Raw genomic sequence first — 56950 nt, 5'->3', positions numbered from 1 at the left:
CGTACGCGGGTCAATGGGACCGCGACGCGCAACTGCCCACCGAGGTCGTCACGCAAATGGGCGAACTGGGCTTTCTCGGCATGATCGTGCCGGCGGAGTGGGGCGGCTCCTACACCGACTACGTGGCTTACGCGCTCGCGCTCGAAGAGATCGCCGCGGGCTGTGCCGCCTGCGCGACGCTGATGAGCGTGCATAACTCGGTCGGCTGCGGGCCGATCCTCAACTTCGGCACGGACGCGCAAAAAGACCGCTATCTGCAGGATCTGGCGACCGGCCGCCGCATCGGCGCGTTCTGCCTGACCGAGCCGCAGGCAGGCTCCGAGGCGAACAACCTGCGCACCCGCGCCGTGTTGCGCGACGGCAAGTGGATTCTCAACGGCAGCAAGCAGTTCGTGACCAACGGTTCTCGCGCCGACCTCGCGATCGTGTTCGCCGTCACCGATCCCGAGCGCGGCAAGCGTGGTCTGTCGGCCTTCATCGTGCCGACGGATACGCCGGGATTCAACGTCGGCAAGCCGGAACACAAGCTCGGCATTCGCGCCTCCGACACCTGCCCCATCTCGCTCGACGACTGCGCCGTGCCCGAAGCGAACCTGCTCGGCCAGCCGGGCGAGGGCTTGCGCATCGCGCTGTCGAATCTCGAAGGCGGCCGCATCGGCATTGCCGCGCAGGCGGTCGGCATCGCCCGGGCCGCGTTCGATGCCGCGCGTCTCTATGCAAGCGAACGCATCCAGTTCGGCAAGGCGTTAAAGGAGCATCAGACCATCGCGAATATGCTTGCCGACATGGCCACGCGCCTGAACGCCGCGCGCCTGCTCATGCATCATGCGGCGCGGTTGCGTACGGCGGGCAAGCCGTGTTTGTCGGAGGCTTCGCAGGCGAAGCTGTTCGCGTCGGAACTGGCGGAGGAAATCTGCTCGAATGCCATCCAGATTCACGGCGGGTACGGTTATCTGGAGGACTATGCGGTGGAGCGCCACTATCGCGATGCGCGTATCACGCAGATTTACGAAGGGACGAGTGAAGTGCAACGTATGGTGATTGCGCGCCATGTGTAATTGCGGCGCGACGCGGACGAGCTTGCGTTTGAGCGCAAAATAGCTTGCCCGTCCAGGCAACAAGTAGTGCAGCAGTGGGACAAAAAACGGAGCGCTTACCGCGCCATCTGGAGACGACGATGACTGCAGCGAAAGGCTTTTTCGAAGCGCGCGATCTGTTACTGCGCCATCGAACCGACTACGACCGCGCCTACAGCGAATTCGCGTGGCCGGCACTGGGCGAGTTCAACTGGGCGCTCGACTACTTCGACGTGATCGCGCGCAATAACGACAATCCCGCGCTGTGGATCGTCGACGATCCGGCCAGCGACGGTCTGCGCCTGTCTTACGCGCAGATGTCGGAGCGTTCGGCGCGCATGGCGAATTTCCTGCGCGGTGTCGGCGTGGGCCGCGGCGACCGTGTGCTGTTGATGCTGCCGAACCGCGTCGAACTCTGGGACGTGATGCTCGCGGCCATGAAGCTCGGCGCAATCGTGCTGCCCGCCACCACCCAGCTTTCCGCCGACGACGTGCGCGACCGCGTGCAGATCGGCGGCGCGAAGTTCGTGGTGGTCGATAGCGCGGAGCTGGCCAAATTCGATACGCTGGAGACGCCGCTCACGCGCCTGTCCGTTGGCACGCCGCGCGACGGCTGGATCGATCTGGCCGCAGCCTATGACGCATCGCCGCAATTCACGCCACAAGGCGTGACGCAAGCCACCGACCCGATGCTGCTGTACTTCACCTCGGGGACGACCTCGAAACCCAAGCTCGTCGAACACACGCACCAAAGCTACCCGGTCGGCCATCTGTCGACGATGTACTGGATCGGCCTGCAACCGAATGACATCCATTGGAATATCAGCTCGCCGGGCTGGGCCAAGCACGCGTGGAGCTGCTTCTTCGCGCCGTGGAATGCTCAGGCCTGCGTGTTCGTGTTCAACTTCCCACGCTTCGTGCCGAAAGACACGCTGAACGTGCTGGTGCGTTTCAACGTCACCACGCTGTGCGCACCGCCGACCGTGTGGCGCATGCTCGTGCAGGAGCACCTCACCGAGTATCCGGTCAAGCTGCGCGAAATCGTCGGCGCGGGCGAGCCGTTGAATCCCGAGATCATCGAGCGCGTGAAGCATGCGTGGGGCATTACGATTCGCGATGGCTTCGGCCAGACCGAGACTACCTGCCAGATCGGCAATTCGCCGGGGCAGCCGGTCGTGCCCGGTTCGATGGGACGTCCGCTGCCGGGCTACAGGATCGAGCTTCTGGATGCGGACGATCAGCCCGTCACCGAAGGCGAAATCGCGTTGCCGCTGGACGAACGTCCGCTCGGCTTGATGACCGGCTATGCGAACAATGCCAATGCCACCGCCCAGGCCATGCGCAACGGTTTCTACCGCACGTCCGACGTCGCGCTGCGCCGCGATGACGGTTACTACGTCTACGTCGGCCGCGCCGACGATGTGTTCAAGTCGTCCGATTACCGCCTGAGTCCGTTCGAACTCGAGAGCGTGCTGATCGAGCACGAAGCGATCGGCGAAGCCGCCGTGGTGCCGAGCGCGGACGCGCTGCGTCTGTCGGTGCCCAAGGCGTTCGTCACCGTGCGCCATGGCTTCGAAGCCGGGCCTGAACTCGCGCGCGCCGTGTTTGCGTTTTCGCGCGAAAAGCTCGCACCGTACAAGCGGATTCGCCGCCTGCAATTCAGCGAACTGCCCAAGACCATCTCCGGCAAGATCCGCCGCGTCGAATTGCGGCGCCGCGAAATGGAACGCGCGGCCGAGCCCGCGCGCCTGCCCGGCGAGTATTGGGAAGAGGACTTCCCGGATCTGCGTTGATTCTTTTTATTCCCAGTCACTGCCCGGCCGCCTCGCGGCCACTGCACAGGAGCTTCAGCATGAGCGCAACTGCGGCCATTGCCACCGTCAAACTGTTGATCAACGGCGAGTTCGTCGAATCGAAGACCACCGAATGGCGCGACATCGTCAACCCCGCCACGCAGGAGGTGCTGGCGCGCGTACCGTTCGCCACCGCCGATGAGGTCAACGAAGCGATCCGTTCCGCCCACACCGCCTTCAAGACCTGGAAGGACACGCCGATCGGCGCGCGCATGCGCATCATGCTGAAGTACCAGGCACTGATTCGCGAGCATATGCCGCGTATCGCGAAGACCCTGAGCGCCGAGCAGGGCAAGACGATTCCCGACGCCGAAGGCGATATCTTCCGCGGCCTCGAAGTGGTCGAGCATGCGTGTTCGATCGGCACGCTGCAGCAGGGCGAATTCGCAGAGAACGTGGCGGGCGGCGTGGACACCTACACGTTGCGTCAGCCGATCGGCGTGTGCGCGGGCATCACGCCGTTCAATTTCCCGGCGATGATCCCGCTGTGGATGTTCCCGATGGCGATCGTGTGCGGCAATACGTTCGTGCTGAAGCCCTCGGAGCAGGATCCGCTCTCGACCATGCAACTGGTCGAACTCGCACTCGAAGCCGGCGTGCCGAAGGGCGTGCTGAACGTGGTGCATGGCGGCAAGGACGTGGTCGACGCGCTCTGCACGCACGAACTCATCAAGGCCATTTCGTTCGTCGGCTCGACGGCCGTGGGCACGCATGTGTACCGCCTCGGCAGCGAGCACGGCAAGCGCGTTCAATCGATGATGGGCGCGAAAAATCACGCGGTCGTGCTGCCCGATGCGAACCGCGAGCAAACGTTGAATGCACTGGCCGGCGCGGGATTCGGCGCAGCCGGACAGCGTTGCATGGCGACCTCGGTGGTCGTGCTGGTCGGCGCCGCGCAGCAATGGTTGCCGGACCTGGTGGCGAAGGCGAAGACGCTGAAGGTCAACGCGGGCAACGAACCGAACACGGACATCGGCCCGGTAGTCTCGCGCGCCGCGAAGCAACGCATTCTCGGCTTGATCGAAACGGGCGTGAAAGAAGGCGCCACGTTGGCGCTAGATGGCCGCGATGTGAAAGTGCCGGGCTACGAGCAAGGCAACTTCATCGGCCCGACGGTCTTCACCGACGTCACGACCGGGATGGAAATTTACCGCCAGGAAATCTTCGGGCCGGTGCTTGTGGTGCTGAACGTCGCGACGCTCGACGACGCGATCGAACTCGTCAATCGCAATCCGTTCGGCAACGGCGTGGGCCTCTTCACGCAGAGCGGCGCGGCGGCGCGCAAGTTCCAGAGCGAGATCGATATCGGCCAGGTCGGCATCAACATTCCGATTCCGGTGCCGGTGCCGTCCTTCAGCTTTACCGGCTCGCGTGGCTCGAAGCTCGGCGATCTCGGCCCCTACGGCAAGCAGGTCGTGCAGTTCTACACGCAGACCAAGACCGTCACCGCCCGCTGGTTCGACGACGACACCGTGAACGACGGCGTCAATACGACCATCAGTCTGCGCTGAGCGCGTCCCGAGCGAGCGGACACACGGAGAATGACATCATGAAAATAGGCTTTATCGGACTCGGCAACATGGGCGCGCCGATGGCGCACAACCTGCTCAAGGCGGGCCACGCGGTCAATGTGTTCGACCTCAACGCGCAAGCCGTGCAGGCACTCGTCGATGCAGGCGCGAAAGCCGCCGCTTCGCCGAAAGCGGCCGTCACCGACGTGGAATGCGTAATCACCATGCTGCCCGCCGCGGCGCACGTGCGCAGCGTGCTGACGGCCGACGACGGCATCTTCGCCGGCATTGCCAGCGGCGTGACCATCATCGATTCGAGCACGATCGACCCGGTGAGCGTCAAGGCGTTCGCCGAACTCGCGCAGCAACACGGCAACCGCTTTGTCGATGCGCCCGTGTCCGGCGGCACCGGTGGCGCGGCGGCGGGCACGCTGACCTTCATGGTCGGCGGCAGCGAGAGCGCGTTCGAGCAGGTCAAGCCGGTGCTCTCGGCAATGGGCAAGAACATCGTGCATTGCGGCGACACCGGCACCGGCCAGGTCGCGAAGATCTGCAACAACCTGGTGCTCGGCATCACGATGGCGGGCGTGGCCGAGGCCATGTCGCTCGGCGAGGCGCTCGGCATCGACGCGAAAGTGCTGGGCGGCATCATCAATACGTCGACGGGACGCTGCTGGAGTTCGGATACCTACAACCCGATGCCCGGCGTGATCGAGACGGCGCCGTCCACCCGTGGTTATACCGGCGGCTTCGGCACGGATCTGATGCTCAAAGATCTGGGCCTCGCCACCGACGCCGCGAAAGCCGCGCGTCAGCCGGTCTATCTCGGCGCATTGGCGCAACAGCTTTATCAGACGATGAGCACGAAAGGCGCGGGACGCCTCGACTTTTCGGCGGTCATCAAGCTCTATCGTCAGGATGGCAAGGACGGAGGCGCGTCATGATCGAACTGGACTACGTGCACGACGGCGCCGTCGCGCAACTCACGCTCAAGCGGCCGCCCGCCAACGCGTTCACGCCCGAGGGTTTGTTGCAACTGCAACAGACGGTGGAACGACTGAACGGCGAAGCGCGCGTGAGGGCGATCGTGATTACCGGCGACGGCCCCAAATTCTTCAGCGCGGGCGCCGATTTGAACACGTTCGCCGACGGCAACCGCGAAGTCGCACGCACGGCGGCGGCGCGCTTTGGCGCGGCGTTCGAAACCTTGCAGAACGCGCGGCCTGTGGTGATCGCGGCGATCAACGGCTACGCGATGGGCGGCGGGCTCGAATGCGCGCTGGCGTGCGATATCCGCATTGCGGAACAGCATGCGTTGCTGGCGTTGCCCGAGACCGCAGTCGGCTTGCTGCCGTGTGGTTGCGGCACGCAGACGCTGCCATGGCTGGTCGGCGAAGGCTGGGCCAAACGGATGATTCTGACCGGCGAGCGCGTCGACGCGACGACGGCATTGCGCATCGGTCTCGTCGAAGAGGTGGTGGAGAAGGGCGCGGCGCGCGAGGCCGCGCTGACCATGGCTGCTCGTGTCGCCACGTTGAGCCCGCAGGCGGTCGGCTTCAGCAAGACGCTGATTCATCAGGCCCGCAATGGCGTGCCACGCACGGCGGCGCTGGCGCTGGAGCGCGAGCGCTTCGTCGACCTGTTCGACGGCGCCGATCAGCGCGAAGGCGTCAATGCGTTCCTCGAAAAGCGCACGCCACGCTGGCAGGTGACGCAGGCAACGCAGGCCACGCAGGCCGATCAGGAGACGCGTTGATGAGCGCCTTGCAAAGCGTGGCACCCGATACGAGTCTCGAAGTGGAGCGCGAGATTCTGTTTCGCGTCGTCAACCGTGTGGCGATCGTCACGCTGAACCGGCCGGCCGCGCTCAACGCGCTTTCGCACGCCATGGTGCGCGAGCTCGCCGTGCTGGTCGAACATTGCCGCACCGACGACGGCATCGTCGCGCTCGTGCTGAGAGGCGCGGGCACCAAAGGCTTCTGCGCCGGCGGCGACGTGCGCGAAGTGCAGCGGCTCGCGAAGAACGGCGACAGCCGCTGGCTCGCGTTCTTCGTCGACGAATACCGGCTCGACTACGCGCTGCACACGTTTCCGAAGCCGGTGGTCGCGCTGCTCGATGGCATTGCGATGGGCGGTGGCATGGGGCTCGGGCAGGCGGCGCGGCTGCGCATCGTGACCGAGCGCAGCAAGATCGCCATGCCGGAGACGCGCATCGGCTTTCTGCCGGACGTCGGCGCGACGCGCTTTCTGAGCGTGATGCCGGCGGAACTCGAGTTGTATGTCGGGCTGACCGGCGCGACCTTGTCCGGTGCCGATGCGTTGCGCCTGCAACTGGCGGATCTGTGCGTGCCGGCCGAATGGCTCGCCAGCTTTGAAGAGCGTTTGCAACGCATGTCGTTGGAAGGTGACCTGATGGCCGCCTTGCGCGGCGTATTCGAGCCGCCGTGCAACATTGTTCCGCACGCGGCATTGGGGCCGTTTACGCAACTGATCCTGCGGCACTTCGATCGGCGCTCGAGTATCGAACGGATGGTCGCGACCGTGCGCCACGACCTGGAGCGCGAGCCGCCGCGCGAGGTGAAGCAATGGCTGCAGTCCACGTACGACGCTCTGACCGGCCATTCGCCCACCATGCTTTACGTTACCCGCGAGGCGCTTTTGCGCGGCCGGCAGATGACTTTGGCGGAGTGCTTCCGCATGGAGTTGGGCATCGTCAAACGCGTGATCGAGGAGGGCGACTTCTGCGAGGGCGTGCGAGCCCAGTTGATCGACAAGGATCGCAAGGCCCGCTGGGCCCCCGCCGCGCTCGCCGAAGTGCGGCCCGAACGCGTCAGGCACTTCCTTGCCTCGCCGTGGAAGCGGGAGTCGCATCCCCTCGCCGCGCTGGGCGCGGAGCAGGGCTGAAGAAAGGCGTGCGCTAGCGCGGCATGCCGTGCCGTGCTGGCGCACCGCCGCGTCACTGCATAGCCGCCAGCAGACACAGCGCGCCGATGGTGGTCAGCAACGCGCGCATGCGCAGATACCAGGCCGGCAGCGCATCGATTCGCCAGAGCGCCAGATCGACCAGCAGGCAGGTCGCGAGCAGCGCCGCCATGCCAGGAAACGCGTAGCGCGTGCCGATTGCCAGCAGCGCCCACGCGGCGATGGCCGGCAGGACACTCCAACTCAACGCCATTCCCGAATGCGGTGGCGGATCGGCTGCCGCCAGCCAGATTCCCCAATGCACCGCGCCCACGAACGACACAATGCACGCGCCGTACGCCAGCATGGCGTGGCGCAAGAAGTCCTCGTGCGCGCCGACTGTATTGACCAGCACGGCCAGTGCGACAAAGGGAATCGCGCCTGCCAGGCCGAGCGTGATCGGCAGCGCCGGCGATCTTGTAGCGGATGGCGTCATGCTCCTACCTCTCCACCGATATTGCGTCAGTTTTGACTCGATTGAGTTCTAATAATAGGCCATATCGGATACAAATCGAAACGAAAAAATGAGTCAAGATGATGGTGTGAAACGGTAAATTCACATCATTTGAAACGATAATTGGTTTTTTGCGCGGTTTTTTGCCTGTGGCGGCGCTTGCCGCCGGCGCAGTTCGTTTCGACGAGCCCGAAAGTCCGGCAACCGAAGCCTCCCGCTGCCGCCTCGCCGCCTGCACCTGGTGCGCATGCACCAGTCGGCCTGGTGCATTGGCGATTGGCGCTCTGCCGCGATTTCGGCGATTCTCCGTGCTGGACAGGCTTTCGCGCGCGCCGCTCGCGCTCATCACCCACAATGACGACAACACACTCCGCTGCACCCTTTACCGTGGTGCAATCCAACGATCCGGACGACGCTCCGCCCGCCGACGACAAGGTGCTCCGTTCGCAGACCGACCGTCGCCAGTTGCAGCAGATCATCACCGGGCTGACCGAGGGCGTGATTCTCGTCGAGCCGGACCAGACGATCGTCTGGGCGAATCAGGCCGCGCTCGACATGCACGGCATCACCGAAGTCGCGCAATTGGGCGCCGACGTCACCGAATACCGCGAGCGCTTTCGTCTGCGCTATCGCAACAACCATCCGCTGCCGGAAGGCAGTTACCCGATCGAACGCGTGGTCGCGGGCGAGTGCTTCAGCGACGTGGTGGTCGAAGTCTTCCCGGCGCACGACGACGAGGTGAACTGGGTGCATCGCGTGCGCAGCCTCGTGCTGACCAACGCGCGCGGCGAGCCCGACTGTCTCGCGCTGATCCTGCACGACGCCAGCGAATGGGCGAGTGCCGAGAAGCGTTTCGAGAAGACCTTCAACGCCAATCCCGCGCCGGCCGTGATCTGCCGCCTGAGCGACCAGCGTTATATCAAGGTCAATCAGGGCTTTCTCGAGATGACCGGCTATGTACGCGAGGACGTGATCGGCCGCTCGGTGTACGAGCTCGACGTGTTCGAAGGCGCCGAGCGGCGCGAACTCGCGGTCGAACGGCTGAGCGAAGGCGCGACCATTCCGCAGATGGAAGCCTTGCTGCGCTTGCCCGAAGGCGGCACGAAATTCGTGGTGGTGGCGGGCCAGCCGATCGATATCGGTGAAGAGGCCTGCATGCTGTTCACCTTCATGGATCTGGAGCCGCGCAAACGCGCCGAGAGCGCGCTGCGCCAGAGCGAGGAACGCTTCGAGAAGTCGTTCAGGATGACGCCCGTGTCCACCGCGCTCTTTGCGGCCGACGACTACACCACGCTCGATATCAACGACGCCTTCACCGCGACTACCGGCTTCACACCCGAGGAGTTGCTGGGCAAACCGCTCGATCAGAGCCGCCTGTGGACCGACGACGCCTGCGCGCGGATCAGCGCGGCGCTGGAGGAGAGCGGCAGCCTGCGCAACATGGAGTTCCTCGTGAACAGCCATGCCGGCGAAGCGCTGAATTGCCTCGTTTCCGCCGAGGCGGTCAGCATCCACGGCAAGGATTGCGTGTTGATGACCTTGCTCGACATTACCGATCGCAAACGCTCCGAAATGGAGCTGGTGACAGCGATCGAAACCGTCATGCAGGACGCCTCGTGGTTCAGCCAGACGCTGATCGAAAAGCTGGTCAACGTGCGGCGCGCGAACGCGCCCGACGCGGGCGGCCATCTCGCCGATCTGACCGCGCGCGAGCGCGACGTGTTCGCCTGCTTGTGCGGTGGCCTCGCCGACAAGGAGATCGCCCGCGAACTCGGGCTGGCGCCAAACACGGTGCGCAATCACGTCGCCACGATCTACGCGAAGCTCGACGTGCACAGTCGTGCCGAGGCAATCGTGTGGGCGCGCGCGCGTGGCCATTTCGGCCTCGAACCCGGCAGCGCGCCGCGCCGCAAAGGACCGAAACCGGCATGAGCGTGGGGTCGTCCTGGCGGATTCGTCGACCGGTGAGGGCGGCCGGGAACGAACCGTGCTGATGAAGTCCGGCTGGCCGGAAGCGGGCGACCCGATGCAAGGCGTTGTTCCGCGAATGGATGCATGCCGGGACGCGTTCAAATGCACCAGGCGATCACGTGCATTCGCGACTGCCGGCAGGCGGGCAGAGCCGGGACAATGCAATCCTGGGTCGAGCGCCAGGTGTGGAAGCTGTCACGCTTTCCCACCTATGGCGAGCTCGGCGTCTTCTGTGCAACTCAACCTTTTTAAGGAAACCGTCATGGACAAGAATCGTGTGGAAGGTGCAGCGAAACAGGTCAAGGGTTCCGTGAAGGAAGCGATCGGCAAGGTCACCGGCAACCGGACGGCACAGGCCGAAGGCGCGGCTGAGAAACTGGCTGGCAAGGTGCAGTCGAAGGTCGGTGAAGCCGCGGATGCGGTACGCAATCGCGTGAAGCGGTAACGGTAGCGATGGCGGTCACGATAGAGCGCCGGCTTCCGCCGGCGACTGCCTGGCCCCCTGTTCAAGGAGGATCACGATGAATTCAAACCAGTTCGAAGGTTCTGTGAAAGATGTGGCCGGCAAGGTTCAGGATGCCGTCGGCGGCTTGACGGGCGATGTGGACCTGCAGGCCGAAGGCAAGGTCCGCCAGCTTGCCGGCAAGGCGCAGGCGAAATACGGCGACAGCGTCGATCAGGTCGCCGAAACGGCTCGCAACAATCCGCTCGGCGCGCTGCTGATTGCGCTCGGTGTCGGATTTCTGTTGGGCAAGCTGATGTAAATCTGTCACGCGCGGCGCCGCCCGGTGCATTCGCCACCCGGGCGCCGGCGCGTGTCGTTGTGCCCGCGGGTGCCTTGGTGATCCGATGTCCGTCCGATGTTCCCGGCGCGTTAGAGGCGCCGGATCTCATCGTCTATTCGAGGAAGGTTCATGCTGGGATTCGACGTAAGCACGGCCAGAAAGGTCTGGACCGCGTTTCTTATCGCGCTGCTGTTCTTCTGCATCTATATGGCGTCATCCACTGTGCTGGTGGTGGTGTTCGCCGTCTTCTTCAGTTACCTCATCTATCCGATGGTCGAGCTGGTCGAACGCATCCGGCCGCGCCGCGTGCCGCGAGTGGCGTCGATCGCGCTGGTGTTCGTGGTGGTGGTCGCGGTGATCGCGGTGGCCGGGTCGCTGTTCGGCGTGCAATTGCAGGATCAGGCGACGCATCTGTTCGCGCAGTTGCCGGCCTTGATGAAGTCCGACGTACCCAATCGCTTTCCCTTGCCGCATTTTCTCGAACCGTTGCGCGAGCGGATCGTGGATTTCGTGCGCAGCCAGATTGAAACCGGCTCCGACAAGGCCGTGCCGATGGCGCGCAGCGTCGGCCTCGGCGTGGTGCATGCGGCGAGCAATCTGATCTACCTCGTGCTGATTCCGATCCTGAGCTTCCTGTTGATCAAGGAAGGTCCGCAAATGCGCGACGCGTTTCTGGACCTGCTGACGGATCGGCACCGCACGTTGTGGGCGGAGATCGTGACCGATCTGAACGTGCTGCTGTCGAAATACGTGCGTGCGATGTTGTTCCTGTCGTTGGCCACGCTGATTTGTTACGGCGTGGCGTTCTCGCTGCTTGGCGTGCCGTACGCTTTCCTGCTGGCGGTGAGCGCGGGCTTGCTGGAGTTCGTGCCGTTTGCCGGGCCGCTCGGCGCCGTGGCCATCACGTTGGTGGTGGCCGTGTTCAGCGGCTATGCGCATCTGCTCTGGCTGGTGATCTTTATCGCGCTGTACCGGCTGTTCCAGGACTACGTGCTCAATCCCTATCTGATGAGCGAAGGCGTGGAGGTCAGTCCGTTTCTCGTCATTGTCGGATTGCTGGCCGGCGATCAGCTGGGCGGCGTGGCGGGGATCTTTCTCGCGGTGCCGGTGATCGCCATGTTGAAAATCATCATTGGCCGCGCACGCGTTTTCTATTCCGCTTCACGCGATGAAGGAGAAGTCGCGCGCCGCGCGTTGACCGGCAAAACCGACTGATGGTTTCGAACCGACTCGCGCCGGTAGCCCGTCGTCGCGAGCAGCAGGCTGCGCGTGTACTCGTGCTCGACCTGCTGCTCGCGAATGGCGGCGATGTCGCGCTGCTCGACGATCTCGCCATTACGCATGACCGCGACGCGCGAGCAGAGAAAGCCGACCACCGCCAGGTTGTGGCTCACGAGAATCATCGTCAGATTGCGTTCGCGATGAAGCCGTCGCAGCAGGTTGAGGATTTCGGCTTGCACGGAAACGTCGAGCGCGGATGTCGGTTCATCGAGCAGCAGCACGCGCGGTTCGACAATCAACGCCCGCGCAATCGCGACGCGCTGCCGCTGCCCTCCCGACAATTGATGCGGATAGCGGAAACGATATGCGGGACCCAAGCCGACTTCGCGCAGCGCATCGACAATGCGCTGTTCCTGCCGGTCGATGCCGTTGATGGTCAGCGGCTCGCGCAAGGTTTGATCGACCGTGAAACGCGGATGCAGTGAGCCGTACGGATCCTGAAAGACCATCTGTACATCGCGTCGAAAGGAACGGTCGATTTTCTCGCCGAGCACGTGTGTGCCGATTTTCATATGGCCGCCGGCGACCGGCGCGAGGCCGGTTAGCGCGCGCAGGATCGTCGACTTGCCGGAACCCGATTCGCCGACCAGCCCGAACACTTCACCTTCGCCGACATGAAAGCTCGCCTCGCGAACTGCGTTGAAATCACCGGTTTTGGTCCTGAAGCGGACCGTCAGGGCGTTGACATCGATCATGCTGATTCTCCTGCCGGTTGCGTGAGCCAGGCCGCGTCTCGCTTCAACACGGGCAGTTCATCGGGCGGATTGACGAGCGGTGGATTCGCCGCGAGGAGGGCGCGCGTATAGGGATGCTGGGCGTGGATGAGATCGCGCGCCGCGCAGGTTTCCACCACACGCCCCGCAAACATCACGACGACGCGGTCGCAGAACGACATGACGAGGGGCAGGTCGTGGCTGATAAATATGAGGCCCGTGTCGTGCTTATCGATCATCTCGTCGAGAATCCCGAGCACCTGCATCGAGACGAGCACGTCGAGCGCGCTGGTCGGCTCGTCGGCAATGAGCAGACGCGGTCCGGACGACACCATCATGGCGATCATTACACGCTGCCCCATGCCACCCGACAACTCGTGCGGGTAGGAGTCCGCGACACGCTCCGGATGGCGGATATGCACCGCGGCCAGCGCCTCGATGATCTTCTCGCGCATCTCGCGACGGCTGAACTTCGGACCGTGCAGTTCGAACGCTTCGCGCATCTGTTGCGCGACCGTCATCACCGGGTTCAGTGAGAATTTCGGATCTTGCAGGATCATGCCCATCTGCTGGCCGCACAGTTGCCGGCGCTTGCGCACCGACATGCCCAGCAGATCCTGACCGTCGAACTTCATCGCCTTCGCCTGGCATTGCGCCGCGGGCGGCAGCAGGCCGAGCAGCGCGCGCCCGGTGAGCGATTTGCCCGAACCGGATTCGCCGACGATGCCAAGCCGCTCGCCGCGCTGCAGCGTGAGCGAAAGGCCTCGTACGGCTTCGGTCAATTCACCGTCGTGACCGCGAAAGCCGATTCGCAGGTCGTCGATTTCACACAGGGGTTGGGTCGTCGCGGCTGGCATGTCAGCCTCCATGGCGCGGATCGAAGACGTCTCGCAGACCGTCGCCGAGCAGGTTGAAGGCGAGGCTCACCAGCAGAATGGCAAAGCCTGGAATGGTAGCCACCCACCACGAATCGAGCAGCACGTTGCGGCCCGACGCGACCATGAAACCCCATTCAGGGCTCGGCGGTTGCGCGCCGAGGCCAAGGAAGCCAAGACCCGCGACAGTGAGAATGATGCCGGCCATATCGAGCGTCGCGCGCACGATCACGGACGACGAGCAGAGCGGCATGATATAGCGCAGGAGGATGCGCATGCGCGAGGCGCCCTGCAAGCGCGCGACGTGAATGAAATCGGCCTGCACGAGCCGGAGCGTTTCCGCTCGCGCGAGGCGTGCATAGGCAGGCCAGGCCGTAATCGAAATGGCGATCACCGCGTTGATCACACCGGGTCCCAGCGCGGCCGCGAAAGCAAGCGCGAGCACGATCTTCGGAAACGCGAGCGCTACGTCGGTGATCCGCATCAGCACGTTGTCCACCCAGCCGCCGAAGAAGCCCGCCGTGGTGCCGATCAGCAGACCCACCGGAACCACGATCACCACGACGAGAATCGCAATCGAAAGCGTGAGCCGTGAGCCGTAGACAAGACGCGAGAGGATGTCGCGGCCAAGCTGGTCAGTGCCGAACCAGTGCGATGGCGAACCGGGCGGCAGCAGGCGGTCGGAGAGCACTTGTTGCAACGGATCGTGCGGCGCGATCAGCGGCCCGATTGCCGCGATGACGATCAGCAAGGCCAGAATCACCAGCCCGAAGACCGACAGCGGATTGCCCGCGAAGCGCCGCCAGCGCCGGTAAGCGAGGCCGAGCGCGGCCTGCTTGCGCGACGCGGGTGTGTCGCTCAGCAGCCAGTCTTTCCATCGTCGGGGCGCGGCATTCATCGGCCAGTCCTGCGTTTGCGTAGATTGATCGGTTGGGGGAAGCACGAAAGAGACCTCCGGAACATCAGCGGGCGCGCGGATCGAACACGCGATAAAGCGCGTCGGTCAGCAGGTTGAGCGCGATGAACGTGACGCCGATTACGAGCGTGCTGCCGAGCACCGCGTTCATATCGGCATTCAGCAGGGCGCCCGTCAGATACGAACCGATTCCCGGCCACGCGAAGACGATTTCGGTCAGCACCGAGCCTTCGAGCAGATAGCTGTATGTGAGGGCGATCACGGTCAGCAGCGGCACGGCGATATTGCCGAACGCGTGGCGCCAGATCACCCGGCGCTCGGGCAAGCCTTTCGCGCGTGCCGTGGTGATGTACTCCTGGCTGAGTTGTTCGAGCATGAACGAACGCGTCATGCGGCTCAGATAGGCGACCGAGTAGTAGCCGAGAATGGCAGCAGGCAGCGCGATATGCGAGAACGCATTGAAGAACACGTCCCATTCGCCCGCCATGAGCGAATCGATGAGCAGGCTGCCCGTGTGCGTATCGACCATTCCGTCGAACACTGGATCGACGCGTCCGGGACCCGCTACCCAGTGCAGCTTCGCATAGAACAGCAGCAGGCCCATCAGCCCGAGCCAGAACACCGGAACCGAACTGCCGACGAGGCCGACAAAGCGCGCGACATGATCGATCCAGCGGTTGTGGCGCACGGCGGCGATCACGCCCAGCGGCACACCGATCAGCACGCCGATGATGGTGGACAGCGTCGCGAGTTCGAGCGTCGCGGGAAACACACGCTGGATGTCCTCGATAACAGGGTGCGCGGTTAGCAGCGACATGCCGAAGTTGCCATGCAGCACATCGCGCACATAGATCAGGAACTGCACGGCGAGCGGCTTGTCGAGCCCGAGTTGCAGACGCGCCGCCGCGTAGGCCGTCGCCGACGCGCGATCGCCGAGAATCGCCAGCACCGGATCGATCGGTATTTTGCGGCCGATCACGAACGTGACCGCCAGCAACCCGGTGAAGGTGATCACGAGCGTGATGAGCCAGCGCACGAGGCGCAAGGTCCAGCGCACGCTGGCGCTTTCAGCCGAAAGCGCGCGCATGCGCTCGAAAGTCGTGAGGGGAGTCGACATGATGAGTTCCTGGGTCGAAGGCGAAGCCTGGACAGGATCGCCTTCGCCGCCAACGTTACTGCTTCTTCAGATCACGATACGACACGAGGTCGTTGATCGGACCCACCTCGAGTCCCGTCACACCCGGTCGCGCCGCGACCTGCGAGACCTGCTGGAACATGATCACGAAGGGTGAATTCGCGAGCACCTGCTTCTGCATGGTCTGGTACAACTCGGCGCGCTTTGCTGTCGACGATTCGGCGAGCGCCGCGTTGGTTTCCTTCGTCAGGCCTGGAATGTCCCACGAGTTGCGCCATGCGAGCATCTTATAGGCCGACTTGTCGGAATTGTCGGGATTCCAGGTAAAGCCCTGGGCATTGCTGTGCGGGTCGATGTAGTCCGCCGACCATTCACCAATGTAGATGTCGTGCGAGCGCGAGCGGTACTTGGCAAGTGTCTGCTTGTTATCGCCGGGGATGATCTGAACCTTGATGCCGCCCTGGGCGAGATTGGCCTGAACGGCTTCGGCGATTTCGCTGTACGGGTAGCCGTTACGCACGTCCATCGTCACGGAAAAGCCATTCGAGAGGCCGGCCTTTGCCAGCAGCGCCTTGGCCTTCGCGACGTTCTGCTGGTACGGGTTCGTGTTCAGCGCGCCGAGAAAGCCTTCCGGGAGGAACGTTTCGTGCACCTTGTAGGTGGTTTTCGCGACGTTGCTCTGAATGCCGTTGTAGTCGATCAGCCACTTCATTGCTTCCTGGACTTCAGGTTTGGCCAGGTTCGGATTCTTGACGTTCAGGCCGAGGTACAGCAACGTGGCTTGCGGCACCGCGCTCACATGCGCCTTGCCGGACTTTGTCAGGGCGACGAGATCGTCCGGACTCAGGTTGCGTGCCACATCGACGTCGCCGTTTTCGATCAGCAGGCGCTGGCTCGATGCCTCCGGCACGTGACGCAACACGATACGCTTCATTGCGAGCGGAACGCGATAGCCGTCGAAGCGCTGCAGGACGATGCTGTCGTTAGCGGTCCATTTGACGAGCTTGTAGGCGCCGGAGCCGGCCTCGTTCGTGCGCAGCCAGTCGTTGCCGAGGTCATTGCCTTTCTGGTGCGTGAGCAGCAACTGCTTGTCCACCACCGATGCGGGCCACGCACCGAGTACGTTCAGCACGAACGTCGGCGCGTATTTCTGGTCCGTCGTCACACTGACGGTTGTATCGTCAACCTTCTTCACGTTGTTGAGCACATTGTCCTTCGTCAGGCCGATGCCTTGCAGCACGGCCGCCGCGCCTTTGTCGAGCAGCACGGTGCGCTGAATCGACCACGCCACGTCGTCGGCACTCAGCGGATTGCCCGAGTGGAACTTGAGACCCGAACGGATCTTGAACGTGAAGGTCAGGCCGTCGGGGCTCACGGTCCATGATTGCGCGACATCGCCGTTGAACTTCGACGGGTCTTTCAGATCGACCCGCACCAGCCGGTCATACGTATTCGCCACATATTCTTCCGGCACGAGCTCGTAGACTTCGCCTGGATCGAGCGTGGTGAATTCGTCGAGGAACGTCGCCATGACGAACATGTCTTTCGGCGTCGCCGCTGTAGCGGGGCTGACCGCTGCGAACGACAAGGTCAAGGCGGAGGCGATCGCTGCCGCCGTCAAAGCATTGCGCAATACCAGTTTCATTGCCGCTCCATAGGAAGGGGGTAGAGCCTGTCAGGGAACAACGGATGGAGAAATCGAGGGCACTACATGAGACGCAGCGGACCGCTTTCGCTGTTGTCGATTACCGGCAGCGCACGGGAGCCGGGCAGCTCGTAATGCCACCATTCGCTCTTGATGTGGGCGAAGCCGGCGGCGTGCATGATGCCGAGCAATAACAGGCGGTTGCGCTGCACGTGCGCGGGCAGGCCGGTATGGAAGTGTTCGGACTCGATCGTCATGGCGTCGAAGCCCGTGCCCATGTCGAGTTCATTGCCGCCGGCATCGAGCAGCGTCAGGTCGATCGCTGTACCGCGGCTGTGGTTCGACCCACGGCCAAGCTCTGCGATGTAGGTGGGATCGGGCAGGAAATCCCACAGCACCTGTTGCGCCTGCGGCGGACGGTACGCGTCGAAAATCCGCACGGTCAGGCCGGCGTCGCGGGCAATTTCAACGGCCTTGCGCAAGCCGGCTTCGGCGGGTTCGAGCAGCAGGCAGTGAGCTTCCTTGTAGATGGGCTTGCCGGTCAGGTTGCGCTCGGTGGCATAGACGAGGTCGATGTCCACGCCATGCGTGGCGGCGGTGATTTCGATGAGTCGCGGTTTTGTCATGGAGGACGCGGTGGGATGCCGGTTGTGAGAGGGTTCAGAGATCGAACTGGTTGAATTCGCCTTGCAACTCGCGATTGCGTGCGACGCGTTCGTCGATGGCGGACCCCAGTTGCGCGACGATCGCGCTAATCAGCAGGTTGAACAGGCAGGTGAGCGGCGCCAGAGAGTCCCAGAACTGGCCGACATCGGTTTTGACCTGCAACAGGTCGCAGGCGAATTCGCGAGCCCAGGGACAATAGATGTCGGTGACCAGCGCGAACGGCACGCCACGCCGTGTCGCGGCTTCACAATAGCGGCGCGCGATCATCGAGTAGGCGCGCGTATCGGTAATGACCAGATACGGTGAGGCAAACTCCGAGTTCAGCGAATCGACGTATGAGCCCGACATGCCGTCGGAGTAGAACACACGCGCACGGATATATTCGAGGTAGCTGTAGAACGCGTTGCTGATGCCGCGCGTCGACTGGATGCCGAGGATATACACCGCGTCCGCATTGGAAATGCGCTCCGCGATACGGGCGAACATGGGCGATTGCGCCAACTGGTACACATGCTGGATCGCGTCGATTTCGAGTTCTAATGAGTGGGTCAGGGCCCCGTTCTCTCCGCTCTCGCCGTTATGCGCCGCGTTGCCGAACTGTCTGGACACACGCCGGTATTCGTCGAGCCGGTCGGTAATCATCCACGGGCGCGCTTGTGCGCCGCGCAGCTCGCGCTTGAGGTCGTCGAGATTGCGATAGCCGACGCTGCGCAGAAACCGGCCCACGGAAATACCGGTTGTGGCCGTCTGCTGCGCAATCTGATCAGCCGTTTCCAGTCCGAGTCGTTCGAGATTCGCCAGCATATAACTGGCAATGCGCTTGGACGTGGGGGTGAGGTCGGCAAAGTGGGCTTCGACGGTTTGTGCGAAAGCGGTCGGCATGTCAGCACATGTATTCGGTTAGTTGCTTGTCATTTGTTTGATCGATGACATGTATCTAACAAAGCCAATAAACTCAGCGCCAGCTTAAAAAATCAATTGAATTTGAGTGTCTGATAGTTTTTGACCTGAGGTCCGGTCACGCTACTCCGCAAGCTTTATTTGCTGCTGTCAATTGATGGCTCTAAAGTTCCGTCCATCTTTGCCGTTAGATCGGGCTGCGTCTCGGTGTTGCGTTTTTCTCCTTCGTCGGGTTGCAGGCGCGTCTCGAATTCAGTTCTCGGTTTCAAATCCAGACTTCCGGGCCTCACCCGCGCGTCAGAATGGAAACGTCGGCGTGCATTGTCTACAACGACAGCGGTCTTGCCAGAGACTATATCTGTTGCCGCGAGCGGACCGTTCACTTCCTCTTTCGACATAAGTTGAGTGCGATGGTAATGCAGACACGCTTAAAGGCGAGCGGCCTCCGAATGTATCCGGGACCCCACCTCGACTATCATCCAACTATCGATTTTTTTGCGTAGAATTGCCGCCCCGGTACGCTGGCGCAGGATTCTCTCCTCAACGATGCACGTCGATCTTCTCACCCTTTATTTCCTCATCGTCGGGACGCTGTTCGCCAGTTCCGTGATGACGCTCTGGGAATATCGAACACATCCCAGACGCAGCGGGGAATTGAAAATACTGGCAGCGGGGTACGCCACGCTTGCCATCGGATGTGCGGCGGCAACGGTTCGTCACAAGCTGCCCGGTGCGACGGGCTCCGCCTTGAGCAACCTCGTTATCGTCACTGGCTATCTATTGCTTCTGCACGGCGCCGCGGCCTTGAGCGGCCGGCAATACCGTACCGGCTCTATTGCAATGCTCATTCTGCTGGCGCTCACATGGGCCGTGGCCGGTGCGCGCTGGGAGGATTCGGTGTGGTACTACGCGAGCGCCATTCCGATCGCGTTGGCAAGCGGCGTGACGTCTTTCGAACTGCTGCGATGCGACAGCATGAAAGCGATGCAATCGCGGCGCATCGCGGTATGGGTGACGGGCATTCATGCGCTCCTGTATGCGGCCAGAGCGTCCATCCTGCCCTGGTTGGCGGCACGGTACGGGCAGGACGTGGTGCTGGTCGCCAGCAACATTACGATGTACGAAGGTGTGCTGTACTCGGTCGTTCTGCCGATGACCTTGCTGAGGCTGATCCGCGAGGAGACTCATGGCGAGCTTCTGCGAGACTCGCAAACGGATTACCTGACCCGTCTTGGCAATCGCAGATGGTTTTTTGAAGAGGGCGAACGGGTGGTCCGCGACGCAGAGTCATGCCAGCCGATTTCCCTCCTTGCATTCGATCTCGATCTCTTCAAGGCAATCAATGATCGCTACGGTCATAAGACGGGCGACGAGGTGCTGAAGGCATTTAGCGACATCGCTCGGAGCGGGGTGAGGCCCGATGCGATTCTCGCGCGCATCGGCGGCGAAGAGTTCGCTGCGCTACTTCCCCACCATGACAGCCTTCGCGCCAAAGAAGTGGGCGAATTTATCGCTAAACGTTTCGCCGAGACGATCCCTCACCGCATTGACGGCGTCGCGATACACGCAACGGTCAGCATTGGGCTCGCACAGCTCGGAACCGATGTGCCCACGCTTGCCGACCTGCTGGCGGCGGCCGACGCGGCGTTATACAACGCGAAGTCGCTCGGCGGCAATCGGCTCGTCACAGCGCAGCCTGCCTCGCGCCCCGAAGCTGCCTGACGATCAGCGATGCCGGCAGAGGATTCACGTGGTGTGCCTGGCGAAGCGCAGTTCGATTCAAGCGGATTGATTTCACTCACTCAGCCGCCGCTATAAACGCGTGACCGGGTGTGGATTGGCTTCGCCAATCCAATATCGAAACCTGTCCGTCACATTACGCTTTCGAGTGTTTCGCCTGAAGCCTCATTGTCTCGTTGGCGATCTTCAGAAAACTGTCGACGATCGGATTGGTGGATTGAAGCTGGGGGCACACCGTGAACCCACGGAACACGATGTCCGGTGAAAACGGCCGGAACTGGATCTTCGCCGTATTGGCGTCAACCGTTGTAAGCGGATTCACGATGCCGATTCCCAAACCGCGCGACACCATCGCGCAAATCGTCGCACCGTACGGTGTTTCAATGGTTGGCACCTGATTGACTTCCGCCTGACGCAACACGCGATCCAGCGACGAACGCGTGTCGTCGGCATACGAAGGCAGGATCAGCTTTTCACCGCGTAGATCCCGCGCGTGGATACGCTCGCGCGCAGCCAGCGGGTGCCCGGCCGGCAGCGCACATACACCCGGCAACCGGTATAACTCGGCGCTCGTCACACCGAACGCATCGGGCGTCGTCGTGGCGAAGCCGATATCGCAATAGGCCGACGAAGCCCAGCGTTGGATCGTGCCTTCGCTGCGCATTTCCAGCGATATCGCGATGCGCGGATACACCGCAAGAAAACGCTCGATCACCATCGGCACGAATGACAATGCCAGCACCGGCGCCGCGACGAGCCGCAACCGGCCACTGCCGAACTGGCGTATCTCACGCGCGGAATGCGCGAGTTTTTCGAGTCCCACGAAACTCCGGTCCACTTCGCGATAGAACGCGCTGCCCGCGTCCGTGGCCTGAATACGCCCGCCGTTGCGCGTGAAGAGCGTCAGACCCGTCGACGTCTCCAGCTCCGCAATCAACCGGCTGATGCTCGGCTGCGACGTGCCGAGTTCCTCGGCGGCAGCGGTCATCGATCCGCGCAACATGACTAGCCTGAACGCTTCGATTTGTCGTTGGTTCATCTGCCCGGCTCACCCGATCTTGTTGATTCGGTCCTCAGCTTGCCATATCAAAATTGAATGGCAGCCGTTTTTGATCGTATTTGACCGGATGGATGACCCAAACCTAGACTGGCTGGAACCTTGTCACCGGCGATCCACGATGCGTTCCGAAGCCTTGCTGTTTCATGACGACTTTCGCCTGACCCCTTACTGGTGGGACGCCGCACCGCCGGAGACGGTCCGCGACGCGTTGCCGTCCGGGGTTGACGTGGTGATTATCGGCAGCGGGTATTGCGGCTTGGCGGCGGCAGCCGAAGCTGCGCGACTCGGCACGCGCGTCGCCGTGCTCGACGCCGCCGAAATCGGCGCGGGCGGCAGCACGCGCAGCGGCGGCATGGTGTCGAGCGGACAGAAGCTTGCGCTGACCAATGCGATTCGCGGGGTCTCGGCAGAACGGCTGGGACGCCTGATGAGCGAGTCCATGGCGAGCTTCGACTATCTGAAACGCCTTGTCGCCGACGAGCAGCTCGACGCCGATTTGCAGATCACTGGTCGCTTCTTCGGCGCATTCACGCCACGTCACTTCGATGTCTTGCGGCGCCAAGGCGATCTGTTGCGCGACAAGACCGGCGTCACAGTGCATGTCGTGCCGCGCGCGGATCAGCATGCGTTAATCGGCTCCGACTACTACTACGGCGGGATTCTCGTCGACGAATACGGCGGTCTGCATACCGCCAAATATCATCGCGCGCTACGCGATCTCGCACGGCGCTGCGGCGCAACTTTGCATTCACATGCGGGCGTGGAGCGGATTGAACGCAATGGCGCGGGTTTCAGGGTCCATGCAACGCGGGGAAAGATCGACGCGAAACATGTGCTCGTCGCGACCAACGGCTATACGGGACCGCTGCTGCCGTTCTTCTCGCGGCGCGTGCTGCCGGTGGCGAGCTACCAGATTGCGACGGAACCGCTGCCGCCTGGACTGATGGCCGTGCTGAATCCGGGGCGACGCATGATCAGCGATTCGAAGCGCAATCTGTTCTACACGAGGCCGTCGCCCGACGGCACGCGGATGCTGTTCGGCTCGCGCCCGGCGATCCGCGAGGTGAGCGAGCGCGTGGCGGCGAGAATGCTGCACGCGAAGATGATCGAGTTGTGGCCCGCCTTGCGCGACGTGCGCATCACGCACGCGTGGAAGGGTTATGTCGCGATGACGGGCGACAGGCTCGCGCATATCGGCCAACACGACGGCATTCATTACGCGCTCGGTTGCAACGGCAATGGCGTGGCGCTAATGAGCTATCTAGGCGCGCGGATCGCGAAACACATGCTCGGATTCGACGCAAAGTCGGGCGCATTCGGCGAAGGCGCGTTTCCGATCAGTCCGGCCGGCATGGCGAGCCGCCTGAGCGTGCCGGTCGGCACGGCGCTCTATACATTCGACGATCTCTGGAGCGGCCGGGTGCGTGCCACCCTTTCCTGATATCGACGTCGACACTGACACCGAAGCCGATGCGCTTCAGGCTTGAGGAGTTGCAGATGATTTCTCTGCGTAACGTTTCGAAGTGGTACGGCGAGCAGCGCGTGCTGACCGATTGTTCCGCCGACATCGGCCGGGGCGAGGTGGTCGTGATCTGCGGGCCGTCCGGTTCCGGAAAATCGACGCTGATCAAGTCCGTCAATGGACTCGAACCGGTGCAGCAAGGTGAGATCGTCGTTGACGGCACGCTGGTCTCGGCACGCGGAGCTAATCTGCAAACGCTGCGCGCGCGGGTCGGCATGGTGTTTCAGCATTTCGAACTATTTCCGCATCTCAACATTCGCCAGAACCTGATTCTCGCGCAGGTCAACGTATTGCGCCGCAGTCGCGACGAAGCCGCCGACAAGGCGCGCATGCTGCTGCAGCGCGTCGGCTTGCGCGCGCATGAGGACAGGTTTCCCTCGCAGTTGTCGGGCGGCCAGCAGCAACGGGTGGCGATCGCGCGGGCGTTGTCGATGGATCCCGTCGCAATGCTGTTCGACGAACCGACCTCCGCACTCGATCCCGAGATGGTCAATGAGGTTCTGGACGTGATGACCGAACTCGCGCAGGACGGCATGACGATGTTATGCGTCACGCACGAAATGGGCTTTGCGCGCCGTGTCGCGGACCGGGTCGTGTTCATGGACCAGGGCGCCATCGTCGAGGACGACACGAAGGACGCTTTTTTCGAGCGTCCGCGCTCGGCTCGTGGCCGCGACTTTCTCTCCAGGATTTTGCAGTGATGTCCACTTGATTTTCTTTCCATCGCAGGTCTTTTCGACGGAGCAAACATCATGCGTTTTCGCCATGTTCTCAGCCTCATTGCGGTTGTCGTGCCGCTATCGTTCACCTTGACAGGTAACGCGCATGCCGACGATCTCGGCACGCTGACTCCCGGCAAGCTGGTCGCCGGTGTCGATGCGAACAACAAGCCGTATTCGTATATCGACAACGGCAAGATGACGGGCTTCGACGTCGAATTGCTGCGAGCGGTCGCGGCGAAACTCGGCTTGAGCGCCGAGTTTCGCGCGCAGGATTTCAGTGGATTGCTGCCGGGCGTTGCGAACCAGCAACTCGATCTGGCCGCCGGCTCGATTTCGATCACGAAAGACCGCCTGAAGATGGTCGATTTCTCGGAGGGCTATCTGACCGGCCTGCTGAGCGTTGCGACCTTGCCCGACAGCACGATTACGAGCGACCCGGCATCGGTGAAGGGCAAACGGATCGGCGTCGTGCAGGGCACCATCGAGGACACCTATTCGGACAGCTATCTGCCGGGTGCGCAGATCGTGCGCTTTCCGAATCTGAATGCGGGCTTCCTGTCGATGCGCTCGAAATACATCGACGGCTATTTCGTGGACAAAACGCTCGTCGAGGGTTTGCAGAGCAAGTACCCGCAACTGAACATCGCGGACAAGCTCGATATCTCGGCCGTCAACCTTCCTGCCGGCTTCCCGGTGCACAAGGGCAACGCGAAGCTCGAGGCGGCGCTGAACAAGACCATCGACCAACTGGTTGCGGACGGTACGTGGGTCAAGCTGTACATGCAGTTCCACCCCGGTTATCCGAAGCCCGCGAATCTGCCGCCCTACGCGATGAAGACCGGTAGCTGATCAGGCCCGGCCGGCGGCTCAACCCGCCGCCGGCGCTCAACAAGGAGCGCACCATGAATGCTTTCTTGCAGAACTTTCTCGACTGGCCGCTGCTGGTCTCGTCGATGCCGTCTTTGCTTTGCACGGGTCTCGTCAACACGCTGGTGCTGTCGGTGTTTTCAACCGTGCTGGGTATCGTCGCGGGCATGGTGCTCGCGTTGATGGCCGTGTCTCATACGCGCTGGTTGATGCTGCCCGCGCAGGTGTTCGTCGACGTGTTTCGCGGCCTGCCGGCAGCGCTCGTGATCCTGCTGGTCGGGCAGGGCCTTGCGCCCGTGGGACTGGCGATCTTTGGGCCCAATCCGTACCCGCTCGCAATCGTCGCGCTTGGGCTGATTTCGTCCGCGTATATCGCGGAGATCTTTCGCTCCGGCATTCAAAGCGTGGGGCGCGGACAACTGTCCGCATGTCAGGCGCTCGGCATGACGTACTGGAGCAGCATGCGCTATGTGATCGTGCCGCAGGGCGTGCGGCGCATCTTGCCGGCGCTTGCGAATCAGTTCATTTCGATCGTCAAGGATTCGAGCCTGGTCTATTTTCTCGGCCTGCTGACTTCGCAGCGCGATCTGTTCACGATCGGCCAGAACACGTCGGTGAATACCGCGAACCTGTCGCCGCTGGTGGCCGCGGGCGTGGTGTACCTGCTCGTGACCGTGCCGCTCACGCATGCGATTAACCACATTGACCGTTGGACCAATCGTCATTCGAATCCGTCGCGCGGTCATTCCAGAACGGGATCGTCACGCCGGCAGCGCAAGGCGCAGGCTTCCGCCAATTCGACCGTCGCGGTCAGGGCTGGCGTCGCCGATCAACATAACTAGCCTTCACAGGCAGGATATCAGCCACGATGGGACCGAAAGTAGAAACAGTCGCCGACGACACCACCTTGCCAGCCAAAGTCGATGTCGTCGTGATCGGCGGCGGCATTATCGGCGTGAGCACGGCCCTTTATCTCAGCGAGAAAGGCTTGCAGGTCGCGCTATGTGAGAAAGGCCATATCGCGGGTGAGCAATCGAGCCGCAATTGGGGCTGGGTTCGCGTCACGCATCGCGACATGCGCGAGTTCGCGTTGAGCATCGAAAGCCTGAAACTATGGCGGAAACTGGATGCGAAGCTGGGTATCGACACCGGCTTCAATCAATGCGGCATCCTCTATATGACGGACGAAGACGCCGTGATGGACAGTCACCACGTATGGCTCGACAAGGCGCGCAACGTGGCGGGCGACGCGTTCGATACATGTCTGGTCGACGGAAGTACTGTTGGCGCACTGCTGCCTGGCGCCACGAAAGCGTTCAAGGGCGGACTCTACACAGCGGGCGACGGCCGCGCCGAACCGCAAAAAGCCGCACCCGCGATCGCGAATGCGTTACGCAAACGCGGCGTCAAGATTCTGACGCCGTGTGCCGCGCGTGGCGTCGAAACGAGCGCGGGGCGCGTCAGTGCGGTGGTCACCGAGCACGGTACGATCCGCTGCAATAGCGTCGTCGTCGCGGGCGGCGCATGGTCGCGGTTGTTCTGCGGGAACCTGGGTGTCGATGTCCCTCAACTGCTGGTAAAAGCCTCGGTGCTTCGCACTGAGCCGCTCGACGGCGGCCCGGCCTGTAGCGCGAGCAACAAGAAATTCGCGTTTCGCAAGCGCGCCGACGGCGGTTACACGATCGCTTTTGGCTTTCGCACTTATAGCGATCTCACGCCCGATTCATTTCGCCTGTTCTTCAAGTACGTCGAAGCACTGAAGAGCCAGTTGGGCTCGTTGCGCATTGGCATTGGCGCTCGTTTCTTCGATGAATTGCGCCGTCCACGTCAGTGGGCGCTCGACCGTCCCACAGCGTTCGAAGAGATCCGCACGCTCGATCCGGAACCGATCACCCGATACACCGACGCCGGCTTGCACGAGTTCATCAAGGTCTTCCCGCATCTGGCGCACGCGCGAATCGCGCAGCGCTGGGCGGGCTACATGGATGTGACGCCTGACGCAATTCCCGTGATTTCCGGTGTGGATACGGTGCCGGGACTCTTCATCGGCACCGGCTTTTCGGGGCACGGGTTCGGCATCGGGCCGGCGGCCGGCAAGCTGATGGCGGATCTGGTGACGAACGACACGCCGCTCGTCGATCCGCACGCGTTTCGCCTCAACCGTTTCAGCGACGGTACGAAAATCGTCATCGACGCGGGCTTTTAAGGTAATGCTTTTACGGAGAGAGTCATGCAAAAAGTAGCCATGATTTCCGGCGCGAGTCGCGGCATCGGGCTGGCAATCGCGACCGAGTTGTCGCGGCGCGGCTATAGGCTGTCGCTGGGCGTGCGCGATCCGTCGGCGCTCGCCGGTCGTTTCGATGCGTTCGCGTTTCCATACGAAGCGCGCGACACAAACGCGGGCCGCCGCTGGGTCGAGGCAACGGTCGAACGCTTCGACCGTATCGACGTGCTGGTCAGTAACGCGGGCATCTGCAAGCACATCGGCCTGGAAGAGGGCACCGACGAACTGCTCGAAGAAACGCTCGACATCAACGTGAAAGCACCGTTCCGGCTGGTCCAGGCTGCGTTGCCGCATTTGCGCCGCGCGGGCGGTGCTCGTGTCGTGCAGATCGCGTCGCTATCCGGCAAGCGCGTGAAGAACCTCAACGCCGGCTATCAGATGTCGAAGTATGCCGCGATAGCATTGACTCATGCCGTCCGGCGCGCAGGCTGGGACGATGGCTTGCGTGCGACGGCGATATGCCCCGGATTCGTCAACACGGAAATGGCCGCCGGCATCGCGGATCTCGCGCCGGAAGCGATGACACAACCCGAGGACATCGCACGATTGGTCGCCAACACAATCGAGATGCCGAACTCCGCGAGCGTCGCGGAAATCCTCGTCAATTGCCGGCATGAGGACCTGTTTTAGCAGGCTCAGTCGTCGAGCGTTTCGTGCACCGCTTCGGCACCCTGTTTCCAGTAGCTGGCCGCGCGAATACGCGATTTGTCGACGCCGCGCTCCGTGCACAGGTGATAGCGCACCGCGCGCATGGTGGCGGCTTCGCCGGCCGCCCACACGTACCCATCGCCGTTTTCAGGCAGGTAGATTTCGCGGACCGCCCGCAACAAAGCTTCGCCGCGTACGCTCACTTCGTTGCGATGGCACCAGACGATATGCAACTCGGCCTGTGTCGTGAATTCGATCTGCGCCGACGCGTCGGCGACTTCGATTACCGCGGCGACGCGCGTGCCGGCCGGCAGTTCTTCGAGGCGGCGGGCGATGGCGGGCAACGCGGTATCGTCGCCGATCAGCAGATGCCAGTCGAAGCCCGTGGGGATCACGAGTGAACCGCGCGGGCCGCCGATACCCAGGTACTGGCCCACCTTGGCTTGCGCCGCCCAAGTAGCGGCGGGGCCCGCGTCGTGCAAGGCGAATTCGATGTCGAGTTCGCGCGCCTCGCGATCGAAGCGGCGCGGCGTGAAGTCGCGCGCGACCGGCCGCGGCTGGCCGGCGGGAAACACCGGGCCGTTCGGGCCTGCTTCCGGCAGCACCGGCTTGTCCGCGCCGGGTTCGGGGAAGAACACTTTGATGTGGTCGTCGAAGGAAGCGGAGACGAAGTCGTGCAGGTCTTCGCCCGTGAAGGTGACGCGGATCAGATGAGGCGTCAGCGCGCGCACCTGCTTGACCTGCAGCAGACGGAATTTCAGCGGGTGCCGCACGCGTTGAACGGCCAGATCGGTTGGTTGGTGTTTCATCAGCATGAGAGTGCTACTCCTGTTGGTTCGATAGGCGCGTTCACGCGCTGGGGCCGCAGCCGGCGCACAAGTCCGCGCGCGGTGCGGGCCGCTCGATGTCAAACGGCCGTTGCGCCGCCGTTGCCGGTTTCGCTGCTGTCCGGCTTGACCTGGCTTTCGATTTCTTTGGCCGCGCGCATCAGAATGTCGGCGATGCGGCGCTGCTCGGCCGCTGGCGCGTTGTCGCGCAGCAGCAGCGCACGCTTGAGCGCACGGCGCGCTTCGTTCAGCTCGGGCAGCCAGCCGCCTTCGCTGATGTCGGCCGGCTCTTCCCCGGCAAACGCGCGGCGCACCGAATCCATCTTGCGCGCGATATGGCTCAGCCTGGCGAGCATCAACTCGACGCGCTCGCGGTTGGCGGCCAGGTAGTCACGGCCCGTTTCCGACAGTTCGTAGCGCTTGCGGTTGCCTTCGAGTTGCACGGTCACATAGCCGAGTTCTTCCAGATACGTGAGCGCCGGATAGACCATGCCCGGGCTCGGGCTGTAAAAGCCGTTCGAACGGGTTTCGAGCGCTTTGATCAGTTCGTAGCCGTGGCTCGGCTGCGTGCCGATCAGCGAGAGCAGCAGCAGTTGCAGGTCGTCGGAACTGAATTTGCGGCCGCGCGGAAGACCGTCGCCGTCGCCGCCGAAGCCGCCTGGGCCGCCGCCGAAGCGCCCGCCGCGACCGCCGCCGCGCTGCTCATGATGGCGGCCGATGGCATGCCACAGGGCGCGCGGCGAGAAGCGGTCGAAGCCGTGGCCGTCGTGGCTGCCTTGGCCGACTTGGCCACGGGCTTCACGGCGGGCATCGCGTTCGCCTCGTTCGCCTGGTGCGCGACGAGATTCGCGGTGGTGTGCGAACGCATGCCACAGTGCATGAAGCGACGCCGCTTCGCGGCCGGTGTAGGAACTGTCGTCCGCTTTGTGCGGACGGGAAAATCGATGGTGATGACGCATCTTGGGTACTCCCATTTGTGTCTTAAGATGTGTCGTAAGATATATATCTAAAGATAGTTTGTCAAATTTCTTTTTTGCGTATATCGGGAGACAACAAAGTCTGCGGGAAGGGGGAAAGGGCTGTTCAGATACAACAAAGTCTGCGGGAACGGCAAAAATCGTTGTGCAGCGCAATGTTTTCAATTGAAAACAGCGATCCGTATCAATTTATGATAGTTTTTTTCGTCGAGTCCGGCCGGCCCGAAACTCGTCAAGGTTTTGCCTGACAAGGCCGAAATTCTATAAAAGGGCCATATCAATTAGGGGTGACTTTGTTTCTGCGCAGAAATGCAGCACTGAGATGTGGGCATGGACAGCGCGATTCGGAAGGGCGAGACGCCGCTGAAGGCCCAAATGTAGTTTGTCTGAATAAGAGCGCGCGTATGTGTCGGGATCTCGGAAGTGAATTTCCGCTGACCCGTGTTGTTACGGATCCCTAGAGCAACCACAGTTGAATTAGACCCCTGCCTTGTTCTCTGCGTGCCGTCAGCTTCATCGGTCGTCATGCAGAGATTTAGCGCTATACAACTATGCGGAGGTGATTACCTCGCTATGACGAATTTCGGTATGCGAAATATGTTGTCTTGGCGGAGAAAAAATTTCTTGCATGAAGGAAATCGAGTTTCTATTTGATGGAGAATATGATGAAAGAGCGTAATGAAGTAGCCGTTGCAATCGGCAGTATTCAGGAGCTTCAGTCGCTTGGTTGTCGTCCGGAGATGGCGCATGGTTTGCCTGATGACATGCCCTTCCTCATCTTCCCTCTGAAGCCACGTGAAGCGAATTGCCTCCCGGAGAACGCTGAAAACCTAAACTTCGGGTTCGGACACATCGAGCTTGTTGACCGAGTGCTGATGACGATGCGGCTTCAACTCGAAATGACGCAGCTTTACTGGGTGGCAGAGATGACTGACCCGAACCTTTGGGCAGCCATCGACATGTGGCGCAAATATGAACGCCTTCCGATTGGACTTGCGGTCGATAAGAGCGATAGGTGGGGCGCAATATTTCTCGAAATCGACTTTCGCAACATGAAACTTAAGGATGAAATCTATCGTGCCGCTCCGCGACGGGAGGCGACAGCGCAAGACTGGCATGAAATCGCCGGGCTAGTGACTGGCTTTATTCAGCAGCAAGCGTCGACGGATATCGAGCACATTCCGCTGCAACATGTGTTTGCCAGCGCGCTGCTGACCGACCATTATGCCGAGGTTGCGAAGGAAGAGATAGTGATTAGGAGGCCGGCGTTTGTGCGACGGGCAGATGGATTGGGTATTCTTGTTGTCGCCTGATTAGGTCATTTTGAAGAAACTATAGGTGCGCGATCAACCGGTCGCGCATTTTTTACGCGTACGTATGGTGGATTGGCGCGTGAAATTGCTATCTTTCGATCGACACGGGCAGCAACGATATGCGGTAAATGAACCCGGCGTCACAGTGCGCTTTTCGCGCATGCTGCTTTGCTGAGGCAACCACAGCTGCATGTCACTAGCCATCATGGTCGTTGAGATTCCGTAGCGATCGTGTTGCACATGCGCCGTTTACATATCTGGTCGCTGGTTGTAGCCGGTCCGCCACGATTCCAATCGCGTGTTAATTTCATCGACGGACTTGGCGGATTGGAAGTCTGCATCGTTCAAAAGCTTCGTCAACGAATGAAAGCAACTGGATATCGCAGGCATTGCTGTAATAGGCTTTTCCAAGAAGACCGATTCCGGCTTATGAAACCAGTAGCAGGCAAGTGTGCAAGCGATAACCAGTTGTTGATTGTCTGTGACCACGAAGTCCGGAGAGTTTCCTCCGGAGTCTAGTTTGATAATCTCCTGCGCCTGCCAGTTCTTTTGTCTCGGTTCATAGAGCGCAAGGGAAATGCACTTCGATCGCGGTACTTCGATTACCACGAGCGCCTCGAAATCGGGTTTGCCAAAATGTTTCCCTTTCCACTGCGTCACGAACCATGCGCGTGACGTGTCGCTCAGTGACACTGAATCCCAGCGGCCTTCTTCGGTGTTTGCCATCAAGTACTCCCAGCATGGTGATCCCACGCTATCAACAACTGCGATGCCGGACAAGTAGGGAAAACGACGTTTCACATGAAACACCAATTTCCGCAACGAGTCATATAATACGGATTACGAATTAAGTGTCGTAAGCGAACGTGCGGACCGATCTTTATCAATCACCTGTTGTCGGCGCCCCACCAGATCGATGCTGAACTTCGCTCAGTCGGCGGCGGAACTGGTTTCTCTTCGTTGCTGGTATCCGTGGTTGCTGCGCGTGCAGATCGAACGCACGGGTGAAGGTGAAGGTGAGGGTTGGCGTCTTCCTGTCCGTGTAATCGCGCGCCTTCGCTCGGCACGACCGGGGCGGTTGCGGGGGCCTCCGCTTCACGAGGCGAGCAGGCGAAGGCTCAGTAGTCTTCATAGTTAGCGTGAAAATACTCACGTGAAGAATAGGTGATTCTAATCCATAGAGCAAGGAATCCCGGGTGGAGGGCGACGATAACGAATGGGCGATGTTGGCTTCGCGAGCAATTCGAGGCCTACTGGTCCGTAAGGGAGTGAGCGTGCCACGCTTGGCGTCGGAATTTGCCCGGCAGGGTGGGAGCGAATCCGCACGTGCATTGGAAGGCCGCATGCACCGAGGAACTTTTCGTCTTGGGTTTTTCCTTCAGGTCGTCGCGACTATACAAGCAGACTATCCGCCGCACTGGCGCAAGGCTATGACATCCGCTGGAGACTGGGATGCACGCGCATCGCATCTGTTTCGAGCTGAGTTGGCGGCGCGGCCTTGGTTGAACTGGGACGAAGTCAGGCGGCGCCTTGCCTCGATCGGCGAGGCTTGGGATCCCGATACGCTCTCCGCAGTCGCTTCCACCGGTGATTTTGCTGCCACCCTGTTTCTGCAGTGCTCCGTTGTCTGCTCGTTTCAAGGGATCGAGCTTTTCGTAGACCACTCTGATCTCTGTGAGGCCGCTCGCAAAGGTGCCGCGAGCTTGGGAGGGATTCGTCGCCCGAGGTCGGATCGGGCTTGATCTCCCCAAGTAGCGTCCTATAGTTGCATGTAACGTGAAAATTTTCACGCGGACGGCGTGGACGGCGTGCGTGAAAAAAGGATGGAAACGCGGATGCCGCGCTCTGAACTTGGATCAGATGACGATCCTTCGCTCGACGACACCCGGGTGTCGCGCTTATTCCGTACCGCCGCTGTGGCGGCGGTACTGTTCGATTGGTCGTCGGTGCAGGCGCTTCTCGAACTTCCCGATGCAGAGTTAGGGCGGTTGTTCAAATGTAAGCTCGCACAAGTCATCGGACTGTCAACCGCGCTTAACGTGGACTTAAGTTCGGACCACGAGTACAACGATAGTCCACGCAAGGATCTCAATCGCGTCACGCATCGTGGGATCTCATCGCGTAAGTCGCTCGTCTCCAAAGGCAAGTTGCTTCGCGCGGCAATTGTCTGCGATGCCTTGGGAATCTCCGAGCAACGGCTTGCGAAGATCGTCGCCGCGGGTCAAATCTTTACCGTTGAAGTCGGACGCGGTCAATTCTATCCGGCGTTCTTCCTTGCAAGAGAGCTCGATCGCAGGCAATTAGCGAAGGTTGTGCGACGGCTGGACGGTTTGAACGGCTGGGCCAAATGGAAATTTTTCACGGAGCCGAAGGCGTCACTTACCAATTTAACGCCACTTCAAGCGCTCTTGCATGGAGAAATGAAGCCGGTGTTGCAGACGGCCGATGCTTTTGTGGCAAGCTCGAAGAAGCTTGCGAAGGGCAAGGTGTCGGGCACCCGAAGTTCGTGAAGCCATGGGAGAAACATGGAACTTCGCTCTGAACAATACGCATCCGCTGTTTGTGCCGGCGATCGGCTTCATACTCAGCTTGCTCATCCTGCGCGTCAAGAAGCGGTACATAAACGAAGGGGTTTTCTTCGGACGATCCACTGCTTTGCCAAGCGGTACGATCGCTCCGAACTCGGAGGAGGAAAACGTAATGCCTTCAGAAAACGAAATCGACCTCTCCGCTGCTCTTCGTAAATTTCACGAACTCGCCGTGTCTGAGGGCGACCTTGGACACGAATACTGGCACAGGGTCGGTCAACTTCTTCAGCGAGCAAATGAGATGCAAGCGCAGATAGATTCGCTCAGCAAAGAACTGGAAGTGTGTCGCGCGGGGCTCCGAAAAATCTGATTGAAACTACGGTGGGACCACGGCGTCCAGCGAACGGGCTCGCAACCCGGATACATGCCGACACGGCGCCGCGGCGTGATGCATCGATCATGCAGAAGGGCGAGCGCACTGACGTGCCACTCTGGCTGCGAATATTGGGCCCGTTGGCCTGAGCCCCGTTCAATTCCGCAAGAACGGATGAAACGAGTTCATCTGGTCTTCCCGTCCCTTCCATTCATCAAAATTCTTAGAGATCGGAGACTTCTCGGAGTAAATTTCCGAGTACAAAACCTCGCTCTCTCAGACTTAGATTTACGGACTGATTCGAAAAGTCCAGTCAAGCGGCCACGATTTCGCGCCACGTCATGCATGCTTTGTTCGAGTAATACAAATGAGCAGGCACTCGGCGGAGCCGGGAGAGGTCTCAAGTGCCCGAACTCCCCGCGGCGGATATGCAGTGGCGACACGAGGCCCGTGCCAGAGAGTAATCAATATGGTAGCTAGCCGCACACACTTCTTCGGAGTGCCCTGGGGCGAAGGACCACGTGATTGCCCCAAATAGCCGAGAGCAAGCAGCGGCTGCGCAAACGCCTGCTCCAAGCGTGCCACAAAAAGACAGCGCATAGCTCGACCGGCGAAAACCCAGTCGTTGACGTTGCGATTATCGGTGCCGGGGCAACCACCGTCGAACTAGCGGCGGAATTGCGCCCAATGGAAAGCACTTTTAAAGACTTCAGGATTTTGGCCAAAGGCCCGCAGGCCAGTTTGCGGATCAACCTTCTTGAGGCCGGTTCGCGCGTTCTGCCAGCGCTTCCGCGGCCAGTGTCTGATCCGACACCGGCCGTGTTAGATATCGGGTTTCCACCGATATCAAAGCAGAGTTTTCTGACAGTAAGTGGGCGGATGGTTAGCTTGGCTTACCCGGCAGACAAGAATAATCAACTGTACGCAGTGCGAGTGACGGCGCAAACTGAGCTTATTAGATGCGAACCATATGGAGAATAAGCAGGGAGACGACCCTCCGAGAATCCGCATAGCCAATCGTCTCAGCTGCCGCGTTCGGCACAGTTCCCCCCGCATGTTGATAGCAAAAACTGGGCGATCTAATCAACAGAGTCCCGGAAACGGTCGTCTGGCATCGGACGGCACCGGATCTGGACAGCGTGCCCACCGCGTGATTGGTGGCGGATACAGTGAGTCGGATCTTTGGCGAGGATCCCGGCTCTTGTTCTTTCGTGGGGCGCATCGCTTGCTGCACGTTGTGGTGCTGCCGAGGCAGCACCTTTTGTTGATGCTATGACAGGATTTGCACAGAGAGCGAACAACCACTTGTACTGTGCTATGAGGCCGCCAGGACCAAAAAGTAGCCCTGCTTATAGCCACCGAGGAAGAAGGACGACCCATCGATGGGTTTAAAGGACTCGACATCGCTGATCACGTGCTTTTCCGCGTCGAGAAAGACTACGTACGGCTTAACTACCGTCGCCAACGGCAACCAGTCACTCGAAAGCCATGTGCGAATGCGCAGCGTGCTTGGCGATTGTCGCGGTTTGATCGAAAACGCCGCGTACACACCCAATCCATCAGCGAACCTTGCTACAGGCGATATATTCTCGTCGAAGCGGACAGTCTCCGTCTCATCTGGCTTGAGCGGCTGGTAAGACATCTCTGCGTAGCTCGCGACGCCCAATCGCGATTCAGGCAATGGCGGCGCAACCAGATCCCGCGTCGCGCAGCCGCCTAGCATCACGCCCGCAATCACACCGGCGCTTAACCGGATCCTTTTTATCAAAGCTGTCTCCCGTGCAATTGTTTTATCAAAGACTTGTTTGTTATCGGCAGCGGCGAGCTTCTTCTTGAGAATGAATGGCAAACTTCTATCGGTTGACCTATGCCGATCGCATTTGTCGCAGTGCGGCCAAGAACGGACCTCTCGCAGTGGTTGCAAATCTTTGACAATTCATAGGCTGACGACGTAGGCGAATCGCGCCAACCGTGGCCGGCTCGCCTTAAGGCACCAGAACTTTCTTCATTGAAGGTGCGGGGTGTAACACATAGTTCTCTCGCTCATAGAACGGAACGGCGTCGGGTCGCGCGTCGAGAAATATCGCGGTCATACCACGAGCACGGGCGTCGGATTCGGCATATTCCATCAAGGATCGGCCAACACCGCTCCCTCGGCCCGTCGTATCTACCACGAGGTCATCGATATGAAGGTGTGCCCCGCGCGCCAACGTGCGGACGGGTCTCATGCCCATCACTCCGATAATCTTCCCATCGTGAAATGCTGCCACAAGCTCATAGCCCGAATACGATTGCAGGCGGGTCCGCTCAAGGAATTCGCGTTCTTCAAGGGACCGAAGTTGAGCGATGACAGGGTATGCCTGCATCCATTCCGGCGGCGACAGCCTTCTCATTTCTAACCTGCTGCAGCGATATTCAGTCATGAGTCAAGTCGATCCACATTCGAAAAATCCAGATTTTTGCACGGAACCGCGAAGCGAGGTCTCTCGATAGGTTGGGCATTCGAAGGTCCGCTTCCGAGAAAAAAGACCGGCGGCTCAGGGTCGAGGCCGTGTGAAAACGCGCGCTCAATGTGCCACCCTGAAAAATCGACCCTTCAGATCGCGCTGTACTGGCTTGGTAGCCACTCGGGAAGGATAAAGCGACACCCGAAAACCGAGTACTTTCGCGTTTTCACACGGCCTCGGCCACTTTGAGACATTCGACACGGTCGCCTTGATCGTCGACAATCGCGGTTTCGCCATCAAGGAAATCTCGGTTATGGAGTCTTGGGAAGCCGTCGGCGTGGGCGCCGAGGGGCAGCAAATAAGCCTCTCGGGTTTGAACCCGTGGAGTTTCGATTGGAGGCGGTCGTCTGAACCGCCCATCGAGTTGCCTCATCCGCAGCACCGAACGCAACGGCATCTGGCGCGAGTCTTTGAGATCGCCTCAGGATCCGGCATCCTTCGCTTTGCTGTGGCGGAAGTTTCGGCGGGGGTTTGGGCTTTCTATCAGCCCGGCGCCCAGTAAGTGCTCATGGGCCGCTCTTCCGCGCTCGGATGTAGTGCTGCGACCAGTGCTCATCCGAAGATTTCGATTTTGCGTAAACCTAATGAAAATTCTCAAATTATCGTTTTTCGTGCTCTTACTGGCGACAGGGGTTGTCCAAGGTTTCGCCGCACCGATTGATAAAGAAGTCGCCGAAAATAGAACGGGAGCGCTGACACCGGAGCAATCCGCTGCTGTCGAAGCAGCAGTGCAAGCCGTCAAGCGTGCTCCCGGCGCGTTGCATCCACCTGTGATCCGGCGTGATTTGGAACGAGAAGAGCTAATCAAACAACTGGTGGCGTGCATTGGTGGTGGGGATGCAATGCGGATCGAGCATTCAACGGCAGACACTTTGCTCGCTGAGACCCAAAAGCATAATCCTCAACTCGCTCCTGAGATGTGGGATGCTGTTCGTCAAACGATGAATGAAGACATTTACACACTGTTTTCGACCAATCTGCCTTCTTCTCTTTATTTCATAACGATCGATAGAGTCAATGCAGCCCATCTCTCGAACGATGATATTAAACGCCTGATCTCTCTCTACCAAAGGGAGCCTCTTTTGTCTAGGTTTGAGAATTCACAAACCCCTGATAACGCACATGGCGTAGACGTCTTGGTAATGGGTAACGCACGAATTGTGACTAAGATTGTCAACGATGCACTTACGATCAACAATGCTGGAGTTCAAATTTCGACGCCAATCTCTTCGTCGGATCCTTTCCCCGTACGACATTGATACCAACGCCGAAACCCTGTAACGAATGACCGCTAGCAGCGAATCCGACGGACCGCAGAGGGTCGCCTGGCGTCGATCGAGATCAACGGAGGGCGAGCCCCCGACGCGTTTTGCATGAGTCAGTGCGCGGCCACAAACGGTCATCCGACGCTGACGTGAGAATCGTCAACAATCTGAGCGTGGGGCCGACGGCGCGCTCTGGGGACCGCGCGATTTTCTACAATGTCTTTTCGATATTTGAGTTCACCCTATGATCCGTGTTATGAACAATACGAAATGGGCCGAACTGCGAATCGGAATGCATGAACTTGGGGAGTTGTCACCTCGATTCCGGGTTCAGAATCTTCGGAATGGTAGTACCAGCGCGTGGGATCGCGATTGGTTTTATCATTTCTTCGGCCATCATGAAGAGGATGAATGGGTTGAGGTCGAAGTAACGTCGTCGGCTCAACACGACGCTGTGTTGCGGCTACTTCGGTCTGTGAACGTCCCCGGCGTAAAGACAAAGCATGGGTTCAAAATTTATGGTTACGTTGCTACAGGCACGCAGGTCGACTACCTGTAGCCGCCCCGGCCTAAGGACGAATTGCGGCCAGTTTCTGCCGCCCGCCTGAGCTATGCGGTGGTCGTTCGAACGACCGCTCCACTCCGAAACCCGCCCGATGCTCAACGCGCAGTTGTCGGCCATAGCTGACGTTGGAATAGGTGGTGTTTTATGTCAGCAGGGTGGCGGATTGCCAACGGTGGCAACATCGAGCAGCCGAACGTTAGCTTCCTGCATCAGCGAACTCACAATCTAGGTCGATTAAGGAAGTTCGGTTGGGCGAATAGGCAGGGGATGGGCAGCCGCGGAGCTACTTCCGGGTTCGCCAGCGATTTTCGTTCGCCAAACACACGACAGATAGTCAGTTCCATTGAGTGCCTCACGATCCTTCGGACAGCGCTGCTTGTGCAGCCTTTAGATCTCTGCTGCTGAATCCCTCGCTGAACTGCCCATACAATGGATCGATGAGATCATGGGCCGAATGCTCTGTGCCTCGCTGTTTCAATAAAGACGCCAGACTTGTCGCGCAACGCAGTTGCCATGAGAGGAAGCCGCGACTCGCGGCCCTCGCAAGTGCGTCTCGGAGCATCGATTCAACCATCGAATCGGCGACCGCTCCTTGGTCTGCCCTCAAGAGCTCCGCTTTCGCACGCAATAACTCAGGTAAGGAACATTCGTCTCTGGTAGCGATCGCACGCTCAGCCGAGGGAACTATCAGGTCCAATGCTTGGGCAAGCTTCCCGTGGCTGGCGAGCAGCTCGGCGGTAGCCGTCACAAACGGCGTCAGCGATACGTAGAATCGCTTTGAACCGATTCCTGTAATCGCCGGATAGATTATCTGGCTGTACGCGGATGAGTTGCCCAACCGAAGTTCCAGGAACCCCTGCCACATCTGCGCACGCGCCCTCCACGTTGCTATGCTGTGACGCCGGGTTTGTATAACCATTTCCGCGACCGCATCTGCCAGCCCAGCGTCGTCGCCGGTTAAGATCGCCATTGTACAAATGGCCTCGCTCAACGCATAACATATCGAAACGGGATGATCAAACTCGTGAGCATCGTCGAGTGACCGCTGTGCTGCCGCTCTGGCTTGATCGATGCGGCCCATAAACCACAAGGTGTGCGAGAGCGATGCGTGGGAAAGCATTCTTTCGTCGTAAAGGAAACGCATCCGTTGCGCGCGAGGGAGCCGCACAGAGGAGTTTGCAGCTCGATCAAGATGATGTAACGCTTGATCGAGGTCACCCCTCAACAAATGAGACATGCCACTAACCCGATGTGCGGCCAACTTATCGCATGTCCAGGCTGAACGTTTTGCCACTGCCTCGAATGCCTGCGCCAACGGGGACATCTCTGAAAACTGGCCGTTCAGGTAGAAGCACATCCAGCGTCCCCACATGCCAAGAAGCTGATAGGCGTCGTTGCTCATGCTCTTCGCAAGCGCAATCACGGAATCGAAAGCTTCGCTCGTCTGGGTAGCGACAGTGTGACAGAGAAGGCACATGCCGCGCGCAGCGTACAGTTTCATTTCGCGCTCACCAGCGGTGGCGGCGGAATCCGCTAACCGCTGAAGCGCCTGGTCGACCCGCGCGAGACATTCCTCGAGCAAGGCAAGTTGCATTGATAGCGGGATACTGGCGACTGTCAGGTCAATCGCCAGCTCGGGATCGCCATCATCAGAAAAGCTCCACTTCACTGCGGCGCGAAGATCCTCGAGATGGGGCGCATAACGATTGTTCCAGTCAACGTCGATCCGCGCGGACGCCTGACTCTCCGCCTCCTTGAAAATGTCTAGAACGTAATCTGCGTGGCGCCGGCACCACGCAGACCAAGCCCCTTCTTCGCGCAGCTTTTCGCGGGCATACGCACGCGTTGTTTCGAGTAGCCGGTAACGAATATTTCCGTTCGTCGAAACTGCTGAAACGAGTGACTTGTCGACCAGTTCAACCAAGGCACTGAGCACAGCGTCCGATTTGACATCATCGGTAGCCGCTAGAGCTTGTGCCGACTCCATTGAGAAAGCACCGGAGAACAGACTCAAGCGGTTAACCACCATGCGCTGCGTATCGGACAAGAGGCTGTAGCTCCAGTCCAGCGTGGCGCGCAACGTTTGCTGTCGCGGTAACGCTGTACGGGCGCCGCGGGTCAGCAACTGGAAGCGGTCGTCGAGGCGGTCCGCTATCCCTTGGAGTCCGAGTGTTGTTGCGCACGCGGCGGCGAGTTCGATGGCGAGCGGTATGCCGTCGAGCTGACGACAGATGCGAACGACGAAGGGCAGTGCGTGACGGTGGTCGCGAGAGGGAATATCTAGGCCAGCACGCTCTTCGAATAGCTGTATGGCTCCAAATTCACGCGCATCGTCAACGTTTTCGTCGCTCGGAACATCGAGCGACGGGACGCGATATATGAATTCGCCGCTAATCCGGAGCGGCTCGCGGCTTGTTGCCAAAACCGTCGCTCCGGGCGCAATACGAAGCAACCGCTCGCAAATCTGCGCCGCACCCTCAATCAGATGCTCGCAATTGTCGAGGACAAGCAGGACCTTTTTCGCGGAGAGGACCGGGGCAAGCCGGTCGAGAGACGTTGTGCCGTCGCCAGGTGGGAAACCCAATGCGACAGCGACCGTGGACGGTAAGTAGTCGGCTGACGCAGTTGCCGCGAGCTCCGCCAGACACACACCATCTGGAAAGTGCGAAGTGAGCCGTCGCGCGGCTTCGAAGGCCAGCCGGGTCTTTCCTATGCCACCAGCGCCCGCCAGCGTCATAAGTCGATGTTTCAGTGCGATGTCGCAGACGTCTTTCAATGCGTCCGCGCGTCCTACTATCGGGCCAATATCAGCGGGAATCGGCACACCGGTACGGCAAGCAGACTCGGACGGCAATGGTAGCGATCCGCTCCCAGCTATCTCACCCGTGAACTGATACCCGCGTCCCGTCACAGTGCGAATCGCTGTACGGTCGCAACCCAGCGCTCGCCGAAGTGCCGATACTTGTCCTTCAACCGTGTTCTCCTCGACGATACGGCCCGGCCATACGTGCGAGATGATCTCGTCCTTGCTAGCAACATAGCCACGTGATTCGACGAGAAAGAGAAGGAGGTCGAAGGCGCGATCGCCAACATCGACTCTCTTTCCGTTATGCAAGAGTTCTCGTCTGGCGGGCACCACCACGGTCGCGCCAAACGAGAAGTCGGCCGAGGGAAAAGTTCGAGTATCCATGTCGACCTCTAGATGATAGGACATAGAATCTGAGGACACCGATTCCGAGTATGGCATAAATGAATCTTGAACAACGGCGCCCTTCGCCTTTCATTGCGGACAGGAAACACCTCTGCAGGCTGAGTCAACGACTGACCGTCGCCGGTGACCGACTATGACGGTCATGTGAAAGCATTGACGAAGCCAGTTGACGTGTTTCGTTTAGCCAGGAAAGGAAAATGCAGACATAACCAAGCAGCTTGGCGCCAGCCTGGAGTTCGTGCTTGTTAAGCCTGTTGCCAGATGCATTTTTCTGTCCGCTTACCCTCATCCTGATTCCGTCGCCAGTCGTGACGCGCACGAGCCGACTGCATTGTGCCCGACCAATAGGTAAGCCTCATGTGCTGACGAAAGCGGCACAGTGCGTCTTATCAAGCGGAGGCCGCGCACGGCATGTAAGGCCCTCCTCGCACGTTCCGTGTGACGGCGACGGACCGTGCTCCGTAGTGTCGGATGGAATCGCAGACAGGTGAGTTTGCCGTGCACGTCGCAGGTCTCGTCAGCTTGCGTCAGCCGCAATCAAGGATCGTGGAGATTTAGCGCGGTAGATTGAAACCCAACGCTGCTGCTTTTCCGACAGCCATGCAGCTGCCCGTCGTTCGTGCACTGATACGCAGGAATTCATCCCGTCTTGGAATGAGCGTTATGCAAAATCGCGCCTTTCCCAGTTTTCGGGGAATGGATAAAGTGCTCTCCAAGGCGCCGAGGCAGCCGTCCTCACGGTCATCAGAGATAACGGGAACATCATGGATAAACTGTTTTCGCCGATCACGGTCGGCGCGTACTCACTGTCCCATCGCGTCGTACTTGCGCCGATGACGCGACTGCGCACAATCCAGCCGTGCGACATCCCGAGCCCAATGATGGCGGAGTTTTATGGACAGCGTGCGTCCGAAGGCGGACTGGTGATCATCGAAGGCACCAGCATCTCGATAACGGCCAGATCGTATCTCGGCGCCGCCAGCTTTTTCCACGACGGCCAGACCGAAGGTTGGAAAGCGGTCGCGGACGCGGTGCACGCGAAGGGCGGACGAGTGTTCATGCAACTGATTCACGGCGGTCGCCAGAGCCACGTTGAGATGACGGGGGGCGTGGCGCCCGTCTCCCCTTCCGTGATTCCCTTCGACGGTGTTGCGCTTACAAAGGACGGGTTCGTCCCGGCGTCGCCCCATCGCGCCCTTGAGCTAGAAGAGATCCCCGGGGTCGTCGAAGACTTCCGCGTTGCCGCGCAACGTGCGTTCGACGCGGGATTTGATGGCGTCGAGTTGCACGGAGCTAATGGATATTTGGTCGATCAGTTTATTCAGGACGGTACCAACAAGCGTACGGACGCGTACGGTGGTCCGATCGAGAATCGCGTGCGGTTCCTGCGGGAGTCCGTGGAAGCATTAATCTCAGTCTGGGGCGAAGAACGGGTTGGTGTCCGAATCTCGCCGTCGGGTGAGTGGGGCGACATATCGGATAGCAATCCGGAAGCAACATTCAGTCATGTTGCGAAAGTATTGAGCGAGTATGGAATCGCTTACCTTCACGTGATCGAACCCCGCATAAAGGGCGACGACACGCTGCACGACGGTCACCCTCCTGTTGCGTCCAAGTATCTTCGTCCGCACTTTAGCGGACCCATCATTGCGGCCGGCGGATTTGATGGAGATAGCGCGGAAGCGATCGTTGCTGCCGGAGACGCTGACCTGGTGGCGTTCGGTCGGCACTTCACTTCCAACCCCGATCTGCCCTATCGCATCAAGCACAAGCTGCCTCTTACTCCTTACGTTCGCGCTGGTTTTTGGGGCGGCGACGAGCGGCTTTACACGGATTTTCCAACGTACGACGGCGAACCTCGAAAGTAAGCCGTCCGCAACCCCACATAGCATACTTTTGGAGGTTCAGATGACACGCATCGTTCAGTTTGCCAAAGCAGGCGGCCCTGAAGTTCTCGAGTTTGTTGACGCACCCGAGCGCCCGCTCGGTGCCACCGACGTTCGTATCAAGGTCAAGGCGATCGGGATAAACCGCGCAGAGTCGATGTGGCGCACGGATATCTATATCGAACCGGTGCAGTTCCCTGCAGGACTCGGTTACGAGGCTGCTGGTGTTGTCGATGCCGTCGGCGCGGAAGTCACTGGGCTCGCCGTGGGTGACGACGTCAGCGTGATTCCGTCATTTTCGATGAATCAATATTTTACTTATGGTGAAGTGGTCACTCTGCCGAGTTTCGCGGTTGTAAAGCATCCCAAGACGCTTTCGTATGCAGAGGCGGCCTCGGTATGGATGATGTTTATCACCGCCTACGGCGCGTTGGTTGAGGATGCGAAAGTCGGAAAGGGAGACTTCGTTCTAATTCCGGCTGCATCAAGCAGCGTTGGGCTGGCGGCGATCCAGGTCGCGAATTATGCGGGCGCCGTACCGATCGCGCTCACACGAACGTCCGCCAAGAAGCAACAGTTGCTCGCAGCCGGCGCCGCACATGTCATCGCAACTGATGAACAGGACATGGTCGCCGAGGTGATGCGTATTACTGACGGGAAGGGAGCCCGAGTGGCCTTCGATCCGGTAGGAGGGCCGAACTTCCCGAAGCTGATCGACGCGCTGTCCTTCCAGGGAACTGTCTATATCTACGGTGCCCTCGCGGAGGGTGATACGCCTATGCCCGTTCTAGCGATGATCGCAAAGATGCCGACGATCAAGGGACACAACGTCTGGCTCACGAGCGGCGACGACGCACGCCGCAAAGCGGCCGTGGAATTTATTCTCGCCGGTCTGGCCAGTGGTGCGCTCAGCCCCATTATTGATCGAACGTTTGAGTTCAGCGAAATGGTTGAGGTCCATCGCTATCTCGAAAATAACGGTCAGTTCGGCAAGATCGTCGTAACGGTATAAGGATGCGGTAACCGGGGCGCGACTGCCCCGGAAGTCCTGAAGAAAGAAGCTCCAACACCAGCCAGCGGTTCGTTGGAACGTATTGACGAATCGGCCGAGCAGCGGACGATCGAATTCGTCTCACCTGTCGGTCAGCGCAAGGGCGGCGGCTCCGTTTGCACTTTCCCGTGGGGTTCCCAGTATCCGATCGCGTTGGTACGCGCGGGCCGCGCGTTGACCAAGTAAAGAATTTGCACTGTGTCTGGATTGATCTCATGAACCTTCACAACGCCGCAAAAAGAGAGCCAGTTCAATGGCTAAATCAACCGTCGGATCTGGGTGATCCAGCGAATGAAGACCTCGCGGCGGAATTCGTCCGTGTCCGGTCCTATACAGAAGCGCTCGTCCAGACGCTTGAGCCCGAGGATCGCGTCGTGCAGTCAATGCCGGATGCCAGTCCGGCGAACTGGCATCTCGCACATACCAGCTGGTTCTTTGAGACCTTTGTGCTTGCGCCGCATCTCAAGGAATATCGTGTCTACGATGAGCGGTTTGCGTACCTGTTCAATTCCTACTATGAAGCGATGGGGCCCCGCCAACCACGGCCACAGCGGGGACTGTTGACAAGGCCGACGGGCCAGGTCGTCGACGAATACCGACGGTACGTCGACCGGCAGATGAAAAACCTGTTCGCCGCAGAATCCATTGACCACATCAGATCGATCATCCGGCTCGGAATAGCACACGAAGAGCAGCATCAGGAGTTGTGGCTGATGGACATTCTGCATCTCTTCGCGCAATCGCCTCTAAAGCCTGCGTTCAGGGCGGACTGGCCTCGGCTTCAAGCGAGTCGCGGAGCGCAGTTTCGACGTCATCCGGGAGGTCTGCGGGACATTGGTGCGGCCGGGGCCATATTTGCGTTCGATAATGAGGGTCCTCGTCATAAGGCGTGGTTGGAACCCTTCGAAATTAGCGATCAACTAGTGACGAACGGTGAATGGCTTGAGTTCATGCGGGACAGCGGCTATTCACGTGCTGGTCTCTGGTTTTCGGAAGGTTGGGCGCTTGTGCAGCGAGAGCAATGGCAGGCCCCATTGTATTGGCAGCGATCCGCTGATAACAGTGGCTGGCTCTCGATGACGCTAGGCGGATTGCGCCCGATCGATCTTGACGAGCCGGTCTCGCACATCAGCTACTACGAAGCTGCGGCATTCGCAAATTGGGCCGCCGCAAGCCTGCCTACCGAGCACGAATGGGAAGTGGCGGCGAGAGCGGGGCTTTTGGCACAGGCCGACACTGAACTCTGGCAGTGGACCCAGACCGCGTACTCGGCCTATCCGGGGTTTCGCGCAAGCGACGACGCAATTGGCGAATACAACGGAAAGTTCATGGTCGGGCAGATGGTTTTGAGAGGCGGTGCGCAGGTTACTCCGATTCGTCATACCCGCGTGTCCTATCGCAACTTCTTCTATCCGTCACAGCGATGGATTTTCTCAAGCCTCCGGCTGGCTCGTGATGCGCGATCCCTTCAGGAAACTTGTACGGCAAAGGAAGAGTTCAGCAGGTCCGTAGTAGATGGGCTGTCCTCTGGGCACAAGACGACGTCGCCGAAGTACTTCTACGATGAGCGAGGCTCACAACTGTTCGAAGCTATATGCCGCACTCCAGAGTATTACGTGACCCGTGTCGAGAACGAACTTCTCGAACTTATCGCATCCGAAATCGCTGCCACCGTTCGCGACAATTCTGTCCTAGTCGAATTCGGTAGTGGCGCAAGCGAGAAAACGCGGTATCTGCTGGATGCGGCAAAGCATATCAACGCCTATATACCAGTCGACATCAGTCGGGCCGCGCTTGAAGACGCGGTCGCGAGGACAGCGTCTGCCTATCCACTCCTGCGGATCGAACCAGTTGAAGCCGACTTCACAGGGGCAATCAAGCTACCTGTCGATCATGCGGGAGCGCGAGTCGGATTCTTCCCTGGCTCGACCATTGGCAATTTCTCACACGCTGAAACGGTCGGATTCCTTCGCGCTGCACGGCAAATGCTGGGAGTGCGTTCCCGTTTCATCGTCGGAGTGGATCTGGTCAAGGCTCGCGAAACACTGATAGCCGCATACGACGACTCACGAGGCGTTACCGCGAGCTTTAACAAGAACATCCTTGTGCGCATCAATCGCGAGCTGCAGGGAGACTTCGCGCTCGACCAGTTTGATCACGCAGCTGTCTGGAATGAGGGGCTGAGTCGCATAGAGATGCATCTCGTGAGTCGCCGCGACCAGATCGTTCGTGTTTCTGGCCGTGAATTCATGTTCAAGGCCGGCGAGAGTATCCACACGGAGAGTTCCCACAAGTTCACTGTATCTTCTTTCGCCGATCTGGCAGTCTCGTCCGGGTGGATGGTGGAGCGATATTGGGTGAGTGCGGGCGAGCAGTTCGCGATATTCAGCCTCGCAACCGATTGACCGCCAATCGACGATTGTGTGTTAGCTGCAATTACGTAACGGAGTCGCACTGTGACCGACACGAACATGAAACTGTTTTCTCCGACCAACGCAGGAGCGCTGCAACTGGCTCACCGCGTGGTTCATGCACCAATGACCCGATTGCGGTCCGAGTTGGACGACAGTCCGAGCGCGATGATGGTCGAGTACTACCGGCAGCGCGCATCGCAGGGCGGCCTGCTGATTACGGAGAGCGCACACCCCTCGTACGACAGCCGCGGGTATATTGGTGCACCCGGCATCTACGCGGACGGGCATGTCGAGGCGTGGAAGAAGATAAACGAAGCTGTTCATGCGGAAGGCGCCAAAATTGTCATGCAGATTGCGCACGACGGGCGCCAGTCGCATGTCGACCTGAGCTGGGGGAATGCGCCCATTGCGCCATCCGTCGTGCCTTACGAAACGACCGTATTCACGAAGAACGGCTGGGTACCGAACTCGCCGCATCGCGCGCTGAAGATCGATGAGATTCCCGCAATCGTCGAGTCTTTCCGACGCGCAGCCGAGCGCGCGAAGGCGGCCGGTTTCGATGGTGTAGAACTCCACAACGCAAACGGCTATCTCGCCGATACGTTCCTCCAGGATGGCACGAACAAGCGAACGGACGCGTATGGCGGCACGGTCGAAAAGCGCGTGCGCTTCTCGCTGGAACTTGTGGAAGCCTTCGCATCGGTGTGGGGTGCAGATCGGGTCGGCGTCCGCGTGTCGCCGAGCGGCCGTTGGGGTGCCATCTCCGACAGCAACCCGGAGGCGACCTTCGGTTATTTCGCCGACCGGCTGAATGCGTATGGTCTTGCCTACCTTCACGTAATCGAGCCCCGCGTGATGGGTACAGAGACTCTGGTAGAAGGACAGGCCCCCGTCGCCTCGTCATTCCTGCGCAAGGTTTTTACCGGACCGATCATTGCAGCTGGTGGGTTCGACCGAACTGGCGCCGAACAGGTCCTGCAACGCGGCGATGCTGATCTCGTGGCATTCGGGCGATGGTTCTCGTCGAACCCTGATCTTCCCGAGAGGCTACGCCGCAACCTGCCGCTCACGCAGTATCAGCGCGATGCGTTCTGGGGTGGCGACGAACGCGCGTATATCGACTTCCGCGCCCATGACGACGCTCCGGCTGCTCACGCTGCCGAAGTGTCGAGCAGTCAAACAGCCTGACTCAAGGAGATAACCATGTCTATGAACGAGCTTCCCAACACGGCCAGAGCCGTGAAGATTCCCGGCCCCGATCATCCCATTACGATCGAGCGCAACACCAGGCGCGTTGTGGTTACCGTTGCAGGCGAAGTCGTCGTAGACACTCGCGATGCGCTGACGCTGCGCGAAGCGAGCTATCCGGCGGTGTTCTATATCCCGAGAAAAGACATCGACATGTCGAAGCTCGAACGAACGGCGCATTCGACCTACTGCCCTTACAAGGGAGAAGCTGCGTACTTTTCTATTCCTTCGGGGGGAGAGCGTTCTGTGAACGCGATCTGGACGTACGAGTCGCCGTACCCGGCTGTCGAGCAGATCCGGGAACACCTCGCTTTCTATGTCGATCGCGTCGAGTCGATTGAGGAGCATGCCTGACCGTGTCTACGCAGGCGTCACCGACGCGACTGGGGAACCTGACGCAAACGGGCAGGGGACCGGTTGGCCATTTTTTGAATTTTTAGCCGATTGTGAGGCTACATCATGGCTGATCTGACGGGCAAAACCGCCCTCGTGACAGGCGCTTCGCGCGGCATTGGCCGCGCGATCGCACTTGCGCTCGCCAAGGCTGGTGCGAGAGTGTTGGTTCATTACAGCAATGCGGAGGAGGCCGCTGACTCGGTGGTAAACACGATCCGCACAGCGGGCGGAGAAGCCGAAAAGTTAGCCGCTGATCTGCGTGCGGCCGATGGCGCACATGCGCTGGCTGAGCGGGTGCGTGTCATCACGCAGGACAGGCTCGACATCCTCGTCGCGAATGCGGGAATCTCGAAGGCAGCGCCAATTGAAGAAGCTACGGTGGAAGATTTCGACAATCTGTTTGCGGTCAACGTACGTGCGCCATTCTTCCTTGTGCAGCAACTACTGCCGGCGTTGCACGAAAGCAGTAGCGTCATATTGCTGTCTTCGCTGACGGCTCGGGCGGCCGTCAACAACCTGTTTGCCTACGCGGCGACAAAAGGCGCCGTTGACACGCTGACGCGACATCTTGCATTCGCACTCGGCGGACGCGGTATTCGCGTCAATGCGCTTGCACCGGGCGTTGTGGAAACGGATATGTCAAATTTCGCGAAGACTGAATCCGGTCGGGATTTCGCTCTCGGCATGCAGGCCCTCAAGCGTATTGCCCAACCTGAGGATATGGCGGGCGCGGCCGTTTTTCTTGCATCTGAAGACGCTCGCTGGGTCACAGGCGAAACGCTGCGCGTCGATGGTGGTTCGAAGCTATAGAAGTCGGCGACAGCGAGGAAACCATGATCGCCACTGGCAATTCACCGGCGCGATCGCGCGCGGTCTTCTGGGTCGCGGCCTGCGTTGTCGTTCAAACATTATGGACAAGCGCCGCGCCCGCCATGAGTTACACGTGGTATGCGCATAAGTGGCACCTGAACAACGCGACAGTGGCCGGGATTTTCGCCGTGTATCCAGTCGTCGTGGTTTTCACATTGAGCGCAATTGGCGGGATGTCTGATTTTGTCGGACGACGAACTGCGATTCTCGCGGGCCTCCTCGCGTCGATCGCTGGCGTGGCATCGTTCTCCGTTGCGGGAGGTGTTTCCACTCTATTGGTTGGACGCCTTTTCATGGGAATCGGCGTGGGGCTTGCAGCCGGCCCCGCTTCTGCAAATCTTCTCGAGCACGCTCCATCTGGCGACCGGGCCTTCGCAAGTGGTATCAACACGTCGGCGCAGGCGCTCGGGCTTACCGCGGCGACGCTCACGGGCGGCACTCTGATCCAGTATGCGCCGGACCCGGCGCATCTCACTTTCCGGCTGCTGCTAGTCCTGCTCGCCATGCTTTTCGCGGCATGCTGGTTCCAGCTGCCACGCGGTGTGTCGCACGTCGCGCCGGTGCCAGAATCGCGATGCGCGCGCCTACCAACGGAGGCCAGGTTGGTCGTGATGCGTGCGGCACCTGCCGTAATGACGGCGTTTGTCGTTGGTACCGTAATGCTTTCACTGGGCGCGCAGATTGCACGCGATCTCGTCGCCTCAGAGAACACGCTGGTTAACGGAGTAGTTATCGCGTCGTTTGCGATTGTCTGGGGCCCCTCCAGCCTGATTTTCAAGCAGATGTCTTATCGCAGGGCTGTAACGGTCGCTGGCAGCTCAGCGGTGGTCTCAATGCTTCTCTTGGTCGCCGCTACGCGCATCCATTCGCTACAGCTCCTCAGCATCCCCGTTCTTTCGGCGGGGCTTGGCTACGGACTGCTCTTCTTCGGCGGCAGGGTCGAAGATCGACATAAGGGCCTGTCGTTTTCCATGATGTATTTCGCAGGTTACGCAATGCAGGGCGGTGCCTCCATCGTGTCAGGTCTCGCCGCATCGAGCTTCGGCCTCTCCAATGCAGTAATCTTTGGCGCAACTGTTATCGCGACGACCTCGGCACCGGCAGCTTTAAGTGCTGAAAGCCTCCTAGGCGGGGGGGCAGGTCGGAGGAACGGCACAACGGGCCGCCGCTCGATCCGCCGCGTCCATGTATGAAGGAACGGTAGAATGCGGGCGAACTGACCTGCCGTTGAGCTGTGTCGCCCCTGATGTGCAACGTGCCCGCCCGCTGTTGCCATACGGTTTCCGATATTCCGGGCGCTTCACTCCGACAGGAACTGGGCGACATGAGTAACGAATCGCTCCGGATACTGGTAGAGCGAGCCGTGATTCGCATCGGGATAGATGATCAGCTGTGCGTTCGGGATGTGCTGCTGCAGTATCCACGAGTTGATGGAATAGATGATCACGTCGTTGTCGCCGTTGACAACCAGCGTCGGCCGCTTCAGCCCCTTGAGGTAGTTGTATGGGTTCTCGCGCGGTGCGCCCCATTTCGCGAGCGCCGCAAGTTGCGCAGGCGCGACTTTATCGTTCGCTTCCGGATCGCGGTTTTCTTTGCGCAGCCGGAACCGTTCGACAAATTTGTGGCCTGCAGCCTGGCTTGCCTCCGATGGCCCGAAATGCACACGCAACCACAAATCGTCAGGGTTAGCGTACGATGCGCCGAAAATCTCCTGCGCTTCCGGTGTCAGCGTTGCCATACCTTCACCGCTGCGTGGACCTGTTCCGACGAGGACCGCTCGGCGCACCAGCTGCGGCGTTCCGATCGCGAGTTCCTGCGCGATCAGTCCACCCATTGAAAAGCCGAGCACATCGACCTGCTCCAGACCAAGCGCTCTGATGAAGGCACTGGCATTCGCTGCCATCTCTTCGATTGACTCCGGCACGGTACCCGAGCTGCTGGAAATACCAGCGTTATTGAACAGGATGATTTCACGCGTGCGCGCAAGGCCGTTGGTCACGGCAGGATCCCAATGATCCATCGTGCCGGTAAAGTGGATATTCATGACGAGCGGCACCCCATCGGGCGTGCCGAAACGGCGATACGCAAAGCGAATGCCATTTGCGTCGACGAACCGGGTCGGCGCGCTCTGGTGAGTATGAGTAGTCATATCTGCGTCCTCCAAAACGATTGGCCAGGTCTACTAAGCCCGAAAAGGCTTATTTACAGCGCGTTCAACGAAATTGACGCCAACCGCGATCACGAAGGGAACTCTTCTCCAAACATCGGTAGTCCGCTGACCGACTGAGCCCGTGTCACCTCTTCCTGCAAGACGTCCCAGTGTTCCGCGAGCTTTCCGTCCTCGAATCGAACCACGTCTGCTGCTATCCAGGCCGCCGCACGCCCGTTTCCCGAGAATCGACCGTGGGCGATCACATAATCTCCTTCTGCTATCACCAGTTGGTTTTCGTAACGCAGCGTGTCCGGCAGAGTTCGAATCAGATCGAAAAGTCCGTCGCGTCCCGGAGCAATGTGGGCGCTGTGCTGGATGTAGTGCTCAGACCAGAACGACTCCGCAGCGATATAGTTACGGTGGTTAAAAAGAGTGTCGAAGGCTTCCAGTAGAAGTGCCTTATTCTGTTCAGGGGTCGTTGTCACGATTCGTCTCCGTCTGATTTCCACGAGCGGCGTGCTAACAGGAATTCGGCGGTCGAACCGCCCAACCAGTCAGCTCACAGCTCGCCTGTCAAAAATTGGGCCTGTCCCATACCGAAGCTCCAGTCCGCATCGCCATTCGTTGTGAACGTGGTCACTACGTCGTTCGGGGCAATCTCGCATGAACTTTCCAACTCGGCACACACTGCCCGATAGAACTGAACTTTTGCCTCCTGCGTGCGGGCGCGACTGACGACATGGATAAGCACAACCCTGTCGGATCGAGCTAGGCCGAGACCCGTATCTTCTATGACCATGTGTGGGGGATCGCAGTCTTGAGCGATCTGATACCTGTCGCGCACTGGAACCTTGAACGTAGACACGACAGCACGATGTATCGCATCCAGGGTCTGCCGGATCGCATCATCGCTGTGACCTTTCATCATGTAAACATGGAATAACGGCACTTGGGACTCCCTTTAAACCTGATCGCCGTTGTGCTGCGGGTCTACACATGACTGCGGCAAGTCACCGACCTTTTGTAGTCAGATGCTGACGCGACTTCAGGAAGACGGCACGCGTACGCGAGACGCGCGTACGAACTTGCGTTCACCTCGCGCTGCCTGGCTATAAATGTCGCCTCGTTTTAAAACGGTTGACGAGATATGAAGCTGCCACGGTTTTCAGAGTACCGAGAGGTGAAATCATGGTCCTTTAAAGAAGCTGATCGAAACTGATGGATTCTGCTGACGCAATCCCAGGTGGACGCAACCAATCTGCAGCTTCAAGTTTTCGGCCGAATCTCAAGTCAAGTTTTGGGGCAATTCAGATCTGGAATAAGCCCTATCCGTTTTGTCATCTTCTCGAGAAGAACTTGGATCGATAGATTCTCTATTAGCAGCGACGGGTGCGGCCCACTTCCGCCAACCGCCGCCTTCGTATGAAAGTCTCCAAGCGAGGTAACGCAGATGCTAACGCTGTTTTCGCCGGCCCGGATCGGCCCCTACGAATTGTCCCATCGCGTCGTGATGGCCCCCCTTACGCGGATGCGGGCAGAGCCCGGAGCGATACCAGGTGAATTGATGGTGGAATATTATTCGCAGAGGGCGTCAAACGGCGGTCTCATTGTCTCCGAAGCGACAATCGTAGCGGAGAACGGTAGCGGATATCTCGGCTCCCCAGGTCTGTTCGACGACAGTCAGATCGCTGGATGGACGCGTGTTACCGACGCAGTGCACACCAAAGGTGGCCGAATTTTCCTTCAGCTGTACCACGCAGGGCGGCAGTCGAACAGCCAACTCCAACCGGGTGGTGCGGCTCCAGTGGCACCATCCGAGATTCTGCACGGTGGGGTCGCCTATACCCACGAAGGATGGGTCCCGAACACGCCGAGCCGCGCGCTGACCGTTGCTGAAATCAAAGGCCTCGTAGAGAGTTTTCGTGAAGCAGCAAGGCGAGCCGTTGCAGCGGGTTTCGACGGTATCGAACTCCATGCGGCAAACGGCTACCTGTTCGACCAGTTCCTGCAGAACGGAAGTAACAAGAGAACTGACGAGTATGGGGGCTCACTAGAGAATCGGTACCGCTTTCTGAGAGAGGCGACAGAAGCGGTGATTTCCGTCATGGGTAATGACAAGGTCGCGGTTCGTCTGGCGCCCAGCGGCACATTCGGCGACATGTCGGACTCCAATCCACAAGAGCTGTTCGTCTACGTTTCAAAGGAACTCTCGAAGCTTCGCCTGGCATATCTGCACCTGATCGAGCCGCGGGTAGTTGGAAATGAAGACGACCATAGCAAGGATCAGAGCCCAGTCGCCGCTAAACTGCTTCGCCGACACTACGAGGGTACCATCATCGCGGCGGGAGGATTCCTTGCAGACTCCGCCGAGTCGATCATCAACGCGGGTGATGCCGATCTGGTTGCGTTCGGGCGTCATTTTGTCTCGAATCCCGATCTGCCTGAGCGCCTGCGCAACGGATGGTCATTGAACGATTATGTCCGTGACAGCTTCTTCGGGGGCACTGACGTTGGCTATACGGATTATCCGTACTACGAGGCCGAAAACGTCGAAGGTTAGCAGTCGCATCCACCGGAGTCTGGCGCTCATCCATCACGCGAGCGCGCCGGATTCCGACTTCCCGTTTCGTGTGCGGACTGGACGGCCAGCTTCTCGTTGAGAGATGTCTCAAGAATCATTGTGCCGGCGTTGCACGGTTTCATCGGATGCCGCGCTACCGGGCGGAAAACGGTGTCTCCAGTCGACACGCGCTGCCCGGTGAGCGCACAGACACCGTTGATGCGCGACACGCATAGCACCCAACGCTGTTCCGTGTAGTGACCAAACGTGGAGTCGTACCAACTGATGTGGGCCGATCGAGTGCTCGATCGCTCGATACATGAAAACACTATTGTGCTCCTTACCCTCGAGTCACTGGCATCCGATCTGCTTTTCTTGCAGGGCGCTGGGAAAACCGCTGGGGGGTTATCCGCACTTTGGGCACAGTGGCGCTCCATGTTGCTGGCGTTGGTCAGTGCTGAAAGAATCGAGTTCCATACAGCGCCGCGTTCGATCAGGTCCTTTGAGTCGTGAGCGGAACACTCAGATCCCGGCGGGGGATTGTGACGCACTGGCACTGTTGGGTGAATTTTCATGGCGTGATGTATCAAGTATGTGCGGGAACATGCACCCGAACTGCAAGGTACGTTATGAGCGTAGCGCCCCTCCGCAGAAACGTTCCTTTATCGCGACTGTAAAAACTTGTACCGAAGCTATTTTTTCGCTGCGGCAAATAGATTGTGTGCCGCCATGCGCGGGGATTTGCCTACGGTTCTCGTTCCGTCTCCGGCCTTCCACAACGATGACACAGCCAAGCCATGACAAAACGTCTCCTAACCATCATCTCTCGCCTCATCCACGAGCCCCCGTATGCCGAGGGTGATGCAGGTACGGCTCTTCTGCATCTTGTTTGTCCACCGCCTCAGTGCCTTTGACGGCGTCGAAAAACGCAAACCGCGATGACGTTGGCGGGCGAACGGGCAGACCGTATATCCGCTGCTGACGGGCATCCATGTCTACGCTGAAGAGCCGACTCGACGGGGCTCGCAGGTCCCGCGGCAAACGCCACTTGCTCCGTCGACGCTTATGTATTGGCCGAGGATGAAGTGGCCAGTTGGAGAAGCGAGAAGAAGCGCGAGGCCTGCAACATCAACAGGCTCGGCGATCCGTCTCAACAGAGTTGCCACCTGCCGGTAAGATGCCGATCAGGTCGGTGCTCGCGATCAGACGCGCCTGACTACAAATAACGCTCGCCTTTTGTCATTCGCCAGAGCAGCACCCAACCATGCGGCATTGCATGGACCTATTGCCTTCTGGAATGAGCCCTATCCGGTTTTGCGTCTATTTCGTCCGAAATGCGCCGGATATATTTCACCTCGACGCGGCGTGCCGCACACCGCAGCGCGCTATCACGCTTTCGAGGAGTCGAACATGCCGACGCAGTTTTCTTCCAAACCAATCTCCGATCGCGCTCCCGCGTCGGACGCGATGTTGCCTATAGGTGGACTGCTCGCGCTGGCGATGACCGGCTTCGTCGCTATCGTGACAGAGACGTTGCCTGCGGGATTGCTGCCGCAAATCAGTCACAGCCTTGGAGTACCCGAGTCCTGGGCAGGGCAGCTCGTCACACTTTACGCGCTCGGATCGGTTGCCGCGGCCATACCTGCGACGGCAGCAACACGAAGTTGGCCCAGGCGCACCGTCCTTCTTATCGCAATAGCGGGCTTCCTTGCCTTCAACACGATCACCGCGCTGTCGCCGTGGTTTTCGCTCACATTGATAGCGCGTTTCATGGCCGGTGTAGCCGCAGGCATCACCTGGGGACTTGTGCCCGGCTACGCGCGGCGCATGGCCCCCGCGCATTTGCAAGGCAGAGCGATGGCAATCGCACTGGTCGGCACCCCGATCGCATTGGCACTTGGGGTGCCCGCCGGGACATGGCTCGGTGATCTGCTTCAGTGGCGCGCCGTGTTTGGGGTGATGTCAGCGTTGACGGCTGTTCTTGTCGTCTGGGTAATCTGGAAAGCGCCGCGTTTGCCGGGGCAGACCGGGGGTGATGCTCCCGGAATACTTGCGGTTCTCGTGACGCCTGGAGTACGCCCAGTGCTGTTCGTCATTCTCGCCTGGATGCTTGCACACAACATCCTCTACACCTACATATCGCCGTTTCTCGTGCCTGCGCATATGACGCAGCGTGTCGATGTTGTCCTGCTTGTGTTTGGTCTGTCTGCCATTGTCGGCATCTGGATTACTGGCGCATTGATAGACCGGTGGCTGAGGGCGCTCGTGCTCGCGAGTCTTGCTGCGTTTGCCGTCGCGTCTGCTGCACTTGGCATCGACGGCACGCTGCCGGCCGTCATCTATTTCGCTGTCGCATTCTGGGGCCTGACTTTCGGTGGTGCCGCGACGCTATTGCAAACTGCTTCAGCAGACGCTGCGGGTGATGGCGCTGACACGGCGCAGTCGATGATTGTCACGGTGTGGAACGGCGCCATTGCTGGTGGAGGCATGGTAGGGGGAATTTTGCTCGATACAACGGGTGTCGGTGCAATGGCGTGGGTTCTTCTCGCGTTGCTGCTTGTGGGTTTCTTTGTCGCGTGGCGCTCATGCGAGCACGCATTCAAGCCAGGCCGTCGCGTGATGGTCTGAAGCCAGTGCCTCATCCATTTACTGCTGTCTGGAGTTGCATGATGCCTCTTGCTCTTCTTGCACTGACCATCGGTGCGTTCGCAATCGGAACGACCGAATTCGTGATCGTGGGGTTGATACCGACAATCGCCGGCGATCTTTCTGTAACACTGCCTTCCGCTGGACTGCTCGTAAGTTTCTATGCGCTTGGAGTGGCGATCGGCGCGCCCGTTCTGACCGCAGCCACGGGCCGTATGGGACGCAAACCACTACTGGTTTCGTTGATGGCGCTTTTCACAGCGGCGAATCTCCTTGCATGGTGGGCGCCGGGTTACGACACGTTGGTCGTCGCACGGATTTTGAGTGGCTTTGCACACGGGGTCTTCTTTTCCGTCGGTTCGATCATTGCGACAAACGTGGTCCCCAAGGAGAAGTCGGCCCGAGCCATCGCGACGATGTTCAGTGGGCTCACTGTGGCATTTGTCACCGGGGTACCGTTGGGCACGTTTGTAGGCCAGCATTTCGGATGGCGCGTGACCTTTCTCGTGGTTGCGGCTTTCGGGCTTATCGCAATGGTGAGTGCACTGGTGTTCGTGCCTCGCAACATCGAGCATG

The 56950-nt window shown here is 59.9% G+C and carries 54 protein-coding genes (2 of these 54 only partly in view); 35 read left to right on the top strand and 19 right to left on the bottom strand.

All coding sequences use genetic code 11. The features are described 5' to 3' along the window. The 6 genes from AC57B1_RS23155 to AC57B1_RS23130 all read left to right on the top strand — a co-directional run. On the top strand, positions 1 to 1058 hold the 3' portion of the coding sequence (locus AC57B1_RS23155; protein ID WP_496418796.1) for an acyl-CoA dehydrogenase. It extends 76 nt beyond the left edge of the window; only the last 1058 of its 1134 coding nucleotides appear in the window; its start codon lies beyond the left edge, outside the window; it ends in the stop codon at positions 1056 to 1058. Positions 1059 to 1177: 119 nt separating this feature from the next. Next, complete coding sequence (locus AC57B1_RS23150) at positions 1178 to 2869, top strand: AMP-binding protein (RefSeq protein ID WP_408352884.1); 1692 nt, start codon at positions 1178 to 1180, stop codon at positions 2867 to 2869. Between the two features lie 59 nt (positions 2870 to 2928). Next, positions 2929 to 4440 (top strand): CoA-acylating methylmalonate-semialdehyde dehydrogenase, encoded by a 1512-nt coding sequence (locus tag AC57B1_RS23145; RefSeq protein WP_091807765.1) that lies wholly within the window; start codon positions 2929 to 2931, stop codon positions 4438 to 4440. A 38-nt stretch (positions 4441 to 4478) separates the two neighbouring features. After that, on the top strand, positions 4479 to 5384 hold the full coding sequence (gene mmsB, locus AC57B1_RS23140; protein WP_408352882.1) for a 3-hydroxyisobutyrate dehydrogenase: 906 nt from the start codon (positions 4479 to 4481) through the stop codon (positions 5382 to 5384). Next, the gene (locus AC57B1_RS23135) at positions 5381 to 6196 is read left to right on the top strand and encodes an enoyl-CoA hydratase (RefSeq protein WP_496418795.1); all 816 of its coding nucleotides are present in this window, start codon (positions 5381 to 5383) and stop codon (positions 6194 to 6196) included. Before mmsB ends, AC57B1_RS23135 begins: the two co-directional genes overlap by 4 nt. After that, on the top strand, positions 6196 to 7344 hold the full coding sequence (locus AC57B1_RS23130; RefSeq protein ID WP_496418794.1) for an enoyl-CoA hydratase/isomerase family protein: 1149 nt from the start codon (positions 6196 to 6198) through the stop codon (positions 7342 to 7344). Before AC57B1_RS23135 ends, AC57B1_RS23130 begins: the two co-directional genes overlap by 1 nt. 52 nt (positions 7345 to 7396) lie before the next feature. Here the strand turns inward: AC57B1_RS23130 and AC57B1_RS23125 are convergent, their stop codons facing one another. Then, the gene (locus AC57B1_RS23125; RefSeq protein WP_408352876.1) at positions 7397 to 7837 is read right to left on the bottom strand and encodes a DUF3429 domain-containing protein; all 441 of its coding nucleotides are present in this window, start codon (positions 7835 to 7837) and stop codon (positions 7397 to 7399) included. Between the two features lie 372 nt (positions 7838 to 8209). Here AC57B1_RS23125 and AC57B1_RS23120 point away from each other — a divergent pair, with 372 nt between their 5' ends. The 4 genes from AC57B1_RS23120 to AC57B1_RS23105 all read left to right on the top strand — a co-directional run bounded on the left by AC57B1_RS23120 (position 8210) and on the right by AC57B1_RS23105 (position 11826). After that, a complete protein-coding gene (locus tag AC57B1_RS23120; protein ID WP_091807775.1) occupies positions 8210 to 9787 on the top strand; it encodes a helix-turn-helix transcriptional regulator in 1578 nt (525 codons plus the stop codon). A gap of 301 nt (positions 9788 to 10088) precedes the next feature. Beyond that, on the top strand, positions 10089 to 10271 hold the full coding sequence (locus AC57B1_RS23115; protein ID WP_091807777.1) for a CsbD family protein: 183 nt from the start codon (positions 10089 to 10091) through the stop codon (positions 10269 to 10271). A 76-nt stretch (positions 10272 to 10347) separates the two neighbouring features. Continuing rightward, complete coding sequence (locus AC57B1_RS23110) at positions 10348 to 10590, top strand: CsbD family protein (RefSeq protein WP_091807780.1); 243 nt, start codon at positions 10348 to 10350, stop codon at positions 10588 to 10590. Positions 10591 to 10740: 150 nt separating this feature from the next. Then, positions 10741 to 11826 carry an AI-2E family transporter gene (locus AC57B1_RS23105; protein ID WP_408184116.1) on the top strand — a complete coding sequence of 362 codons (1086 nt, stop codon included), beginning with the start codon at positions 10741 to 10743 and terminating at the stop codon, positions 11824 to 11826. On the opposite strand, the gene AC57B1_RS23100 is transcribed toward AC57B1_RS23105, so the two are convergent. From AC57B1_RS23100 to sapR, 7 genes are all read right to left on the bottom strand, one after another. Next, positions 11763 to 12587, bottom strand: a complete 825-nt coding sequence (locus tag AC57B1_RS23100; protein ID WP_496418793.1) for an ABC transporter ATP-binding protein — start codon at positions 12585 to 12587, stop codon at positions 11763 to 11765. The genes AC57B1_RS23105 and AC57B1_RS23100 overlap by 64 nt on opposite strands. Further along, positions 12584 to 13462 (bottom strand): ABC transporter ATP-binding protein, encoded by an 879-nt coding sequence (locus tag AC57B1_RS23095; RefSeq protein WP_408352869.1) that lies wholly within the window; start codon positions 13460 to 13462, stop codon positions 12584 to 12586. The genes AC57B1_RS23100 and AC57B1_RS23095 overlap by 4 nt, the downstream gene beginning before the upstream one ends. A 1-nt stretch (position 13463) precedes the next feature. Further along, positions 13464 to 14378, bottom strand: coding sequence for a nickel transporter permease (gene nikC / locus AC57B1_RS23090; RefSeq protein WP_091807834.1), 915 nt, complete (start codon positions 14376 to 14378; stop codon positions 13464 to 13466). 64 nt (positions 14379 to 14442) lie between these two features. Further along, a complete protein-coding gene (locus AC57B1_RS23085; RefSeq protein WP_408352867.1) occupies positions 14443 to 15513 on the bottom strand; it encodes an ABC transporter permease in 1071 nt (356 codons plus the stop codon). 55 nt (positions 15514 to 15568) lie between these two features. Further along, on the bottom strand, positions 15569 to 17176 hold the full coding sequence (locus tag AC57B1_RS23080; RefSeq protein WP_408352865.1) for an ABC transporter substrate-binding protein: 1608 nt from the start codon (positions 17174 to 17176) through the stop codon (positions 15569 to 15571). Between the two features lie 62 nt (positions 17177 to 17238). Next, positions 17239 to 17802, bottom strand: a complete 564-nt coding sequence (ddpX, locus tag AC57B1_RS23075) for a D-alanyl-D-alanine dipeptidase (RefSeq protein ID WP_091807841.1) — start codon at positions 17800 to 17802, stop codon at positions 17239 to 17241. 34 nt (positions 17803 to 17836) lie between these two features. Continuing rightward, positions 17837 to 18724: a sap1 transcriptional regulator SapR gene (gene sapR / locus AC57B1_RS23070; RefSeq protein WP_496418792.1), complete on the bottom strand. Its 888-nt coding sequence runs from the start codon at positions 18722 to 18724 to the stop codon at positions 17837 to 17839. Positions 18725 to 19288: 564 nt separating this feature from the next. Between sapR and AC57B1_RS23065 the strand changes: the two genes are divergently transcribed. Next, positions 19289 to 20464 (top strand): GGDEF domain-containing protein, encoded by a 1176-nt coding sequence (locus AC57B1_RS23065; RefSeq protein WP_496418791.1) that lies wholly within the window; start codon positions 19289 to 19291, stop codon positions 20462 to 20464. Between the two features lie 154 nt (positions 20465 to 20618). On the opposite strand, the gene AC57B1_RS23060 is transcribed toward AC57B1_RS23065, so the two are convergent. Next, positions 20619 to 21521 (bottom strand): LysR substrate-binding domain-containing protein, encoded by a 903-nt coding sequence (locus tag AC57B1_RS23060; protein WP_496418790.1) that lies wholly within the window; start codon positions 21519 to 21521, stop codon positions 20619 to 20621. Positions 21522 to 21660: 139 nt separating this feature from the next. On the opposite strand from AC57B1_RS23060, the gene AC57B1_RS23055 reads away from it, so the two are divergent. Genes AC57B1_RS23055 through AC57B1_RS23030 form a run of 6 tightly spaced genes read left to right on the top strand, consistent with a single transcriptional unit; the run spans position 21661 to position 27567 of the window. Then, the gene (locus AC57B1_RS23055; RefSeq protein ID WP_408479083.1) at positions 21661 to 22983 is read left to right on the top strand and encodes an NAD(P)/FAD-dependent oxidoreductase; all 1323 of its coding nucleotides are present in this window, start codon (positions 21661 to 21663) and stop codon (positions 22981 to 22983) included. 56 nt (positions 22984 to 23039) lie between these two features. After that, the gene (locus tag AC57B1_RS23050; protein WP_408295337.1) at positions 23040 to 23765 is read left to right on the top strand and encodes an amino acid ABC transporter ATP-binding protein; all 726 of its coding nucleotides are present in this window, start codon (positions 23040 to 23042) and stop codon (positions 23763 to 23765) included. Positions 23766 to 23816: 51 nt separating this feature from the next. Beyond that, complete coding sequence (locus AC57B1_RS23045) at positions 23817 to 24635, top strand: substrate-binding periplasmic protein (protein ID WP_496418789.1); 819 nt, start codon at positions 23817 to 23819, stop codon at positions 24633 to 24635. Positions 24636 to 24688: 53 nt separating this feature from the next. Beyond that, positions 24689 to 25495, top strand: coding sequence for an amino acid ABC transporter permease (locus AC57B1_RS23040; RefSeq protein ID WP_286162191.1), 807 nt, complete (start codon positions 24689 to 24691; stop codon positions 25493 to 25495). 26 nt (positions 25496 to 25521) lie between these two features. Continuing rightward, entirely contained in the window at positions 25522 to 26859 is a 1338-nt protein-coding gene (locus tag AC57B1_RS23035) for an NAD(P)/FAD-dependent oxidoreductase (RefSeq protein ID WP_496418788.1), read from the top strand. A 24-nt stretch (positions 26860 to 26883) separates the two neighbouring features. Next, positions 26884 to 27567: an SDR family NAD(P)-dependent oxidoreductase gene (locus AC57B1_RS23030; RefSeq protein WP_496418787.1), complete on the top strand. Its 684-nt coding sequence runs from the start codon at positions 26884 to 26886 to the stop codon at positions 27565 to 27567. A 5-nt stretch (positions 27568 to 27572) separates the two neighbouring features. Here the strand turns inward: AC57B1_RS23030 and AC57B1_RS23025 are convergent, their stop codons facing one another. Then, complete coding sequence (locus AC57B1_RS23025) at positions 27573 to 28400, bottom strand: siderophore-interacting protein (protein ID WP_496418786.1); 828 nt, start codon at positions 28398 to 28400, stop codon at positions 27573 to 27575. A gap of 92 nt (positions 28401 to 28492) precedes the next feature. Continuing rightward, positions 28493 to 29371 carry a PadR family transcriptional regulator gene (locus tag AC57B1_RS23020; RefSeq protein WP_496418785.1) on the bottom strand — a complete coding sequence of 293 codons (879 nt, stop codon included), beginning with the start codon at positions 29369 to 29371 and terminating at the stop codon, positions 28493 to 28495. Between the two features lie 683 nt (positions 29372 to 30054). Here AC57B1_RS23020 and AC57B1_RS23015 point away from each other — a divergent pair. Next, on the top strand, positions 30055 to 30702 hold the full coding sequence (locus tag AC57B1_RS23015; RefSeq protein ID WP_496418784.1) for a hypothetical protein: 648 nt from the start codon (positions 30055 to 30057) through the stop codon (positions 30700 to 30702). A 249-nt stretch (positions 30703 to 30951) separates the two neighbouring features. On the opposite strand, the gene AC57B1_RS23010 is transcribed toward AC57B1_RS23015, so the two are convergent. Beyond that, positions 30952 to 31428, bottom strand: coding sequence for a hypothetical protein (locus AC57B1_RS23010; RefSeq protein ID WP_496418783.1), 477 nt, complete (start codon positions 31426 to 31428; stop codon positions 30952 to 30954). Positions 31429 to 31925: 497 nt separating this feature from the next. Between AC57B1_RS23010 and AC57B1_RS23005 the strand changes: the two genes are divergently transcribed. From AC57B1_RS23005 to AC57B1_RS22990, 4 genes are all read left to right on the top strand, one after another. Next, on the top strand, positions 31926 to 32444 hold the full coding sequence (locus AC57B1_RS23005) for a DUF6471 domain-containing protein (protein WP_496418860.1): 519 nt from the start codon (positions 31926 to 31928) through the stop codon (positions 32442 to 32444). A 57-nt stretch (positions 32445 to 32501) separates the two neighbouring features. Further along, positions 32502 to 33212 carry a hypothetical protein gene (locus AC57B1_RS23000; protein ID WP_496418782.1) on the top strand — a complete coding sequence of 237 codons (711 nt, stop codon included), beginning with the start codon at positions 32502 to 32504 and terminating at the stop codon, positions 33210 to 33212. A gap of 4 nt (positions 33213 to 33216) precedes the next feature. Further along, a complete protein-coding gene (locus AC57B1_RS22995) occupies positions 33217 to 33600 on the top strand; it encodes a hypothetical protein (RefSeq protein WP_496418781.1) in 384 nt (127 codons plus the stop codon). 528 nt (positions 33601 to 34128) lie between these two features. Continuing rightward, positions 34129 to 34584 (top strand): hypothetical protein, encoded by a 456-nt coding sequence (locus AC57B1_RS22990; RefSeq protein WP_496418780.1) that lies wholly within the window; start codon positions 34129 to 34131, stop codon positions 34582 to 34584. 334 nt (positions 34585 to 34918) lie between these two features. Here the strand turns inward: AC57B1_RS22990 and AC57B1_RS22985 are convergent, their stop codons facing one another. Then, entirely contained in the window at positions 34919 to 35452 is a 534-nt protein-coding gene (locus AC57B1_RS22985) for a hypothetical protein (protein WP_496418779.1), read from the bottom strand. A gap of 136 nt (positions 35453 to 35588) precedes the next feature. Continuing rightward, positions 35589 to 36026: a GNAT family N-acetyltransferase gene (locus AC57B1_RS22980; protein WP_091801146.1), complete on the bottom strand. Its 438-nt coding sequence runs from the start codon at positions 36024 to 36026 to the stop codon at positions 35589 to 35591. 292 nt (positions 36027 to 36318) lie between these two features. On the opposite strand from AC57B1_RS22980, the gene AC57B1_RS22975 reads away from it, so the two are divergent. From AC57B1_RS22975 to AC57B1_RS22965, 3 genes are all read left to right on the top strand, one after another. After that, a complete protein-coding gene (locus tag AC57B1_RS22975; RefSeq protein ID WP_496418778.1) occupies positions 36319 to 36612 on the top strand; it encodes a hypothetical protein in 294 nt (97 codons plus the stop codon). Between the two features lie 82 nt (positions 36613 to 36694). After that, complete coding sequence (locus tag AC57B1_RS22970; protein WP_496418777.1) at positions 36695 to 37369, top strand: hypothetical protein; 675 nt, start codon at positions 36695 to 36697, stop codon at positions 37367 to 37369. A 250-nt stretch (positions 37370 to 37619) separates the two neighbouring features. Then, positions 37620 to 37934, top strand: coding sequence for a DUF6678 family protein (locus tag AC57B1_RS22965; protein WP_496418776.1), 315 nt, complete (start codon positions 37620 to 37622; stop codon positions 37932 to 37934). 358 nt (positions 37935 to 38292) lie between these two features. Here the strand turns inward: AC57B1_RS22965 and AC57B1_RS22960 are convergent, their stop codons facing one another. Then, positions 38293 to 41130 carry an ATP-binding protein gene (locus AC57B1_RS22960; protein ID WP_496418775.1) on the bottom strand — a complete coding sequence of 946 codons (2838 nt, stop codon included), beginning with the start codon at positions 41128 to 41130 and terminating at the stop codon, positions 38293 to 38295. Positions 41131 to 41915: 785 nt separating this feature from the next. On the opposite strand from AC57B1_RS22960, the gene AC57B1_RS22955 reads away from it, so the two are divergent. From AC57B1_RS22955 to AC57B1_RS22925, 7 genes are all read left to right on the top strand, one after another. After that, positions 41916 to 43019, top strand: a complete 1104-nt coding sequence (locus AC57B1_RS22955; RefSeq protein ID WP_496418774.1) for an alkene reductase — start codon at positions 41916 to 41918, stop codon at positions 43017 to 43019. Positions 43020 to 43059: 40 nt separating this feature from the next. Then, positions 43060 to 44049 carry a zinc-dependent alcohol dehydrogenase family protein gene (locus tag AC57B1_RS22950; protein ID WP_496418773.1) on the top strand — a complete coding sequence of 330 codons (990 nt, stop codon included), beginning with the start codon at positions 43060 to 43062 and terminating at the stop codon, positions 44047 to 44049. 254 nt (positions 44050 to 44303) lie between these two features. Next, positions 44304 to 46493, top strand: a complete 2190-nt coding sequence (gene egtB, locus AC57B1_RS22945) for an ergothioneine biosynthesis protein EgtB (RefSeq protein ID WP_496418772.1) — start codon at positions 44304 to 44306, stop codon at positions 46491 to 46493. A gap of 66 nt (positions 46494 to 46559) precedes the next feature. Continuing rightward, a complete protein-coding gene (locus AC57B1_RS22940) occupies positions 46560 to 47690 on the top strand; it encodes an alkene reductase (RefSeq protein WP_496418771.1) in 1131 nt (376 codons plus the stop codon). Positions 47691 to 47705: 15 nt separating this feature from the next. Further along, on the top strand, positions 47706 to 48104 hold the full coding sequence (locus AC57B1_RS22935) for a DUF427 domain-containing protein (protein WP_496418770.1): 399 nt from the start codon (positions 47706 to 47708) through the stop codon (positions 48102 to 48104). Positions 48105 to 48209: 105 nt separating this feature from the next. Then, a complete protein-coding gene (locus AC57B1_RS22930) occupies positions 48210 to 48956 on the top strand; it encodes an SDR family NAD(P)-dependent oxidoreductase (protein WP_496418769.1) in 747 nt (248 codons plus the stop codon). A 23-nt stretch (positions 48957 to 48979) separates the two neighbouring features. Then, positions 48980 to 50209 carry an MFS transporter gene (locus AC57B1_RS22925; protein WP_496418768.1) on the top strand — a complete coding sequence of 410 codons (1230 nt, stop codon included), beginning with the start codon at positions 48980 to 48982 and terminating at the stop codon, positions 50207 to 50209. Positions 50210 to 50316: 107 nt separating this feature from the next. Here the strand turns inward: AC57B1_RS22925 and AC57B1_RS22920 are convergent, their stop codons facing one another. The 3 genes from AC57B1_RS22920 to AC57B1_RS22910 all read right to left on the bottom strand — a co-directional run bounded on the left by AC57B1_RS22920 (position 50317) and on the right by AC57B1_RS22910 (position 52117). After that, positions 50317 to 51165: an alpha/beta fold hydrolase gene (locus tag AC57B1_RS22920; RefSeq protein ID WP_496418859.1), complete on the bottom strand. Its 849-nt coding sequence runs from the start codon at positions 51163 to 51165 to the stop codon at positions 50317 to 50319. 89 nt (positions 51166 to 51254) lie between these two features. After that, a complete protein-coding gene (locus AC57B1_RS22915; protein WP_496418767.1) occupies positions 51255 to 51653 on the bottom strand; it encodes a nuclear transport factor 2 family protein in 399 nt (132 codons plus the stop codon). 74 nt (positions 51654 to 51727) lie between these two features. After that, positions 51728 to 52117, bottom strand: a complete 390-nt coding sequence (locus AC57B1_RS22910) for a tautomerase family protein (RefSeq protein WP_496418766.1) — start codon at positions 52115 to 52117, stop codon at positions 51728 to 51730. A gap of 501 nt (positions 52118 to 52618) precedes the next feature. Between AC57B1_RS22910 and AC57B1_RS22905 the strand changes: the two genes are divergently transcribed. Continuing rightward, positions 52619 to 53728, top strand: a complete 1110-nt coding sequence (locus AC57B1_RS22905) for an alkene reductase (protein ID WP_496418765.1) — start codon at positions 52619 to 52621, stop codon at positions 53726 to 53728. 26 nt (positions 53729 to 53754) lie between these two features. On the opposite strand, the gene AC57B1_RS22900 is transcribed toward AC57B1_RS22905, so the two are convergent. Beyond that, positions 53755 to 54165, bottom strand: coding sequence for a DUF3331 domain-containing protein (locus AC57B1_RS22900; RefSeq protein WP_496418858.1), 411 nt, complete (start codon positions 54163 to 54165; stop codon positions 53755 to 53757). A 973-nt stretch (positions 54166 to 55138) separates the two neighbouring features. On the opposite strand from AC57B1_RS22900, the gene AC57B1_RS22895 reads away from it, so the two are divergent. Then, positions 55139 to 56356 (top strand): MFS transporter, encoded by a 1218-nt coding sequence (locus tag AC57B1_RS22895; protein WP_496418764.1) that lies wholly within the window; start codon positions 55139 to 55141, stop codon positions 56354 to 56356. Between the two features lie 41 nt (positions 56357 to 56397). Next, a protein-coding gene (locus AC57B1_RS22890; RefSeq protein WP_496418857.1) for an MFS transporter crosses the window boundary here: on the top strand, positions 56398 to 56950 show its 5' end (the start). Its footprint extends 644 nt past the window's final position; only the first 553 of its 1197 coding nucleotides appear in the window; the start codon lies at positions 56398 to 56400; its stop codon lies beyond the right edge, outside the window.

It is taken from the genome of Paraburkholderia sp. BGA-UO-ETr-F21, assembly GCF_059567925.1.
The sequence above is the reverse complement of the archived record's forward strand: the minus strand, read 5'-3'. Positions and strand labels throughout refer to the sequence as shown.

Excerpts from the sequence above, each read along its gene's own strand:
- AC57B1_RS23150 (WP_408352884.1), top strand. The coding sequence starts at position 1,178 with ATGACTGCAGCGAAAGGCTTTTTCGAAGCGCGCGATCTGTTACTGCGC.
- AC57B1_RS23145 (WP_091807765.1), top strand. The coding sequence starts at position 2,929 with ATGAGCGCAACTGCGGCCATTGCCACCGTCAAACTGTTGATCAACGGC.
- mmsB (WP_408352882.1), top strand. The coding sequence starts at position 4,479 with ATGAAAATAGGCTTTATCGGACTCGGCAACATGGGCGCGCCGATGGCG.
- AC57B1_RS23135 (WP_496418795.1), top strand. The coding sequence starts at position 5,381 with ATGATCGAACTGGACTACGTGCACGACGGCGCCGTCGCGCAACTCACG.
- AC57B1_RS23130 (WP_496418794.1), top strand. The coding sequence starts at position 6,196 with ATGAGCGCCTTGCAAAGCGTGGCACCCGATACGAGTCTCGAAGTGGAG.
- AC57B1_RS23125 (WP_408352876.1), bottom strand. The coding sequence starts at position 7,837 with ATGACGCCATCCGCTACAAGATCGCCGGCGCTGCCGATCACGCTCGGC.
- AC57B1_RS23120 (WP_091807775.1), top strand. The coding sequence starts at position 8,210 with ATGACGACAACACACTCCGCTGCACCCTTTACCGTGGTGCAATCCAAC.
- AC57B1_RS23115 (WP_091807777.1), top strand. The coding sequence starts at position 10,089 with ATGGACAAGAATCGTGTGGAAGGTGCAGCGAAACAGGTCAAGGGTTCC.
- AC57B1_RS23110 (WP_091807780.1), top strand. The coding sequence starts at position 10,348 with ATGAATTCAAACCAGTTCGAAGGTTCTGTGAAAGATGTGGCCGGCAAG.
- AC57B1_RS23105 (WP_408184116.1), top strand. The coding sequence starts at position 10,741 with ATGCTGGGATTCGACGTAAGCACGGCCAGAAAGGTCTGGACCGCGTTT.
- AC57B1_RS23100 (WP_496418793.1), bottom strand. The coding sequence starts at position 12,587 with ATGATCGATGTCAACGCCCTGACGGTCCGCTTCAGGACCAAAACCGGT.
- AC57B1_RS23095 (WP_408352869.1), bottom strand. The coding sequence starts at position 13,462 with ATGCCAGCCGCGACGACCCAACCCCTGTGTGAAATCGACGACCTGCGA.
- nikC (WP_091807834.1), bottom strand. The coding sequence starts at position 14,378 with ATGAATGCCGCGCCCCGACGATGGAAAGACTGGCTGCTGAGCGACACA.
- AC57B1_RS23085 (WP_408352867.1), bottom strand. The coding sequence starts at position 15,513 with ATGTCGACTCCCCTCACGACTTTCGAGCGCATGCGCGCGCTTTCGGCT.
- AC57B1_RS23080 (WP_408352865.1), bottom strand. The coding sequence starts at position 17,176 with ATGAAACTGGTATTGCGCAATGCTTTGACGGCGGCAGCGATCGCCTCC.
- ddpX (WP_091807841.1), bottom strand. The coding sequence starts at position 17,802 with ATGACAAAACCGCGACTCATCGAAATCACCGCCGCCACGCATGGCGTG.
- sapR (WP_496418792.1), bottom strand. The coding sequence starts at position 18,724 with ATGCCGACCGCTTTCGCACAAACCGTCGAAGCCCACTTTGCCGACCTC.
- AC57B1_RS23065 (WP_496418791.1), top strand. The coding sequence starts at position 19,289 with ATGCACGTCGATCTTCTCACCCTTTATTTCCTCATCGTCGGGACGCTG.
- AC57B1_RS23060 (WP_496418790.1), bottom strand. The coding sequence starts at position 21,521 with ATGAACCAACGACAAATCGAAGCGTTCAGGCTAGTCATGTTGCGCGGA.
- AC57B1_RS23055 (WP_408479083.1), top strand. The coding sequence starts at position 21,661 with ATGCGTTCCGAAGCCTTGCTGTTTCATGACGACTTTCGCCTGACCCCT.
- AC57B1_RS23050 (WP_408295337.1), top strand. The coding sequence starts at position 23,040 with ATGATTTCTCTGCGTAACGTTTCGAAGTGGTACGGCGAGCAGCGCGTG.
- AC57B1_RS23045 (WP_496418789.1), top strand. The coding sequence starts at position 23,817 with ATGCGTTTTCGCCATGTTCTCAGCCTCATTGCGGTTGTCGTGCCGCTA.
- AC57B1_RS23040 (WP_286162191.1), top strand. The coding sequence starts at position 24,689 with ATGAATGCTTTCTTGCAGAACTTTCTCGACTGGCCGCTGCTGGTCTCG.
- AC57B1_RS23035 (WP_496418788.1), top strand. The coding sequence starts at position 25,522 with ATGGGACCGAAAGTAGAAACAGTCGCCGACGACACCACCTTGCCAGCC.
- AC57B1_RS23030 (WP_496418787.1), top strand. The coding sequence starts at position 26,884 with ATGCAAAAAGTAGCCATGATTTCCGGCGCGAGTCGCGGCATCGGGCTG.
- AC57B1_RS23025 (WP_496418786.1), bottom strand. The coding sequence starts at position 28,400 with ATGCTGATGAAACACCAACCAACCGATCTGGCCGTTCAACGCGTGCGG.
- AC57B1_RS23020 (WP_496418785.1), bottom strand. The coding sequence starts at position 29,371 with ATGCGTCATCACCATCGATTTTCCCGTCCGCACAAAGCGGACGACAGT.
- AC57B1_RS23015 (WP_496418784.1), top strand. The coding sequence starts at position 30,055 with ATGAAAGAGCGTAATGAAGTAGCCGTTGCAATCGGCAGTATTCAGGAG.
- AC57B1_RS23010 (WP_496418783.1), bottom strand. The coding sequence starts at position 31,428 with ATGGCAAACACCGAAGAAGGCCGCTGGGATTCAGTGTCACTGAGCGAC.
- AC57B1_RS23005 (WP_496418860.1), top strand. The coding sequence starts at position 31,926 with ATGTTGGCTTCGCGAGCAATTCGAGGCCTACTGGTCCGTAAGGGAGTG.
- AC57B1_RS22995 (WP_496418781.1), top strand. The coding sequence starts at position 33,217 with ATGGGAGAAACATGGAACTTCGCTCTGAACAATACGCATCCGCTGTTT.
- AC57B1_RS22980 (WP_091801146.1), bottom strand. The coding sequence starts at position 36,026 with ATGACTGAATATCGCTGCAGCAGGTTAGAAATGAGAAGGCTGTCGCCG.
- AC57B1_RS22970 (WP_496418777.1), top strand. The coding sequence starts at position 36,695 with ATGAAAATTCTCAAATTATCGTTTTTCGTGCTCTTACTGGCGACAGGG.
- AC57B1_RS22965 (WP_496418776.1), top strand. The coding sequence starts at position 37,620 with ATGATCCGTGTTATGAACAATACGAAATGGGCCGAACTGCGAATCGGA.
- AC57B1_RS22960 (WP_496418775.1), bottom strand. The coding sequence starts at position 41,130 with ATGGATACTCGAACTTTTCCCTCGGCCGACTTCTCGTTTGGCGCGACC.
- AC57B1_RS22955 (WP_496418774.1), top strand. The coding sequence starts at position 41,916 with ATGGATAAACTGTTTTCGCCGATCACGGTCGGCGCGTACTCACTGTCC.
- AC57B1_RS22950 (WP_496418773.1), top strand. The coding sequence starts at position 43,060 with ATGACACGCATCGTTCAGTTTGCCAAAGCAGGCGGCCCTGAAGTTCTC.
- egtB (WP_496418772.1), top strand. The coding sequence starts at position 44,304 with ATGAACCTTCACAACGCCGCAAAAAGAGAGCCAGTTCAATGGCTAAAT.
- AC57B1_RS22940 (WP_496418771.1), top strand. The coding sequence starts at position 46,560 with ATGAAACTGTTTTCTCCGACCAACGCAGGAGCGCTGCAACTGGCTCAC.
- AC57B1_RS22935 (WP_496418770.1), top strand. The coding sequence starts at position 47,706 with ATGTCTATGAACGAGCTTCCCAACACGGCCAGAGCCGTGAAGATTCCC.
- AC57B1_RS22930 (WP_496418769.1), top strand. The coding sequence starts at position 48,210 with ATGGCTGATCTGACGGGCAAAACCGCCCTCGTGACAGGCGCTTCGCGC.
- AC57B1_RS22925 (WP_496418768.1), top strand. The coding sequence starts at position 48,980 with ATGATCGCCACTGGCAATTCACCGGCGCGATCGCGCGCGGTCTTCTGG.
- AC57B1_RS22920 (WP_496418859.1), bottom strand. The coding sequence starts at position 51,165 with ATGACTACTCATACTCACCAGAGCGCGCCGACCCGGTTCGTCGACGCA.
- AC57B1_RS22905 (WP_496418765.1), top strand. The coding sequence starts at position 52,619 with ATGCTAACGCTGTTTTCGCCGGCCCGGATCGGCCCCTACGAATTGTCC.
- AC57B1_RS22900 (WP_496418858.1), bottom strand. The coding sequence starts at position 54,165 with ATGGAGCGCCACTGTGCCCAAAGTGCGGATAACCCCCCAGCGGTTTTC.
- AC57B1_RS22895 (WP_496418764.1), top strand. The coding sequence starts at position 55,139 with ATGCCGACGCAGTTTTCTTCCAAACCAATCTCCGATCGCGCTCCCGCG.